Source organism: Vibrio sp. 1457, assembly GCF_033340195.1.
Lineage (GTDB): Bacteria > Pseudomonadota > Gammaproteobacteria > Enterobacterales > Vibrionaceae > Vibrio > Vibrio alginolyticus.
The window spans coordinates 57,672-115,342 of record NZ_JAWOWA010000002.1 but is presented as its reverse complement, the minus strand read 5'-3'; the positions used below and the strand labels follow the sequence as shown (position 1 = coordinate 115,342).

Sequence of the window (57,671 nt, the reverse complement as noted above, 5' to 3'; positions counted from 1 at the left end):
CTACCACAAACGCGTACTGCCAAAACTCACCGCATTTTTAGAACGTGGCGACCGCAAAATCATTCTGCTCTACAAAGAGTGCAACACCAGTTACGTTGACTTTAGCGACTCACCAAACTGTTTCGTCAACTTGAACACTCCGGAAGAACTGGCGCAATTTGGACAATTAGAATCATGAAATACACGCTAAACATTCCTATTCTTGGTTTTGCAGCTTATTCAGGCACAGGCAAAACCACGCTACTTGAAGCCCTATTGCCAAAGCTGACTGAAGCAGGTTTACGCATTGGCATGCTAAAACATGCGCACCACAACTTCGATGTCGATAAGCCGGGTAAAGACAGCTACCGTTTACGCAAAGCTGGCGCATCTCAAATGCTGATTGCTTCTCGCAACCGTTTTGCGTTAATGACAGAAACGCCAGAAGCCGAAGCGGAGTTTGAATACCTATTAACACGTTTTGATGAAGACATGCTTGATGTGGTTTTGGTCGAAGGCTGCAAAAACATCGCATTTCCTAAAATTGAATTGCACCGTGAAGAAGTAGGCAAGCCTTGGCTTTATCCAAACGATGAAAACATCATCGCTATCGCTTCAGACAGCGGCAAGTTGGACTCTGAACTGCCACAAATGAACATCAATGATCTTGAAGCGATTGCTCAGTTCGTTATTCAGTATGCTCAAGAAGCGAAAGCACCAAAAAACAAAGAGAAAGAAGCCGCATGTTGCGATACCCTTTCTCCAGCTTTCATTTCTGTGGTTCAAGGCCAAGAGAGAATCCTTTCTTTGGTGAACACGGTTTCGGAAATAGAAGCATGCAAGATTGAAAACGCCTATGGCCGCGTTCTCGCGGAACATATCATTTCACCAGTAAACGTGCCGCAATACACCAACTCAGCGATGGACGGTTACGCGATTCGCGGTGATGACGTCGAGCGTGAAAGCTACCAAGTGGTTGCTGAAGTAATGGCGGGTCACGCTTACGATCAACCTCTGGAAGTTGGTCAAGCGGTTAAGATCATGACTGGCGCACCAACACCACGTAACGGCGATACAGTGGTCATGCGTGAGCAAGCCATTCAAGAAGGTGACAAGGTCACTTTTAACGGTGCGAATATCAAAGCAGGCCAAAACGTTCGTCAAGCAGGTGAAGATCTCGCTATCGGCAGTGACGTCTTTACCGCAGGCACTCGCCTCGCCTCTCCAGAAATGGGCATGATCGCTTCGCTTGGCTTTGGTGAAGCGAATGTATTCCGAAAATTGAAAGTTGCCGTGTTCTCCACCGGTGACGAAGTACAAGCGCCGGGAACAGAGCAAAAAGCGAATTCTATCTACGATTCCAACCGTTTTACCATCATGGGCATGCTTGAAAAGCTCGGCTGCGAGATCTTGGATTTCGGTATTCTGGAAGACAACGAACAGTTAATGATTGAAGCGTTGGAAAACGCATCGGCGCAAGCGGACGTGGTTATGACTTCTGGTGGCGTATCTGTTGGTGATGCGGATTACATCAAACTTGCCTTGGATAAACTTGGTCAAATAGATTTTTGGCGAATCAACATGCGTCCGGGACGTCCATTAGCGTTTGGTCAAATCAACAACAAGCCGTTCTTTGGTCTGCCGGGCAACCCTGTGGCAGTGATGGTTTCATTCATCAACTTTGTTGAGCCTGCACTGCGTAAGATGCAAGGCGAACAAGGCTGGAAGCCTCTGAAAGTGAATGCCATCGCGACTGAGAATCTTCGCTCTCGCCAAGGTCGTACCGAGTTTAGCCGTGGCGTCTATGAGCTGGATGAAACTGGCCGTTTAACCGTTCTTACAACAGGCAAGCAAGGTTCTGGTATTCTGCGTTCAATGAGTGAGGCGAACTGTTTGATCGAAATCTCCCCAGCTATTGATACAGTAAAAGCGGGAGAAAGCGTGACAATTATCCCACTTCAAGGCAGAATCTAGCTCAAACTAGAAATTCAAAGGTCAGCGAGTCTGGCCTTTTTGTTTAATACAGAAACCTTTTCAGAGAGACAGCTATGGCTCGCACCATTCTTTACACTTACAAAGACCAAGACAAAGAACTGACGTTCTCATACCAGCAGCACCGCAACATTCAAGAAGCAGTTGCAGAAGCCGAAGGTATCGATATCACTGAGTTCCTAAAGATGGAGCAACAAATCGAAGCAGTGTCTGACACTAAAGCGGTGCGAAACTACCGCGACAACTACTTCAGAAAATTAGGCTTTAGCAAAATCACCCTAGCTCAAAAAGAAAACCTGGGCGTAGGCAAAAAGAACAAATAAGCTTAGCTGCAAACAGAAAACTCACGATTCGTCGTGAGTTTTTTATGCATGCTACTTTTGTTCATGATCCATACCCGAGCATACCGAAATTACTTAGGTATATGAGTTACTTGGGTATACAAGTTACTTCGGTATATAAGTAAAAGCCCCGTTTAACCTTGAAAGTCTAAACGGGGCTTTAAATTTCTTCTTACTTTATATCGAGTAAGGTTTAAGTCATTACTTGATGTTTAAGAACGCAGCGCCGCGTACACCACCTGAATCACCGTGTTTTGCTTTGATGATCTTAGGACACTTAGCCACAGACAATAAGTGTTTAGGGATGCGTTTTGGCATCTCTTCGTAAATCAATTCGAAGTTAGATAAGCCGCCACCAAGTACAACGGTGTGTGGGTCTGTTGCAGTAAACAGGTTTGCAAAGCAGATCGCTAGCAGCTCCATAAAGCGCTCGACGTGCTCTACTGCTTTCTCTTCACCCTCTGCGTGCGCTTTAATAATGTCGATCGCTTTCTTCTCTTCGCCGTAGTAATGCGCGTAAAGAAGCTCGAAACCACGACCAGATAGGTAACTATCTAAACAGCCTTTGTTGCCACAGCCACAGCCAAGTAATGGTGCGTTTTCGCCCAGGTGGAACCATGCGTCGATAGGAAGACGTGTGTGACCCACCTCACCCGCTACGTGGTTGCGGCCAGAGAATACTTTGCCTTCGTAGATAAAGCCGCCACCAAAACCAGTACCAAGGATCAAACCTAGTACAGATGGTTCATCTTGAAGATCTTCATCCCAGGCTTCAGAAAGCGCGAAACAGTTTGCATCGTTTTCAATTTTTACGCTGCGACCGATTTTAGCTTCTAGATCAGCACGAAGTGGTTTGCCTTTTGCCGCAGGAACGTTAACTGTTAGTACCGTTGCATCATCGGCGTCTTCCATACCTGGTAGGCCAAGACCAATCGTACCTTCGCAGCCAAACTCTGTATCGTATTTATTCACCAATTCCGCAATGGTATCAACCAGCAGCTCGTAGTTGTCTGTTGGTGTAGGTACACGTTCCGTCGCTACACGCTCAAGCTTCTCGTTAAATGCACCAAATTCAATTTTAGTGCCACCGACATCAAAGCCGTAATACATGTATTTCTCTCCTAAAAAATGCTTCAAACGACTCTCAAAAATGGCTAGAGTCAAAAGTATAAACTGATGGCATTATCCATATCTGTACGCCTGCAAACCGTGACCGAATGCAGATTTATCCCCTCACCGAAGCCAGTTGAACAACATACCATCAACAAAAGCTCATTCCTTAGAGTCAGCTCTCGGTTTTCATCCACTCTTTGAAACGTTTCAAGTGTGGCTGGTTAGGGTCGCTTTTGACTCGAGTCTTGCTCAGCATGTAAGTTTCTCTGAAGGCTTCAAACCACAATTGAAGGCATTCCGCAGCTTTAGGCTCACCAGCTTGTTTTAAAACTAATGTCGCGACTTCGGCGGTTGAAAGATGCTGATCATTCTCGGAGCGGCGCATGATGTATTCAGACAGAGATTCCGGCTCAATGGAAAGCACAGGCAAAGATTTAAGAAAATCAGAACGACGGAATATCTTTCGTGCCTCACGCCAGCTACCATCAATAAAGATCAGCAACCATTTTTTGTTCTCGACATCTTCTTTTACCAATCGCCCTGGCTCTAGATCTTCAATTAAACGAGAGGGATCATCCACATAGTCTGCAGGAAATACAATCACCGGTTGGTAACTGTCATCCTGTAGTAGCGCTAGCATCTCTTCAGACGGTTCTGTTCGGTTCCATTGATACACGTAAGTCTCTTGAATCGTATCAGCGATTAGACGACCGGTATTACTTGGCTTAAATACTTCGTTTTCAGAAACAATCAACATACATGCAATATTAGCCTTAATGTTTGGCTGAAGGTCGCACAAACAGTGTTGCTCAGAAACCTGGCAATATTGGCAACGAACCACTTTACATCCACGCGCGTTGAAAGGCTTGGTTGAGATAGATTGTCGGTACTGATATAAACGGTGGAAAGCGTGAATTCTCATGGTAAGTAATGCCAAGTAAAAAGTAGAGCGCGATTCTACTGATATTATGGTTTCGCCTCAAGATAAGCCCATCAGCAGTGTGTTGAAATAATTTCACACTTATCTCGGTCATAGATAAAGAAATAAATAAGGGAATGACAGTGACAGAAACGACATTTCAAGAACCCTCATGGCTCAGATTAGGCTTTTTCCTTGGCGTATTATTGCTTTGTGCCATTTGGGAGAACAAATTGCCTAGAAAAACACTGACCGCTTCGCGCAGGTTTCGCTGGGTCAATAACTTGTCATTGGTTGCTTTTAACAGCCTAGTTATTGCTTTAATCATGCCTATCGCCGCCTTTCAAGCTGCGGTCATAGCTCAGGAGCAACAATGGGGGCTGCTGAATATTCTGTCCCTCCCCGATTGGTTAAACATTTTCCTAACCGTCATTTTGCTTGATTTCGTCATTTACGCTCAGCATGTTGTCTTTCATCATGTAAAACCGCTGTGGAAGATTCACCGAATGCATCACGCCGATCTCGACATAGACGTCACTACAGGCGCACGCTTTCATCCCTTCGAAATAATCATTTCAATGGGAGTAAAAATTGCAGCCGTGTTTATCTTAGGTGTTTCACCTATCGGAATTGTGGTATTTGAAATTGTGCTTAATGCGAGCGCGATGTTTAATCACAGTAATGCAAAACTGGCTTTATCTATGGACCAAAAACTGCGAAACGTCATCGTTACACCAGACATGCATCGCGTGCACCATTCAGTGATAGTAAAAGAGACCCACTCAAACTTTGGTTTTTTCCTTTCAGTTTGGGACCGCTTTTTTGGGACATACCGAGCTCAGCCTAAGTTGGGTCATGAAGATGTTGTTATTGGTGTGCCGGAAATTAGAGACGAAGAAGAGCAAAGATTAGATAAGCTGTTAACGCAGCCCTTTCGCTACAATAAAGAGAAGAAGTAATGGTTGAAAAAATATTGTTGGATGAAGTATGTCAACAAAACGAATAGACCAAGCCTAAACCCCAGTTAAACACTACTTCATCCTCATGATGTGTAAGAGCAGATTAGTTTTCTGCTAGCTGACGCTTTTTGTTTAGCTGAGTAATACCAACAAATAAACCAACAACACCAAGCACTGCACATGCCAAAGCATTGGTGTTCATTACTTGCTGTGCCTCTATTGAGCTGTATAGAAAAGCAAGGCTGAAGAAAGTGGTGGCAAAGCTCAAACCTGTCAGTACGCTGAAACCAGCAAAACTGGCCAAGTCTTTAAAATCGTTCATAACGAGTCCCTGTTTACAATCCTTAATCGAGTGTTGTGAAAATAATAATTAACGAAATATTTGGCGCGATTGACTATGTTTTCGCGCATTCCATAACCAGATAGATACCCCAAATGAGAACCCTAAAAACAGTGTCTTCATTTGTAGGGCGACGTTGTTATCTAATATTTCTAATGTATAGTGAGCGTGGGAACTAAAGATAACATTGGTTATAAGAATCAATAACATAACGACTATGCCAGAGCGGTGATGCTTGACCAATAGATACGCTGCTAATAAGTCCAATAGTCCCAAAGCGCTCCAATACATATTCAACCAGCGTGGCGCAAAATCGTAAGGTAAAAAGCCACCAACAATGTTGTCATAAAGATGAACCACTCCGCCAACTGTCATAAAAAGGCATAAGAGAAACAAGACGAATTTATCCATTACCGTTTCCTTATCTGAATGAATGAGCAAAGCATATAGAAGTCACTTAAACATTTGTAATCTCATCGCCATTTTTGAGATCGACAGTGCCATTATCAACACGATGAGAACAGTAACGGCTACTCTACCTTCTTTATTTGCTTCTAGTAGAAGCATAGTGTTTGCTTTGTCATTGTCCCAAATCCGCCAATGCAACGACAGAATCCTCCTTTAAATCACGCCTTGGTTTAGCAACTCTCGTACCTTTTCCAGCCCGCGCTGAAACACAGTATGTGCATTCGCGGGAAGGCCGCTCTCGACATCGTGCCAGAAGAACGCGAAATCATGTCCACCATCGTCTTGCGTATGAAACAGCCATGAATTAGCGAGATCAGCACACTCACACAAAACAAAATGCCATGCTTGATTTTGAAAGCCACTGTCCCATGAGCATAAATATCGTGCGGAACGAACATGTGTGATACCAGACTCCTCAGCGAGCTCCCGCTTGGCCGCTATGATGTAACTTTCATCAAACACTTCAACAGTGCCCTTGACGAGCTGAACACCCGCCAACGGATGTTTAAAAAGTAGGATCTCTTGATTTTGATTACGTAGAACGACGGGGCAAACTTTATCGATCACAAAACCACTCCTTCTTATGGCTTTAGCTTTCTCTGGATATAAAAAAATCGCATGAAGCTGCATGATTCATTCCTTTGAATTCTGGCGACATTCTAGTCAACGAGTCCCTCGAACAAAGCATTAACATCACGTTGTGATAACTAAACCCTTTAGAAATGAACGAGATGAGATGTAACTCACTTTTGCGATGCAAATAGGAGCCATTAAATGAGTAGCCGTAACAAAAAAGCAGAACCGAGGTTCTGCTTTTAGTCGGTGGAAACATCTCATTTACTTGGTCTGATGAAGCTCATACTTGTGCAGCATTGCTTGCTGGTGCCCAGCAATTTCCGCCACTTGCTCAGAACTCTCAACCATAGACTCAAGCTGCAGCTTTGTGCGTTCGCCAAGATCAGAAATATGTGTGATGGATTGAGATACATCTGCCGTCGCTCGTTCTTGTTCTTCTGTAGCAACTGAGATTTGCTCAACACGTTCTTGAATGTGCTTAACCGCGAGGTTGATATCAGAGAATGTCGATTTCACTTCATTGCTGGACTGTAGCGCGTGGGTCATTTCTTCTCTTGAATCATTAACTGCTTGGCGCGAGCGCTCTGCGGCAGTAATAAGCTCGCTCATCATTTCTCGGATGTTCGTAGTTTGTTGAGAGGTATCACTTGCAAGTTTGCGAACTTCATCAGCGACAACCGCAAATCCACGCCCTTGCTCACCAGCACGGGCAGCCTCTATTGCCGCGTTGAGAGCAAGTAAGTTGGTGTTGTCCGCGATCCCACTGATCATATCCACCATTTCACGAATCTGTTTAACACGCTGGTCTAGCTCTAACATTGACTGTTCATTTACATCCAAAGAGCTTTCTAATGACTCCAAACGTTCGCGGTTTTGTTCCACGACTTGAACCCCTTTTTCAGTGTGTTGGGTTGCAAGGAGCGAGTCCTGTGAAGATGCATTTGTCACCATTGCTATTTCACGAATAGAGGCTTCAAGCTGCGTTATGGTCGTGATCATACTCGACAACGCTTCATTTTGTGTTGCCAACCCATCACTTGTTTGTTCGGCTGCACTGTGACTTACTTCTGCCGTCTGATAAAGCGTTTCACAATTGCGCGTCACCGTTTGAATGGAGTCATGTGTGGAATCGATTACTTGATTCAACTTTCGTGCTACTTCTTTCAGCTCATAGGGGCCAACTTCTTCTGCCTTGTCACGAAAATCATGTTCGGTAAGTGCTGAAAGACGCGTTAGTACATTCCTTAACCCTCGGTTTGTCCATGACTTGAGACTAAACCAAGTAACCAGAATAATAAAAGAAATCACACACGCCGCAAACACGAGCACAACGCTCACCGATTCAATGGTCTCGTTGACCACCCGCTCCTTTTCATCGATCAACTGACCAGCGGTTTGGGAGATTTGATCAAGTAACCGCATGGTTTCATCCGCAAGCATCGAAGCCTGTTTAAACTCTGAACGTTGCAATTCCCCTTGTTCTACTTTGGCGAGGATCAAACGCAGCACGCCCTTTTCACTAAAGCCTTGTTTCACCATCTCATATGGTGCGGTTAAGCTTGCATATTCACTTACTTCAGGATGGAAAGATTGGAAGTCTTCATAGGCGAGTTTAATACCTGCTATGCGATTTCGCATTTCTCGGTATTCTTTTTCGGCTTTGTTTAATTCTGAGTGCATCATCATGACTAAGAACGTACTTTCCATTGAGCTTGCAGAAGCAATGAAACGGTTAGCGGCATCGCTCGACTCAGGATTATCAGCACTAAGGAACGAACTGATTCGATTCATTTCCGGGCCGATAGAGCTAAGCCCATAGCGAAAACCACCAACAGCGGCATCAATATCCATTTGAATTTGTATCACCGAAGATTGCTTCAACAAAATGGACTGCGTGATGTTATGTAAACGCGCTAGTTTGGTGTCTAACTCCTCCGAGAGTTGCTGAGCTACACCAGACGCTTTCACAACCAAAGTTGTGCTTTGAGTTGCAAGAGAGTCGATTTGCTCTTTTATGAGAGGCAACTCTTTCGGCTCAGTAATCTGCATACCATGGTTGAGTAGCTTAACCATCTCCAATACATTCCTGGTTAACTTTGCGTTTGCCATCGCGATTGGTAATGCTTTTTGCGACAAGTCTTCAAATTGTTCCCCTACCTGTTCCATTCCTTTGAAACTTGAGACAGAAAGGGCTATAACAAGAGCAATGATAGTTAAAAATGTTGCACTGACAGCCTGAATCAGTGAAAGTGATGTGCGTGAGCGTTTTCGCTTTGCCATAATCAATTTTTATTCTTTCTTAAGGTTGAATCGGTTCTGCAGTGATTCCGTCACATTTGTGAGACAAAACCGTGATTTGCAGCCCATACTATGGATTGGTTATGACACTAATATTTCAGTTGTGAGTCATAGAGATGACAGGTGGTGATTTGAGTCGAGTATATTTTCCTTTGATAATCAGTGTGCTACTAAGCGCCTGCTCTTCTGGGCCTGAGCCTAGTGAGCAAGCACAGGTGACAACACCTACAAATCAGCTATTGTCGGACAACCCTGACTTGTTCGACTTTTACACAGAGTGGCACGGCACGCCTTATCGCTTAGGCGGGACACAGAAATCTGGAATTGATTGCTCAGCATTTGTACAAAAAGCGTTTATTGAGGCTTATCAGCTCTCGTTACCAAGGACAACGAAGCAGCAATCAAAGCAAGGTGTGGAGTTAAGTTGGACGGATGCCAAGCAAGGGGATCTAGTGTTTTTTAAAACAAGACGTACAACTTATCATGTCGGAATTTACTTGGGTAACAAGCAGTTCATGCATGCATCGACGTCTAGAGGTGTGATTATTTCAAGAATCGACAACCCATACTGGGCATCTAAGTTTTGGCAAATAAGAAGAGTTACAATGTAACTCTTCTTACTCTTAACCGGACATTGCTGTAAGTTAAAACAATATCAGTCGTAAGTCGCAACAGCATTATCGAACAGATTTTTGACCAGAGCGATGTATTCATCAAGGAACGTGATCTGTTCATTGGTCGCTTTTTTATGCCATACCCCAGCCAATATCTCACCAAGATCTTCAACAACTGCATCAGCCTCTTTCAACAATTTGAAGCGTACGCTCGAGTGAAGTTCTGGATTTTGCTCAAAAATCGCCATGATGTTTGAAGCCACCATATCGGTGACAACATCTTCGATGCTTTCGGATCCAGTGTCGCCAATTTCGGTCGTAAAAATATCTAGATTTAGAGACAAGTGCTCGATAAGAGCGAGATATCCATCGGTTTCTAAAACCACTGTTTTTCTCCGTTTATTGCAAGCCTTCGAAGCTGAAAGCAGAATAGTTTCAATAGTAAGACATGCCGAGAAAATTTCATTAACTTATTTCATATTAACAAACATTCACGAACCAACTGGATGATTTTCAAACAATTGAGCTTTGCTTCACTGAATTCGGATACAGGGTTTCTTCAAACCTTTTTATATTTCAGCCATTTTCATGCAAACAGGTTTGGTTACGACCATTTTCTTTTGCACGATACAGCGCAGCATCGGCACTCTTTAACCATTGAGTGTGAGTTTCAAAATAAGGCTTATACTCGCAAACACCAATACTTATCGTGTAATTAATCAAAAAATCTTCCACTTTCACGATCTCTTGCTCAATTCTTTTGCGCAAACGCTCTGCGAAATAGCAAGCTTGCTCCTGGTTTGTGTGAGGAAGTAGTACCGTAAACTCTTCACCACCAAAACGACCGCAGATATCACTGCTCCTTGCTGTTTTTCTCAACAATGCAGAGGTTCGACGAATGACTTCGTCCCCTGTCGGGTGACCATAAGTATCATTCACCTTCTTAAAGTGGTCGATATCGAATATTACTAATGAGCATGGTCCGTCGATAACTTTTAAGTGAGCAAACTCATCTTTCAATGATTGCTCCCAATAAGCGCGATTAAATAAACCTGTTAAACCATCTTTGCGACTGATTTCCGACAAATGTTGATTTGTTTCTTTCAAATGAATGCGATTTCTCGCAGTTTCAGAAACATCATTGACTTGAATCGCTATGTGGCTGACCTCTCCTGAGAGCCCAATTAACGGCGTGATCACGATATCTTGATACATAAAATCACTGCTGTTTGAAACCGGAGAAAAATTGTTGAACTTAAAAAGATACGGTCGGTTTTCCCAGCTAGAAAAAGAACGAGTTTCCAGATCGGCGGCAGCTTTTATCTTGGTTTCTAGCCAAGTTCTTGGCAGCTCTTCAAAATGCTCAAATAAACATTCACCAAGAATTTCTTGTGATAGAATGCCACTGTATGACTGCATAAAACTGTTCCACACACACACTTTATACTCTTGATCCAAAACAATAAGCCCTGAATCCATCGTATCGAGAATTTGTGTGACCCAATGAAAGTCTGCTATGTCCAGCGTGATATCGGACATTAGATTAGCTCCATGATTTCATAGATTATTTCTACGGATGGCTTATCAATTAAAAACAGTACCTCGCACTCGAAATCGAGCGCTTCTGCCATGTAGGTGTATTCGATAGTAAAGAGCTCACCCAACTCGCCTTGCTCTTCACAATAAGGTGTTAAGGTATCCACAATGCCTGGCTGACGAAGTGAGAACTGCTTGTCGAGTTGATCGCCCAATGATGTGAGAAATGACGAAACCAGTAGGTTAGAGATATTCAAGATGATTTCATTATGAGGCGTAAACTCAAGGAGGTAACCTAATTTTTCCCCAATCTGATTGATATCCCTACCACGTAAGCACACCAGTGCCTCTCCGTGAATACCACCACCGACAAACCTCTGCGCTACCGCAACGGAACTGTCACGCCCAACCACATCAACCAGTGTCATATGAAGCTCGCCGTAGGACAACGGTCCAACATGAGGAACAGGAAGTTGTATGAACTCATGTAAATGGTCGGCCATAATCGCAGCCCCTTTACCAAGGGCAATGTTCGCAATTTCACGGAATTTGGCTAGTAAGGAAAGCTCTTCGCAACCCTGGTTTTTAGAATCAACCGAATGACTAGGTTTGAACGCATAATGCAGTCCTAATTGTTCGTATAGTGGGAGCACCTGCTCTTCTGTCAGAGGCTTAGCGATAAAAGCTTGAGCACCAAGATCGAGACAGCGCTGTTTTGCCTCTTGTTGAACATCTCCAGAAATAATGACGATGCTGGTCGGGTACTGACTAACAGGTAATGATTCGAGGACCTCAAAACCATCCATTATGGGCATCGTTAAATCGAGAAACAAAATATCGATATTTTGCTCAGCAAGAATATTAAGCGCCTCATAACCATCTTGCGCTTCAATAAGATGCAATGATGTATCTTGTACGATAGAACGCGCAATAAGCTTTCTTGCAACAGCTGAGTCATCACATATCAGTATTTTCATGCCACCAATGGAACTAACGTCAAAAAAATCATAATACCTGTTGTAAACGTTCATCTCCATATGCTAAGCCAACAAATCAGAGGCTTATAAGCGATTTGATTCACATTTATACAAATTGACTACACTAAGAGGAAGGTTTCTTTACTAAGTATGCTCAACATAGCGCCAACTCCCTGCTATTTATCCTAAACTATTGGTGGTCAAATAGATTCGCGAGGTTTTGTATGTGGCAAGCAATATCGCAACAGCTTTCTGATACTTTATTGTTCGATTACCAGATCACGGAAAAAGTAAGGCTGTCTGGTGGGGATATCAGTGAAAGCTACATGATCAATGATGGCGAGCAACGTTATTTTGTGAAAATTAACGATCGCGAGTTTTTGTCTAAATTTGAGGTAGAAGCTGAAAGCCTGCATCTTTTGCGTGAAACATCAACCCTATTTGTACCTGAGGTGGTATTGGTTGGTAAAACCAAAAATGCCTCATTCCTAATTCTTAACTACCTTCCAACGAAACCATTAGAAGATGGTCCCAACAGCTTTAAATTTGGGCAGCAATTAGCTCACCTACACCAGTGGGGCGAGCAAAAAGAGTTTGGTTTTGATACCGACAACTATCTCGGTTCGACTCTACAGCCCAACAAATGGCACAAGAAATGGTGTGTATTCTTTGCTGAGCAACGCATAGGTTGGCAATTACAGCTCCTTAAAGAAAAAGGCGTCACCTTGGTTGATATCGATGACTTTATCGACGTCGTAAAACAGCGGCTAGCAAACCATGCTCCGAAACCTTCTTTGTTGCATGGCGATTTATGGAATGGAAATGCGGCACTCACTGCATTCGGTCCTATCTGTTACGATCCTGCGTGCTATTGGGGGGACAGGGAGTGTGATATTGCGATGACAGAGCTTTTTGGTGGATTTCAGCCAGAATTTTATCAAGGCTACGAATCGGTTATGCCACTTTCTTCAAGCTATGAGGAACGTAAAGATATCTATAACCTTTACCATGTTCTCAACCATTGTAATTTGTTTGGCGGCCATTACTTGGAACAGGCTCAACTGGTTATTAATAAAATCATTTCTTATTAATTTGGAAGCCACTGCATGTTTCAAGATGTAAAATCTCGAGGCACATCACTACAGAAAATCACCCTAAGCTCAAGGTTGAGTTTGGGGTCAAGTTTTGTACTTATTTCGACTCAATTAGCAACAACTCTGCCTAATATCAAAGGAGACTTAACTTTGGATTGTGCCTATTTTCCTTGTAGGCAAAGTAAGTAAAGGGCTGTACTTCATTGATGAATAGTGTGTTTAAAAGCCCTGCGAGATTAGGAGTTGTTGTATGAAAAATTATACCGAAAGGTATGTAAAGTGCCCGCATTGCGGACACTCTATCGGCATTACATTAGATGCAAGTAATGGTGACCAAGAGTTTTATGATGATTGCCCAGCTTGTTGCCACGCTATCCACCTAAATATGCGAGTGGATGAGTTACAAGATAAGGTCGAACTATTTATCGATGACAATTACGAATAACAGCTCGAGCATGTGAACATCAGAAATATAAAAACGCTTAAATGAAAAAGGAGCACTAGGCTCCTTTTTCTCATTCTAAAGCTGTTTTGCTGCAAGAACGCGCTCAACAGTATCAACAATTGCTTGAGTCTGAGGATCAAACTCAATATTAACACGCTCCCCTACTTGTCTCACTCCGAAAAGCGTTCGCTGCAAGGTTTCTGGAATTAGGTGTACCGAAAAACGACACGCTTCAACTTCACCAATAGTTAGCGAGCAGCCATCTAAACCAATGTAACCTTTCGCTAATACATATTTCATTGATTCTTGCGGCAGTTGGAACCAAATCGTGCGGTTATTGGGCGTATCGATGATATCGACAATATCTGCCGTTAAACTAATATGACCAGACATACTATGCCCGCCTATTTCGTCACCAAACTTAGCCGCGCGCTCAATGTTTACGCTATCCCCTTCCACCAGCCGACCTAAATTAGTAAGAGCCAATGTCGCTTGCATTAAATCAAAACTGATAAGGTTGCCTTCGATCTTAGTCACAGTTAGACAACATCCGTTGTGTGCAACGGATGCACCAATTTCTAACCCTTTACAAAGTTCATCGCTTAACTCGACAACGTGCGTTTGAAAGCGTATCCTTAGCGTGGAGAGCGTCCAGTCAGTGTTATCGACTATTAGCTACCTAGCTATGGAATATAAACATACAATTGTTTATCATTTGCGCGGAGTTTCTCCGAGGCATTTTTTCACCTTATCGTGACTAAAATCAACCATCAGATCCGTTCACCACATCTTTTGCCCTCGAGTACTCTCATTCTTTCAACTTATTGTTCCGCTCTGGAGTATTTTTCGTGCATCGCTATAAAGAAGAAGCATCAAGTCTTATCAAATTGGCGACCCCGGTATTGATCGCATCTGTCGCTCAAACTGGTATGGGGTTTGTTGATACCGTAATGGCTGGCGGCGTTAGCGCCACCGACATGGCTGCGGTTTCTGTCGCTTCAAGTATTTGGCTACCATCCATTTTGTTTGGGGTGGGTTTATTAATGGCATTGGTCCCTGTTGTCGCACAGTTAAATGGCTCTGGTCGTCGAGTGAAAATACCGTTTGAAATTCAGCAAGGCGTCGTTTTGGCATTGCTGATCAGTGTGCCGATAATTGCAGTCCTGCTTCAAACCCAGTTTATTCTCGGGCTGATGGATGTTGAAGCACTGATGGCTGAAAAAACGGTGGGATACATTCATGCCGTTATATTAGCAGTACCCGCTTTTTTACTTTTCCAAACGCTTAGAAGCTTTACGGATGGTATGTCATTGACGAAACCGGCAATGGTTATTGGCTTTATCGGTTTGCTGCTCAACATTCCTCTAAACTGGATTTTCGTGTACGGCAAGTTTGGTGCACCTGAATTAGGCGGTGTTGGCTGTGGTGTAGCAACCACGATTGTTTACTGGGTCATGTTTGCCATGCTATTGCTGTATGTGATGACATCAGAGCGATTGAAAAGCATCAACCTATTTGGAGAATGGCATCGCCCACAATGGAAAGCGCAAGTTCGTCTATTCAAGCTCGGCTTTCCTGTTGCAGCAGCGCTGTTTTTTGAAGTGACATTGTTTGCTGTTGTTGCACTGCTCGTTTCACCACTGGGTCCTATCATTGTGGCAGCGCATCAAGTCGCGATTAACTTCTCCTCGTTGGTATTTATGCTACCAATGAGTATTGGTGCAGCAGTAAGCATTCGTGTCGGCCATCGACTTGGTGAAGAAAACGTAGATGGCGCGCGCGTAGCGTCACGAGTCGGCATTATGGTTGGTCTAGCATTGTCCGTTCTCACAGCGATTTTAACCGTCTTGTCTCGTGAGTGGATCGCCGAGCTTTATACTAGCAACCCAGAGGTAATCACTCTAGCGATGCACCTGCTCGTGTTTGCCGCTGTTTATCAATGTACGGATGCGGTTCAAGTGATCGCAGCTGGTGCATTACGCGGCTATAAAGACATGCGAGCCATCTTCAACCGTACTTTTATTGCTTATTGGATTCTTGGGCTGCCAATTGGTTACGTCCTTGGCCGTACAGACTGGATTGTCGAGCCAATGGGAGCACAAGGCTTCTGGCTTGGTTTTATCATCGGCCTATCTTCTGCGGCCTTTATGTTAGGCGTCAGAATGCGTTGGATGCATCGCCAAGAGCCAGAAGTGCAATTGAACTTTTCAGTTCAATAAAAAGTAAAAAAAGCCAGCATCCGCTGGCTTTTTTGATCGAATAATCACACGGTTGAGTATACTTATAACAAGATTGCGAAGTGGTTGATTTTGCTCTCTAGACAACGGATACGAAGTTATAAAAAAGGATATTTGTGCGGTCTATTTTATTGTTCTTAATCTTGATTCTTAATGGTTGTGATAACTGGTTCAATCCAGAGAACGCCATGTTTGATAAGTATCATCAACGTGTAGCCAATGTATTGGACGTTCCTGCTATTCCAATAGAATTACAGTCTACGGTAACGATTCCTGCGAAACGCGTTTTGTTCGAGCCATTGCCAAGGCTATCTATTGGCCTGCTAGAGAGCTATCAATTACGACAATGCGGACTCTTTAATTTACTTGCCGAGAAAAACTCACAACTTGGAAAGGTGCAGGATGCCTTTCATGATTTTGATTATCAAACTGCCCTTTTAAGAGTCATAAATCGATGTTTATCCGAATTTCCACTTAGCGATGAAGAACGCGCGACATTGACAGAGCTTTACTCAACCAAGTGGCAACATCTAGACATTCATCTCGACAACTTACTACTCGTAAGTGATGCCATGCAAAAGCAACTAACAGCCTCTGATTGGCTATCTCAAAATACGACGAATGATATTGCACGCATTAACGATGTCTATCGTATTTTCAGCGAAATGTATGATTTACCCCACCGCGCGGTCTCACGTCTACCCGATGTGGAAGTTACTCAATATCAAGAAGAGTTAGAGAAATCTCGTTTACTCGGACGACTTTACTACTCGATGGTAAACACATCCCTTTGGTTAAAAGCAACAACTCAGCTACTTGAGCAGAACCAGAGCAACGTATTGTGCGGGCCGAACAGAGACACCACCCAGTTCCGCTACTTAAGAAATGTCTTTCAATCCATTTACGTTGAAGAAGTGCAACCTTATTTGGCTTATTTAGACAGTACCTATCAACAACTTAATGATGGTGCCACTTTGGTGGAGAACCGTATGCAACTCCATGGTCACCAGTACGGCATCATTGAGGCACATAGGACATTTAGGCAAGAAACCCTAAACCACGTTCAGTTTTGGCAGGGTCTCTTCAAACGATGTGGCGTAACCGTTGGCAACTAGTAAGTGCAGAGCGTTCTATTCCTTCAACCTTTCACGCAAGAATCGAGCAAAACGTGGTTTACCAGTATGTGTAAAACCGTTATATCTAAATGTAATGGTTGAACCAATTTTCGGAGGCTGGCGACGCACTTCATCGGTAAATCCGCTACCGATGTAAAACTCAATGCCATTTGGTAAGCGAACTAACATTGCTCCCATCATACCTAATAAGCGCCCTGTTCCTGGCTTATAACCCACAACTAACGCTTCATCATCTGCGTATCGTTTTAGTTTAAGCAAATCACTACCGCGTCCAGCCTGATAGCGGCTTGATACCTTCCGCAACATCACCCCTTCACCGTCGGATATTGAAATTTTATCCAACTGTGTAAACAGATGAGCTTCATTTTGAATCGCTCGGTGCTCGACATATTTGATATGAGGCTGGTCGACTTCAAGCACTAAGTCTTTGATGTTGTAATAACGCTTCCGATAATCACCAGCAGAATATGGCATATCAAAGATCATAAAGTCGATGTGTCGCCAAGCAGACTCTACAGGAGTTTTATCTAATACCGTTTGCTGAACAAGATGGAAGTTACCTCTCCCAGCCCAAAGTTCACCGTCCAACGGATAATCAGGCAAAGGTCCTGTAAACCAGTCTGGGGCGTAGATTCGATTACCATTTCTCGTCACGAGATGTTGCCCAGTCCAATAAGCGCGAACACCATCAAGTTTTTCGCTATACCAATATTCAGACACATCAATGCCATCCTGATAGCTTTGTGCAAGAGAAACTGGTGGTGCGAGAGACGCATCCGCTTGAGGCTGTGAAGACGCTGCCATAACAGCCAGCGCAATTAATGTCATTTTTAATGGCATAAGAAGACCTTGTACAAAAAATCGCCTTTATTGAAACGTAAGTCCTCTCGATGACCTATTTATTACTAGTTATTCTTCGACTCATAACAATCAACATTAGTAATAATTTGCAAAGATAATCATAAACTTTAGACAGGTTTTGCATTTAGTCGTTACACATTATTCTCGTAAGGCGGATGGTTCGTCAATCGAGTTGGAATCTAATCATGACGTGCCTCCCCCGGTCTAACGACTTCTTTCGGCTCAAAACCTCTTATAAGCAAACCATTTCTCTGTGCGTTTTTGATTCTCAATTTGAGAATCAGTCCTTTCTCAAATTGAACAATATCATTAACAATATTTAACTGTTTGATTTTTCATTAATTTCAAATTGGCACGTTACCTGCTCTATATCCAATTAGAAAAACAAACGGAGACAGAGTCATGGAATTACGCAAACTAGAAATCAATCAAGACAAGTTAGCCATTGAGTTTTTTGGTGACTTAGACGCAAGCGGCTGTCGACAAGCACAACATCACATTGATGAAGTAATTCACAACAATCATCACAAAGAAGTCGAAATTAACCTACAGCACGTCCAATTTCTTGATTCTTCAGGGATTGGTGCCATTGTTTACTTATATAAGCGTCTAGTTGAACGTGAAAGAAGCATGAGTATTGAAAACGTATCAGGCCAACCTTTAGAAATCATGAGCTTGCTTCGTATCAACCATGCCATTCCCGTTAACTCAAAAGGACACTAAAAATACCGGTTTAAACGGAGGTTGGCATGGTAAATCTTTTACGACGATATGCAGTAAGCGGTCTTGTTGTCGGCATGTTTGGTTGTTCGTCGTTTGACTACCCAGAACACGGGAAAGGTGGCTTGGCGGAAAGCTATCAAGATATCTCGATCGAGAATTATCAGTTTTCCCCAGTAATGCCTGACGAGCCTTTAGGTCCAGAACATGGGTTAAGGTTTGATTGGCAATTGACCAAGTTACATCTAGACGCACTAATCCAAGAGGGCGCGCGCTGGTGTTTTCCTGCGGCAGTTGTTCAGGCCCTTGAAAAACAAAATAGAATTGCGCGCGAGTTAGAAGGTGGGCTTTTACTCGACGCTGCCAACGACCTTGTGATTCAGCGTCGACGCTTAAACCAGCTCGAACAACAACTCGACTACGTACTGAGCCAAACAACTTGCACACCGCCCGATGATATTGAAGCACTACGTAGCGACCTAAACATAGTCTCGGATATCTATGCACTACTTAATATCGACAACCAGTTTGCTGTCGATTCAGCAGAAATCAACCCGAAGTACATGGGACATTTGGCAGAAGCAGCCTACATTTTACGTGACCACCCCAACCTATCTCTTGTAGTAACGGGGCATGCGGATGCAACTGGAACACCCGATTACAACCAGAAACTTGCTCAAGCGCGTGCGGAACAAGTAAAGCGTTACCTAACCGTATTTGGTATCACTTCAGAGAGAGTCACTACCAAATCTGTCGGAGACAACCTGCCACTCTATGAAGGTGAAACATCCGCCGTGCGTTTAACTAATCGTCGAGTAAGCATCGAGGTTATTAGCCCTAATTCAGATAGCGATACCTCAATAAACCGCAACCCAACGGCAGGAGGCGCGCTATGAACACGATGAAACCATTTATCCTCTTAATGTTGTTGTGTCTGGTCGCGTGGGTACCTTCTTCCATAGCGGATGAGAGCAATACTGTTAAGGTCGGTGATTTAATACAGATTAACTTACCTGGAGAGGCGTCGTTAAACCAAGGGTTTCAGGTTGATCGTCGTGGACGAATTAATTTACCAGAAGTCGGCCCTGTGTTAGTGGCCGGCTACAATGAACAACAACTCCAAGACGTGATTATCGACAGGCTAAAGACCGTGTATCGTGACGTTAACAACGCTCGAGTTTTTATTAAACAGCAACAGTTGTTAGTGTCCGTTCAAGGCTACGTGGTCAAACCCGGTGAATATACCTTACCTTCTGGGTCCAACATTCAAATGTTTGTGTACGAAGCTGGCGGCCTGCGCGCTGGGGCTCAGCTTGATAAAATGATCGTGAAACGTGGAAATAAAAACATTGAATTTGACTACAAACGCTTCCTTGATACGGGTGACAATAGCCAACTGCCAAAACTAGAATCACTGGATGTCTTATTTGTCCCCGCTTCCCCACTCGTAGGGAATATTGAGCAAGAGTTTGATGCAGCAAAACTCGCGAATTCAGGTGACAGCGCAGATTCCGCTCGTGCAATCAAAGTCTTTGGTGAAGTCAACGCACCTGGCTCGTTCTCATACAAGCCAAACACCACGCTAGTTGATGTCGTAATGCGAGCTGGCGGCGTGACACGATATGCCAGTGTTGAGCAAATTCGCGTGATAACAAACAATAACCCAACCATGTTTAACCTGAAAAAGTACCTTGATACTGGAGACCAAAGCCTACTGCCGGAGATCCTGCCAGGTGCCACCATCTTTGTCCCAAAACAGGAAGAAGAAATCAAAGCAGGTGCAAATGTGGTTTACGTGATGGGTGAAGTCGCCCATCCTGGGGCATACGAAGGCAAGCAAGGCGCTAGCTTCATGGATATCCTCGCCAACGCTGGCGGGCCCACTCGCTACGCAGAATCTCGCCAAATTCGCGTTATAAAAGCCGATGGCAAAGTCATCAAATTCGATCTTACCGCGCATACAGAAGGACTATCTTCAGCCAGACCACCAAATGTTGGATCAGGAGACGCGATTTTCGTACCGGAGAAAACCGATTTCAATGAGAAGTCTTGGTTAAAAGTAGCACCTAGTCGAGCGGTCGCAGTGATGGGAGAAGTTGTTCGCCCTGGACGCATCGAGTGGTCAGACGAAATGGATTTGATTGATCTGCTTGCACACGTTGGAGGCCCAACTCGACGAGCTGATACCACCAAAATTGAAGTCGCCAATAACGGTCAAATGACACAATTTGACTTAGACCAATACATTCTGGATGGCTCACCAACATCAAGCCTACCTCAAGTTTCCGCTGGTACAGTAGTAAGGGTACATGCATTGCCTGACGACCCATCCGATAATAAATCGCAATGGGTAAGCCAAAGCTCTGACGCATCGATATACGTTTTCGGGCAAATCAATGCACCTGGGCGCTATCGTTTCACTGAAGATATGCATTTTCTGGATATTTTGTCTGCCGCCGATGGACCGACAATGGATGCAGATATTCACAACATCCGTGTCACACACCGAGGCCTAGGTTATGCCAAAGTGAGTAAATTGAATTTATCGATGTACTTTGAAACAGGTGATGAATCAATTCTGCCCCACGTTCGTCCTGGTGATACCATTTACATTCCAGAAAAAAACAAAAACTGGTTAGATCGTTCAAAAGAGTCCACGGTACGCGTATTAGGTGAAGTAAGAGACCCAGGGCGATACGTATTCAATGACAACATGACTGTGCTTGATCTGTTAGCGGAAGCAGGAGGACCAACTGACAATGCCTACCTTGAAAAGATCAGTGTGGTCAATATGTCTTGCTGCCAGGGCCAAGCCCGAACATTTGATTTGGTGAACTTTAGTAAAACAGCCAACATTTATGAGCTGCCAGTCATTCGCGCAGGCGACACGATTTACATTCCCCATAAAGACGAAAGCTTTGTTGAAAAAGCGAGGGCCGGATTAAGAGATATTTTACAAATCACCACAACCATCGTGTTAATAGGAGCGTTGTAATGACTATTCCTGCAACTCACGCTGAGATTGAACAAATTTATCTTCAGAGTGAACAGAAAGGCCACAAAACGATTTGTGTTGTGGGTTGTAAATCTGAAGATGGTGTCACTTCCGTGGCTTCATCTCTTGCAGAGCGCTTGGTTTTAGCAGGCCACAATACTTTGTATGTAGACCTTAACTTATTCAAACCCGCTTATCACACTGTTCACGAATTTGATGATGACGAGAAGGTTGGCCATTTGATCACACGAGAGAATACACATCAAACTTTAGTCGGCCTCCCTGCTCCATCTCTCGCCAGCACTCAGTTAGCGTACCGAGACCCAACAACGCTGAAACAAAACATTGCACAATGGTTAACGCAGTACGAGCGCGTCGTGATAGATACATCACCTCTTCTCAGTGTCAACCGAAGCAATATTGCGCCTCAAGTGATTGCTGGCGTATGTGATGCTACTTTGTTAGTAGCGCATTATGGCTCTACGACTGCAATCCAGCTCGAGCAAGCCAAAAAGCTACTCGATGCTAGCGATGCGAACTTGATTGGTTCTGTACTGAACATGAAGCACACTCCAAGCCTGAAAGATGAGTTAATCCGCCAAGTTTCCAAGCTGCGTTTCTTACCAAAAAAGTGGAAAGAAAAACTGTCCCAGCAAATTAAAAAAAGCGAACTGTTTATGTTATAGGGAGCGCTATTATGACGATAAATAACACATTGACTATCGAGCAAGAATTAGTGGATGAGCATATTCTTCAGCAAATGATCAAAGATACGTGCGCCGAAATCATCCCTACCTTGATTGATCACTATGTCGAAGAGTCACGCGATCGCATGGAGAAAATAGAGCAAGCATTAAGCACAAAAGACCTTCAAACATTAGAGTTCGAGGTTCACACACTGGGCAGTTCTGCTCTCGCTCTAGGCAATCGAACGCTTTCAAGACAAGCAAGAATGATTGAGAAGTACTGTGTCGAAGGAAAAATACCAAAAGCATTGGAGCTTTGTGAAACACTTCCTCAACTCGCCAATGAATCGTTTGATGCGTTAGAAAAGCGAAAAGCTCAAGGGTTTGAGTAGTATCAGTGTCTTACTCCCTAGCGAAGCATCGCGTTTGATAAAGCGCGATGCCGACATCATCTCAGAAATTTAGGCTCCAAATTCAGTCACCCTCGCCAAGCCACACACCTTGAAATTATTTGGGTATAACTTAATCAATTAAAAAGTATGGATTTTTCGCAAATTTCCTACCTTGTGCTAATACTTAAATAACGCTTTTCTCAAATTGAGAATTTTCAGCACTAGAGAGCTATAAACCACTCATAATGCCAAATAGTAGTGCTGACAAAAATCATAAAAAATGAAACAAACTACGTTGGGATGGGACTATGAGACCAAGGGTGTTACTGGTAGAGGACTCTACTTCACTAGCCATACTTTATAAGCAGTATGTGAAAGACGAACCTTATGACATTTTTCATGTCGAGACAGGTCGCGACGCGATTCAATTTATTGAAAGAAGCAAACCTCAGCTCATCATTCTCGATTTGAAACTGCCCGACATGTCTGGCGAAGACGTGTTGGATTGGATCAACCAGAATGACATTCCTACGTCCGTTATTATTGCTACGGCACACGGCAGCGTCGACTTAGCCGTTAATCTAATTCAAAAAGGTGCGGAAGATTTCTTAGAAAAGCCCATAAACGCTGATCGCCTAAAAACATCAGTCGCATTGCACCTCAAACGCGCCAAATTGGAAGATTTGGTGGAAAATATTCAGTCCAAGTTTGATCGCCACAACTATCACGGATTCATCGGTTCAAGCCTCCCGATGCAGGCGGTATACAAGACCATTGATGCTGTTGCGCCAACTTCTGCCAGTGTGTTTATTGTGGGAGAAAGCGGCACAGGTAAAGAAGTTTGTGCTGAAGCCGTCCACCGCCAGAGCGACCGTAAAGACAAGCCTTTTATTGCAATTAACTGTGGGGCTATTCCACGAGATTTGATGGAAAGTGAGATTTTTGGTCACGTTAAAGGGGCCTTTACTGGAGCAACAACAGATCGAAAAGGTGCGGCGACGCTGGCACATGGTGGCACGCTTTTTCTTGATGAGCTGTGTGAAATGGAACTAGAGATGCAAAAGAAGTTGCTCCGCTTTCTACAAACGGGCACTTACACCCCTCTTGGTGGCACTCGAGAAATGAAAGTGGATGTGAGAATCATTTGTGCCACTAACCGAGATCCATTAACAGAGGTAGAAGAAGGTCGTTTTCGTGAAGACTTATACTACCGTGTGCACGTTATACCTATCGATATGCCCCCATTACGTGAACGAGGAAGTGACATTGTCACGCTTGCCAAGTACTTCTTGACCACTTACGCCAAACAGGACAAAAAGAAATTCTCAACAATCGACAGCGAAGCTCAACATATCATCAAGCATTACGAATGGCCGGGTAATGTAAGGCAACTACAAAACATCATACGTAACATTGTGGTGCTTAATAACGACGAAAAAGTCACGGTGAACCACCTACCCGCTCAACTTACTAAAAAGTCTAAAGTGACGAAAACAACGACGCCTGCGCATGTTGCTCAAGAGTCAGCAAACATTGCACCAATCACACCACCACCTGGTTATACTGAGGAACCTTCACCTTCTGCGGTCGAACCGTCGATTACCGCAGCGGAGCAGCCTGGTACACCGTCCTCTGCTGCTACCTCACCGTACTTTAACTCTGATGGAACCATTCGCCCTATGTGGCAAGTAGAGCGTGAAGCAATTCAAAACGCAATTGCGTACTGTGATGGCAACGTTCTCAACGCCGCTGTCATGCTGGAGTTAAGCCCATCTACGGTTTACCGAAAAAAACAAGCGTGGGAAGCGGATGAAATTAATCTCGAACAATCTTGATAAACCTGCCATTGGTGAAATTTGGATCTTGCTTGATAGCCGTCTATTCGGCGGCATTGAAAGTCACGTTATCGAGCTAGCTCGGGGATTAATCGCCTTTGGAAACAAAGCTCGAGTTGTGCTAACCACTGAGTATTCGCCAGCCGCTCAGATTGTACAGAAGGCAAAAGAAGTCGCGATCCCTGTGAGTTACTTAAACTATTTGTCTGGCGAGCCCAATAAAGCTTTAAAAATTAAACACCTAACAAGCGCCGTCGCCAATCACCAACCCTCAGTGGTTCACTCCCATGGTTATAAAGCGTCGATTTTGTCGCGCTGCGCCAAACTGCTCACCCGTACGTTTCCTCGTTTGATTTCAACTTATCATGCTGGTGAATCGTCCTCAGGGAAACTATGGCTATACGATTGGCTTGATAGAAGCTCAGGCTGCCTATCCAACCATTGCTTTGCTGTTAGTCCAAGTATTCAGCGCAAAGTTTTTTGTTCTTCAGAACTGCTGAATAACTTTGTTTCGATTCCCAACAGTCAACTCAACTATCAGGAGATCGCTTTTGTCGGCCGATTGAGTCAGGAAAAAGGCGCCGATCAATTTATTGAGGTAGCGAGGCTCTGTCCAACATTACAGTTTAGTGTGTACGGTGATGGCCCGGAAAAAGAGTCGCTTAATCAAGCTGCCCCTCCAAATGTGGCTTTCTTCGGCCATCAAACCGATATGGAAGGTGTTTGGGAAAATATCAGCGTACTTATTATCTCTTCTCGTTATGAGGGTCTTCCAATGGCGGCGCTTGAAGCCATGTCGAGAGGCATTGCCGTGATGAGCTTACGTGTAGGTCGTCTTCCAGATATTATCCAAACGGGTAAAAATGGTTTTATCGTCGAAGACATTCCCTCTCTTGCTAAATGTCTTCATGACTGGATGTCGATTGGTGAAGCGCAACAATCACTCATTCGCCAGAATGCTCGACAAACCATCATTGATGATTTCTCAGCGCAAAGTGTGATTCCCGTATTGCTACAAAAATATCAAATTGAAACGGATCACTAATCCATATTGGTTCTCAATATGAGAATGATGAGTTCCAAACATAAATATCATATAAGATTCAGTCACATAAACTAATGGCATATTTTGGCATCTCTATTGCAGCTCAGCAGTTAACGCAGATTAATGATGAGACAGAGGTGACTTATGACTACGCCAAAACGCATTCTATATGTTCATTATGGTGATAATTGGATTCGCGGCAGTGAAGTGGTGCTTCTGGATCTCATTTCAGGAATCGACCGCAATAAGTTTGAGCCATTCGTATGGTCAAACTGCCAACCATTAATCGATAAGTGCCAATCGCTCGGAATTGAAGCGGAACATTCATCCTTCAATTTGGTGGGTGGTTGGAGCGCTCCACGCTGGGATATTAGCGGGTGGAATAGCCTTATCAAACAAGGCTCAGCTTTGATCGAAAAGCACAGCATCGACTTGGTACACGTCAATAGCGGCGGCCCTTGTCAATGGATGTGTTTGGCTGCTCGCATGAATCATATACCACTTGTCACGCAACTTCATTGCCATTATACATTGCGCGATCGCTTCTCTCTCGGACTTCACCTCTCTCCAAAATTGATTTGCGTTAGCAAAGATGTTGGACGCGAAATTCTTCAGGACGGCTACCCGCAAAACCAACTTCATGTCGTACACAACGGCGTGTCACTTCAAGGCGTGGATACACCCATCGACATTAAAGATCGACTCGGAATCCCATCACAGGCCTTTACCTTTCTGTCGGTGGGTTCGCTGATTAAGCGCAAAGGGTTCGACCGCCTTATTCGCGCAATGCGCATGCACAACTACCACCACCACAACCCTCACCTTGTTATTGTTGGTGACGGCGAAGAAAGAGAAGCATTGCAACAGCTTGCCGCGGATCTTGGTATCCAAGAGCGAGTGCACTTTGTCGGGGAGCAACACAATGCCGGAGAGTGGATGTGTGGTAATGCAGACGCTTTTATTAGCGGCGCCTATGAAGAGGCCTTTGGTCTCGTGCTCGGGGAAGCGGCTTTAGCTCAACTGCCTATCGTGGCTCCTAAAACGGGAGGCATTCCTGAGTTGTTCGAGCATAATCACTCTGCATTGCTGTACCAGAACAGTGGAATGGCGAGCCTGTTAAACGCGATTCAACAAGTCATGCAAGACGCAGCATTAAGAAACAAGCTGGCGGAAAACGCTTACCTACATGCTAGCCAGAACTTAACGACGACTGCATCTATCAACGCTATTGAACGTATTTACGAAGGTGAACTTAATAACAACGCCATTACACCAATGCCAATGACTCACTGCATGAAGCCTCTTTCACGCTGGTTGAGCATCAATTGAGGAGCCCGGTCATGAAACGTGTATTGATGTTCGACGCCATCCCAATGCAAGGTGGATCCAAAATCGCGAATGCAGAGCTCCTTAAGCAGTGCGATAAGCTGAACGTGATTGGTTATCTACTCACTACAAATCCAGAGCATTGGGCGTCACTGCTTAGTGATACACCGCGTGTGCAAGTTATAAAAATAAAACCATCACCATTTAACTCGACTCATGGACTGACCTACTGGTTGATGAACGCTTACTACTTTCTCCAACTTCTCTACGCGTGCATGAAGCTGCCAAAAATAGATAGCTTTTTGGGCCTATCTTGCCCAAGTAATGATATGCCTTTGTACTTACTACGATTAATTAGCAAAAAGCCTGTAGTACAGATGGTTCATGGCCCTATTGGACGATCGAGATCTGCTGGCTACTGCTTAGTAAAAGCATCGGCAATTTACTACTTGGCAAACACCCGCGAATCAATGGTAGAAGCATTACAGGCCTACCTCAAAACAGAGAAGCCAGCCACCGAACGCTATTGGTGTGGTTTGAATACATCTACGTTTGTTAATGGATTATCGAAAGATCGCTGGCCAAAACAAGCGAATCCGATTTCAAGCCGCGTTTTCTGGGCAGCTAGCTTACTAAAATGGAAGAACATCGATCTTTTGCTTGATGCTTTAACACTTGATGAGTCGAAAAAGATCAAATCCACCGTGTGTTACATCAAACCTAACGTGGCAGGTGTGGAATATTCAACACCGGACTTCAACACACAAGGTGTTGAATGGCATGAGTGCCCAAACAACTTAGATGAATTGCGTTCACAGTGTGGTGTGTTTGTTTCCACCAGTATCAACGAACCTTTTGGGTTATCTATTTTGGAGGCTCTCGCTGCAGGTATGTGTGTCGTCATTCCACATGATGATAGTTATTGGGACCGCGTGTTAACTCACGGCCGAAATTGTATTAAATACACGCCTAACAATGTGGCTTCGCTACACAACGCAATTCGCCTTTTGAATGAATCGCCGTGGATGAAAGTAACGATGGGTATCGAAGCACTTAATGTTTCTCAACTATACACAGCCGAACGTTGTTATTTGCCAATCGCCCAGCACCTTGCTGCCGAAATTGCTACCAACAATGATTGCACACTCAAGACACCGCGAGACATCAAAGGATATGATCATGTCTAAAGCAATGACCAACATGACGCTATTTGCTATCGCCTTAGTGATCAATAAAAGCATCAGCCTAATCATGCTGCCTGTATTGCCCCACTTTCTCTCACCAGAACAAATGGGCAAGCTTGAGCTTCTAACAACCTTTGGTGTTGTTACGACCTTGTTTGTCAGTTTCGCTTTGCATGAAGCGCTTTATCGATTCGTCGGCGTTGAAAAGGATCAAAATACGCGCACAAGCCTACTAAACCAGCTGTACTCACTTGCTTTACTCATCGCTGGCGTCGTCGCTCTTAGCTTGCTCACTATCATTTTAATCGCCCCCATTCCCGCGCCTTTTACGCGAGTCGAATTTGCTATTGTTATGTTTGCCATCGTTCTAGAAGGCAGTATTGCAATCGGCACTGCCTGGTTAAGAACACAAGACGACAAAGCAAGAACACTGCTTAACGTCATGGTCACTACCACCATTTTTCAGGTCATTTTTATCGTCGCGGCGCTGTCTGTTCATCCCCATGTTATTTCTGTTTTGTGGGGGGGCTTGTTGGCTGCTATTACTCAATTTGTTTGGCTGCACATCGTTAACCGTTACAATGTCACCCTTCCTAAGCTGACATTGGCAAAACAATACCTAAACTACTGCCTACCAATGATGATGGCCGGTTTAGTAGCATTTTGTCTCAATGGCGCTGAACGCTGGTTCATTGGTGCCAACACTTCTCTTGCGACGTTAGGGATTTACGCGATAGCGGTAAAATTTGCAGTGGGCATGTGTATTTTAGTGCAGCCGTTTGGCATGTGGTGGATGCCACGTCGATTTAACTACTTAGAAGGGCGCAAGAGCACTGAAGCAGTGCGCATCACACACTTAGGTATGATTTACATTACAGGTTTGAGTGTAGTGGTCGGCACATTAGCAATGGTGATGATCACCTACTTACTGCCAGAAACCTATCATGAGGCGGTACTATTCAGCTTATTCTTGCTACCTATCGCCATGTTAAAAGAATGGAGTGAGTTGATTAACATCTCCATTTTGTACAAGCGTCGTACTCGCTGGCTACTGGGTATAAATGTCGTCTCTGCGTGCGTTGCGATTGCTTTGCTGTTTGGCTTATCTTCTCTGGGTATTTATGGGGTGTTCATTGCGCTTTATTACGCACAACTGTGTAAGTTGGGCCTAACTTATGTAGTAGGCCAACAATGTATGACGTTGCCTTTTCACCTCAGTCTGATGGTTTTATTACAGATTATATCCGGTGTGGCACTGTTCCTGCTTCACTCTTCACAATCAATAGGAATCGCCATCGCAATTTGCATTTTGACATGCAGTTTGCTGGCAGGGATAGCCACTCGCTACATGAGTAAAGAGACGCTCAATGCTCTCACTCGATACATAGTGAAACGGCGTGGACAGGTGAAGAGATACTCGTTATGAATGAAACCAAGGTGAGAACAAAACAGTCCATCGCAGCACTGACGATTACAGTCTGTATCGGCCTGCTTTGGATTGTTATGCCTCATCCCATTTTGATTGTTGCGTTGTGTTTCGCACCACTCGCGTTACTGTTTGTTCTCAATCAAACGTTTTGGCTTGTCACACTGTTCGTTATTTTTTCATTCTTTCGTATTCACGAAGCCTTTCCTGTTATCTATAACTTCAAGATCCCATTACTGTTATCATTGGGGGCACTCGCCGCACTCGCTTTTCACCTTCTTATAAGCCGCCAGATTACAGCTTTTTGGCACCCTTCATTAAAGTGGCTGTGTATATTTTGGGGTCTGGTGATCATCGGAATCATATTCGCTTCCAGTCGTGATATCGCAATAACGGTGTTCAAAAACACCTATTGGAAAATCATCATTATGACGTTGGCCATCACCTGGCTTATTACTAAACCTTCACAGCTCGCACAGATGTCAAAAGCAATTATTTTCGCCGGATTATTGATTGGCTTAGTGGCATTACAAAACGCTGCGAATGGCATTGATTTGGTTGAAGGGACGCGCGTGTCGATAGGACGATCCATAGGTTCAGTACTTGGCGATCCTAACGATTTGGCACTAGTGCTGATGTTTCCCCTTGCCTTTACCGTTAGTCAATTGATGGAGAAGCATTCCCCCAAGCATCTCAGGCTCTTTGCCCTTATCACCTGTTTGGTTTTGTTCTTTGCGATCATTGAGACGCAGAGCCGCGGGGGGTTACTAGGTTCACTGTCTGTATTTGCCTACTTTGCTTTTAAACACATCAAAAGCAAAACATTAGTCTTGGTATTAGGCGCTATCGCAGCGATCGTACTCTACGCATTCGCTGGTATTTCAGGACGAGAATCGGGGGGAGCCGCTGAGGATGGTATAGATGCCTCTGCGATGGGGCGACTTTATGCGTGGGAAGCGGCATTTAAAATGGCGCTGCATCACCCGTTGACTGGCGTAGGTCTAGATAACTTCTACTTTAATTACTATTTCTACAGCCCACACTGGGATGGTATCAACCACGCCGTCCATAGCACTTGGTTTGGCGTGTTAGCAGAAACGGGTTTTGTCGGGCTCGCGGTGTTCATTACTTTAATTGTGTCATTGATCCGCACCTCTTTGCATTCCATCTCATTGTTGACACCAAAATCAGATTACACCCTCTCTGTTGGTGCAAACGCCGTGTTAAGTGGGCTTATCGGTACCATCGTATCAGGTACGTTTCTGACTCAAGGTTTCACTTGGCCAATTTACATTCTAGCGGCATTAACAGTTGTCGTTAGCCGAATTGTTCAAAGTGACTGTCAAAATGAGAAATCCTAGTTTCAAACATAAACAAAACCCATAACTCACTGTTTTAAAATGGCTAATTCCTTGGCACGCATTGTGATTACTCACTTAATTAGTAATCAAATAACCAAGACTCAAGGAGAGCCACATGACGGACATCGTAGTATTTGGAGAAGATTTTGGTGGGTTACCCTCTTCCACTCAGCATATTGTCAAGCAACTAGCAGCGAACCATCGAATCCTTTGGGTTAACTCCATTGGCCTTCGTCAACCTAAGCTGGATTCTAAAGACATACAGCGTGCGTTAAACAAACTCACTCGTGTATTTCATAACGTAGGCTCACACAAGCCAACATTGGACTCTGAAACAAACCCAAACATTCACATCATCAACTTGCTCACCATTCCTGCCCCTAGTTCTGCATTAGCAAGAAAAGTGGCCGCTAAGATGATGAAACACCAACTCAATAAACAATTACAAGCTCTTGGTTTTGATAAGCCTGTATTTTGGACGTCGCTCCCGACTGCTGCCGATCTTTGTGCAGAAATGAACCCACGTGGACTGATTTACTATTGTGGCGATGACTTTAGCGCTTTAGCTGGTGTTGACCACGACACGGTGGCCAAGCACGAACGTACTCTTGTTAATGCGGCCAGCGTTATCTTTACGGCAAGCGAAACACTCTCCACCAAATTTCCATCTGGTAAAACCGTCACTTTGCCTCACGGTGTCGACTTTAGTCTGTTTTCTGAGCCAGCACCTAAGGCTGAAGATTTTCCTAATAATGGTCGCAAAGTGCTGGGCTTTTATGGCAGTTTGTCTGAATGGTTAGACTACGACTTAATTGCCCAAGTCGCAGACCAAGCGCCTGACTGGGATCTCGTGTTCATCGGCCCTAACGAGTTCAGTGATAATCCACTTCCACAAAGATGCAACGTATACTACCTGGGCCCGAGAGCGCATCACACTCTGCCACGTTACTCCCAACACTGGGATGCCAGTTGGTTGCCCTTTGTTGATAACGCTCAAGTCAAGGCATGTAATCCGCTTAAACTTCTTGAGTACTTGGCAACAGGAACCCCTGTTATCAGCACACCGTTTCCTGCATTAATGCCCTACAAGCATATGCTACATGTAGTTCAAAATTTAGAAGACGTATGTGCCAGTCTCGATCACTTGATCCCACCCCCAGCAAACTCAAAGCAATATGTTCAACAGCAAAGCTGGGAAGCAAGAGCCAACCAAGTTGAGAAATTAGTGAGGGCGCTATGAACGATTTAAGAGAAAACCTCAGCGTACTGTTACATGGAGCTTGGAGACGTCGCTACATGATCGTTATTCCTATGCTTGTATTGCCTGTGCTGGGTTTCATCGTAAGTAAACTGGTTCCGACGACTTATGTTGCTCATACCAGCATGCTTATTCAAGAGACAGCGAAAATGAACCCGTTCCTTCAAGACCTTGCCGTCTCAACAATGCTTAAAGACCGATTGAGCGCACTCAGTACTCTGCTAAAAAGCCGACACGTTTTGTATTCTGTCGCAAAAGAACAATCGCTGATCAATGACGAGATGAGTGCAAAAGAGCAAGAGTTCATCATAAAAGATCTTGCGTCGCGCCTGTCTGTTCAGCCACTCGGTAAAGACTTCATTCAAATTCAATTGCAAAGTGGTAAATCAGAAGGAATGGAGTCGATGCTGCTGTCTGTCAGAGAGCATTTTGTCGAACAGCTTTTGGCTCCTGAGCGTTCTTCGATTAAAGATTCGAGCCATTTTTTGACTATCCATATCAACAAACGCAGGGAAGAACTAGACAAGGCAGAGCAAGCCTTTGCAGAGTATAAAAATACTTACTCAGACGCGACGCCCGAAATGCAAGCTCAAAGCCTTACTCGCCTTGCTAGCCTCAAACAAACGCTAGCCGAAAAGGAGGCGGAGCTTGCTGGTGTTTCACGAAGTCTAGGCAGTTTGGATCAACAACTATCCAAAACGAACCCGGTTATCGGTAAACTGGAAGAGCAAATCATCGACATTCGTAGTGAACTTACCCTGCTTCGCGCTAAATACACAGAGGCGCATAGTTTAGTGCAAGGTAAGTTGCGAGAATTAAACCGGTTGGAGCAGGAACGCTCGGTACTCTTGAACTCTAAACAACCAGAACTAAACAGTGCTCAACTATGGGATATCGCGAGCAATACCACAGTAAACAGTCTTGGCGAAGCACAGCCTCTACTTGTCTCCCAACTACATCAATTACAAATGATGCGCGGACGTTTTGAAGCACTTACGGAAGAAACCAACAGCTTGCGAGACATGATCCAAGAATTAGAGCGAAATGCGCACCAATTTGGGAGCACGGCAACAGAAATCAACCGCTTAGCTCGTGACGTCGCAGTGAAGAGAGAAATGTATGACGAACTCGTCGAACGCTATGAGATGGCCCAACTAACAGGCTCTTTGGGAGAGTTTGAAGAGAATAAGCGCGTAAAAATCATTGATGAACCGTTCACGCCAACGATTCCAACTAACTTACCTAGTTTTGTATTTGTCATTTTAGGATTTATTGGTGGCGCTGGTTTAGGCATTGGATTAGCGACGATACTTGAGTTAGCCGATAACTCTATCCGCTCTAAAAGAGCATTAGAAAAACACCTTGGTGTTCCTGTCATCACCACTTTACCTAACGTAGTGTACGGAAACTAACCGCCATAAGAACTCATTTACAAGCACTCGGTCTGCGAGTGCTTTTCTTTTACTACTGCCTTATACAGCCTCATAGCATGTCCACTAATATGAATCTCAAATTGAGAATAAACATAAAGTCTCACAAGCATCAATATTAACTTATTGTTTTTAAATGATTAATTTTTTGGCACGCAGTCTGCAACTCCTAAATAAACAAAGAACTCAACGAGGGTTTGAAAATGGAATTCAGACAAAAACACAATAACACTAAGCACAGCAAAAAAGTGATATTACACGTCGTGCAACACTTAGCTCCTGGTGGTTTAGAAACGCTCGTACTAGAAATGCTTCGTTTTGCGCAGCCAAACCATTCCGTTTTTGTCGTGAGCTTAGAAGGAAGCAAAGAACATGCACTACAAGGCTGGCAAAAACTATTGCCCTACCAAGGCCAACTGCACTTTCTTAATAAGAAACCTGGATTCAGCGGAAAAACCATCAGTACGCTGACTTCCATGCTCAAAGGACTTAAGCCTGACGTGGTCCACACCCATCATATCGGCCCACTTCTGTATGGTGGTATTGCTGCACGTTTAGCGCACGTACCTGTAGTGATTCATACCGAGCACGACGCATGGCACCTTAATAACAAAAAATCAGCTCGACTACAGTCCCTTTTGCTAACGATGATTCGCCCGCAAGTAGTTGCCGATGCTAACTTTGTCGCCCATCAAATACAGACTAAGTTAAAGTATCGCAAAATTTGTACTATCCATAACGGGATTGACTGTCAGAAGTTTAAAAGCGGTGACCAAACGGCAACAAGACACTTGTTTGAACTTCCAACCGACAAAATCGTGATTGGCGTTGCCGGGCGTCTAGAAGCAGTTAAAGGCCATAAAGTGCTTATCGAAGCATTCTCTCATCTTACGCCAAACACACACCTAGCCATTGCTGGAGATGGTTCTCAGCGAGCTCAATTGGAAGCACAAGTTAGAACGTTAAAACTTGAAGATCGAGTAACTTTTTTAGGCTTGGTCGACGATATGCCCAGCTTTTACCAAAGCCTAGACTTGTTTTGCTTACCATCACTTCAAGAGGGATTTCCTCTCTCAACCCTCGAGGCTCAAGCATGTGACATTCCTTGCGTCGCGACGGATGTTGGCGGCGTGAAAGAGACGCTCTGTCCGAACAACAGCACACTGGTTGAAGCAAATCGCGTGTTTTCGTTGGCCGAAGCGTTATCACAGCAACTGGAATCATCACACCATTCTCCTCGAACTTTTATTCTCAAACACTTTGATATCAGAGACATGGTGAGTCGCTACTCACGTTTGGCCAAGGAGGCTAGCTATGAATGATTTACTTTGGATTATAGGGTTTGGTTTATCCGCGTTTTTGATTGTCTATCATCACGTTGGGTACCCACTGCTCCTTAAGTGGCTTCCTTTAAAACAGCAAGACGAAACCAAAGCACCATTTGTAGAGCGAGCTTACAAAGCCTCCAAAACAGACAGCCAGCTACCCTCTATTACTGTCATCGTGCCCGCCTACAATGAAGAACAATGGATAGCAGAGAAGATCCGTAACCTTGCGAGCCTAGACTACCCGAGGGATAAATTAAGAGTAGTGATCGCATGTGATGGCTGCACAGATAACACAGCCGAGATTGCTCAAGCGACAATTCAAGAAGCAATCTGCTCTGATACTCTGTTCATTATTAATGATCACCAAGTCAATCGCGGTAAAGTTGCCCTACTCAACGAAGAAATGCGTCATGTTAGCTCGGACATTACCGCACTGAGTGACACGTCGGCATTGATTTCTTGCGATTCTCTATTGCTAGCTAGTCAGCATTATCAAAATGAGAACGTTGGAGTGGTTAACGCAACATATCAAATAATGAGCACTGATAACCAAGGTGAAGCGGCGTATTGGCAATACCAGTCTCGAGTAAAGCACCAAGAATCTTTGTTAGGTTCAACGATTGGTTCCCACGGTGCGTTTTACACTTTCAGAACTCACTTATTTGAACCACTGGAAGTTAGCACCATTAATGACGACTTTATTCTCCCTATGAGAATCGTTTTGCGAGGCTATAGCGCTATTTACGAGCCAAACATGCTGGCTCTTGAACTAGAACAGAGCTCAGACAACGCAGATTTCAAGCGGCGCCTAAGAATTTCAGCGGGTAACATGCAGCAGCTCATGCAATTAAAGAAATTACTGCTACCTCGTTATCGTGGCACTGCCTTTGCATTTCTATCGGGAAAGGTTCTGCGCTTAGCAACACCCTATTTGATGATTGTTTGCTTTATTTGCTCACTACTACTGGCACACAATCCGCTGTTTCAAGTAATGCTGTCCGCACAAGTTGGTATTTATAGCATCGCGCTTATCACTTACTTGATGCCAGCACTTAACACAATTAAACCTTTTAAGCTGATTAGCTACATCGTCATTGGTCATCTCGCCAACTTTATCGGCGGTATGAAGTATTTACTCGGAATGGAAAATGGACGTTGGAAACGCGTCAACCAATAAGGAAAGCATCATGAAAAACTCACGCTACGATTCAAATGTATGCCACGCGAAAAGAACGTTTGATGTACTGGTTGCAATGTTTATTTTGCTCGTCACTGCACCGCTATTCCCATTTATCGCGCTAGCTATAAAAATCACATCGAAAGGCCCAGTGATCTATCGTCAACTGCGTGTTGGGCGCTGTACACCAGAAAAAATGGATCTTTTTCAAATCATGAAGTTTCGCACCATGTATATTGATGCAGAGCAACGCTCTGGCGCAGTATGGGCAACTGAAAATGATCCCCGCATCACGCCAGTAGGACGCTTTTTACGCAAAACGCGTTTAGATGAACTACCTCAACTGTTTAATGTGTTGAGAGGTGAAATGTCGATGATTGGACCGCGCCCAGAACGCCCAGCTTTCTACCAGAAATTGGAAGATGAAATCCCCTATTTTGTAGAGCGCACATATGGCGTGTTACCAGGTATCACAGGCTTAGCTCAGGTTAACCAAGGCTATGATGCATGCATTGAAGATGTAAGACGCAAAGTTGGGTTTGACCACAGTTACGCACTAAGCTTAGGTTCGTTTTACTCTTGGATTTCAATGGACCTTTCAATCATGAGCAAAACATTCGTTGTGATGATTGACGGACGAGGTCAATAGCTTCCGGTTCTGGTAACAGTCACTCTTGCCACTGGCGGCGCATCTTTTCTATCGTCGCTGGTGGCACGTCATGAATGCTTTGATACGCTCCGTGACACACTTTAATTTCCACCTCGATGCGCTTCTTCATGCAGTAGTCCATGTAACGCTTCATCTCCCAATGTCGAACAAACGTATTGCTCACAATCACGACTTTCCCTTTGTTCAACCACTTTCTAGTTTGCTGAAAACACCACTCATGCGCTTGAGGTAATTGAACCGGTTCAAAGTGATAATCACCTTCATCATTTTCAAAATACATGTCAGCTTCAAAATGCTTAGCACCAAGCTCTATTGCCAGTTGTTTTGCTAAGGTTGTTTTACCTGAACCCGGAAGTCCACGAATAAGAATGAGTTTAGCCAGTGACATAATGCAGTTTAATGAGGTGGAAATAAGCCTAAACTGTAACGAAATTATTGGAAAAGAAAAGTAGAAATAAAAAATGCCGAGCACATAAGGCTCGGCATTTAAACTCAATCATGGATCGCGTTGTATTTATTTGTAAGCTGGCAGTTCAGTTCTTAACCCTTTCACCAAACTGACACACATCAACAGCAGAACAAAAGTAAACGGTAATCCTGTTGCAACAACGCCTGATTGCAATGCTTGCAGGGCTTCTTTACCACCAACCCAAAGCATTACGGCTGCAATTGCACCTTCAATACACGCCCAGAAAATGCGTTGCGGTACTGGTGCATCAATCTTACCACCGGCGGTAATACTATCGATAACCAGCGAGCCAGAGTCTGACGATGTAATAAAGAATACCAGAATCAGCACGATAGAAAGCATTGAAATCACTGAGCTGTACGGAAGCGCATCGTAAACATGGAACAGAGTCAATGAAATATCAGTTAGGCCATTTGCACCTAGCTCACCAACTTTATTCACCACTTGGTCAAGCGCGATACCACCAAACACAGACATCCAAATCAAAGTAACAACTGTAGGAATAACGATGACTGCGAATAAGAATTCTCGAACCGTACGACCTTTAGACACACGCGCGATAAACATACCAACAAACGGTGACCAAGATACCCACCAAGCCCAGTAGAATACCGTCCAGCCGTGCATCCAAGTTTCATCTTCACGACCGTGAGGGTTACTCAATGGAATAATATTTTCAATGTAAGCCATTGTTGTGTCGCGTAGCGAGCTCCACGCCGTATCAAACGTGATGAAGGTAATGAAAATAAGCAGCGCAAACGCAACCACCATATTGACGTTACTCAGTAGCTTAACACCACCATCAATGCCACGAATCACTGATAACACCGCGATAAAGGTAACGAAGGTGATCACAATCATTTGTGTACCAATGCCGCCTTCTAGACCAAAGACATGGTTAATACCACTGGTCGCCTGCTGAGCACCTAGACCTAGCGACGTTGCAAGACCAAATAGCGTCGACAAAACGGCAAGGATATCAATAACGTGACCTAACCAACCCCATGCACGGTCACCAAAAATTGGATAGAACGCCGCGCGCAATGAAAGTGGTAAACCTTTGTTAAAGGCAAAAAACGCTAATGCTAGTGCAACGAGTGCGTAAATACTCCAACCATGCACACCCCAGTGGAACATAGTGGCACCCATCGCAAGGGATTTTGCTTCTTCGGTGTATGGTACTGCGTTAAGTGGCATTCCCCACCAATCAGTGAAATACGCGGTCGGCTCAGCCACACTCCAGAACAGAAGACCAATACCCATACCCGCGGCGAAAAGCATCGACAACCAAGAAACGGTTGAGTGATCCGGCGTTGCTTCTTTGCCACCTAAGCGGATTTTACCTAGCGGAGAAAAAAGAAGAGCAACGGCGAACAATAAGAAGAAGTTTGTCGACCACATAAAAAACGCATCAAACTGTTCGATAATTCCGTTTTTTAGACCGTTTAATACGTCACGAGCAGTGGTTGGCTCAACAAGAAGAAGTGAAATCAGACAGAAAACAACGAGCCCCGCACTAATGCCAAAAACCGGGTTATGTATATCGAATCCCCACTTTTGAACGTTATCCTGTCCAACCTGATAATCGGTTGTATCAATACTATATTTTTTAAATGCATTATCCATAAATACAAATTTAACGTGAATTTGAAACGCCCCTCAGGTGAGAAGAACTCCAATACCGCCCTCCATTAATTTGAACTCTAAAGTTTTAAAGCGGGACAAATTTTAGCAGCAATCACATATTTTTGCAAAAAGTCGTGATTTATTGCATTTTAAGCTCAATTCGAGACAGATGAAGGGGGAATAATATCAACACAAAAATTATGAGGTCTAACGATTGATTTTGTCGTAGGTTGTAGACTAGAAAAGACACAAGAAAGACTTAAGTTCATAGCCAGTCACAGCGCAAATAGAGAAGACCTGCGCTGATTTGGTTTCACAATTAACGACGAAACCAAATCAGCAAACCTTTCATCCAGCGAGCGTTATAAGAAATGGAAGGTGATGTTCCCTGTTACGCTGCTAACGGTATCGCTATCGCCTTCAATATCCACGCCAAACGCTTGATAACTCGCGCCCACAGACACATTGTCAAGCAAGAAGTATTCGGCACCAACACCATACATGTAAGAGACGCCATCATCTTTGTCTAAGTTTCTCAGTCCGCCGTCATAATCAACGTTGAATGCATTGATGCCGCCTTTTGCGTAAACGTGTAACGGGCCGAAGTCGATACTAGGTTTCGCCGCTAAATAGAATGAATCAAAATCAGCACTACCCCTGCTGCCACTCAAAGATAAATCCACTTTGCCGTGGTTAAAGTAGCCTGCTTCAATGCCAATGAATGGCAAAATACCAGTACCGACATGAATACCATAAGTTGTATCATTTTCGCTGTCGATATCGGACTGACCAATTTGACCACCAGCGTAAATCCAAGAGTCAGCCATTGCTGACGTTGAGCACAACGTTAGAGCGAATAACGAGAGTGTTTTTTCATACTATCCCTTCCTGATCGATTCCTAAGCGAAACATTACGCAAATATGCGCATTTAATCGCCACTATATATTGGAAAGCATAGGCATTTTAAGACTCTAAAAGTGAATAATTTATGTTCAACTTTTGTTTTGTGACTTCCAGACAAAAAAACACCGACATAAAGCCGGTGTGTTTCATATGGTGTTAGAAAGCTTGACGCTTATAGGAAATGTAGTGTTGCGTTAACAGAGAACGTGCTGATATCGTCTTTACCAGCAGTGTAGTTCATGTAGCTAGCACCAACAGACATTGGGCCAAAAATGAAGTACTCAGCACCCACACCGTACATTAGGTCCAAATCGTCATCGTCTTTGCCGCCTTTCACTTTTTTGTCCCACTGATGGAAACCACCTTTTGCGTACACGTGTAGCGGACCGAAGTCGATGCTTGGCTTAAGTGCTGCGTAGTAAGAAGTTAGCTTAGTGTCTTGACCATTTACGTTGAACTCACCGTGTTGTGTTACACCAGCTTCAACACCAATGATAGGTAGAATGCCTGTACCAACGTGAACAGAGTATGATGTGTCCGTTTCACCTTTGTAGTCAGACTGACCTACTGTTGCACCACCGTAAATCCAAGAATCCGCCATTGCCGCAGAAGATGCGCCAAGTAGCGCCACTGCTAATAGAGTTTTTTTCATCATCTACCTTTACTCTTTATTATTCCCACGTCTGCATAACTCAGTCGTTGGTACTACAAATAAAGGGAGGCGAACTATTGCCTCCCAGAACTAAAAAATAATGCTTATTGAGTTACTAGCAATTAGTGTACCAGCAACTTCTTAAGCGATAATTACAAATCTGACACTATTTTACTGGTTGATTAGCAAGCATCAATCGCGTTTTTGACTCGTTTATCAGAAACAGGATAAGGAGTGCCTAATTGTTGAGCAAAGTAACTCACGCGAAGTTCTTCAATCATCCAACGCACTTCTTTTACATTTTCAGGAATGGCCACACCTTTCGGGATCTTGTTCAGCAACTCTTTATAGTCTTGAGTCACAGATTCAATCTTCAGCATATGTAAACGATCTTTGTTTGGATCGATTGGCAACTTCTCCATACGACGCTCTATCGCGCGCATGTAGCGAAGAATATCCGGCAAGCGCTTCCAGCCACATTCCGTTGCAAAGCCTTTGAAGATCAAGCCTTCAATTTGTGCTTTGATATCGGACAGAGCAAACGCCATTGTGAAGTCGATCTTGCCTTTTAGCTTCTTATTGATGCTAAACGCCGTGGTCAGAATAGTCTCAACCTGTTGAGCGATCTCTACAACGGTGTCACCCAATTCAGCACGAACGTGTTCTTTCAATGCTTCGAACTTCTCTGGCTCCCAAACTAAACCACCCTGCTCTTCAATAAGCTTATCGACACCGCAGGCAATGCAGTCATCTATCAGATCAAGCACTTTGCCGTAAGGGTTAAAATACAACCCCAACTTCGATTTGTTCGGTAAGTTAGCGTGCAAATATTTAATTGGAGACGGTACATTCAACAAAATCAAACGACGCTGGCCAGCGCGCATTGCGGTGATCTGCTCGTACTCCGTTTCGTAGAGTTTGATTTCAACGCTGTCTTTGGTATCAACAAGCGCCGGATACGCTTTTACATCGTAGCCGCCACGTTTTTGTTGATACACTTTCGGCAATTCTCCAAAACTCCACGTATGCAGACCTTGCTGTTCGATATCGTCATCCGCAACTTTGGAAAGCGTTTCTTGAACTTTGTCTTTCAAACTTTCTTTCAGTTCATGAAGGTCTTTGTTTTCCTTCAGTTTACGATTTCGGTGATCAACCGCACGAAACGTGACTTTCAAGTGCTCAGGTACTTGTTCCAAGTTCCAGTCTTCACGCAGCACTTCTACGCCCGTCATGCGTCGCAACTCTTTCTCCAATGAATCTAACAGCGGAGCTTCCATTGGCGTAACGCGCGCTAAGAATGCATCGGCATAGTTCGGCGCAGGCACAAAGTTCTTACGAATTGTCTTTGGCAACGATTTAATCAAGCTAACCACAAGCTCATGGCGTAAACCTGGGATCTGCCAGTCAAAGCCCGCTGGTTCAACTTGGTTTAAAATCGGCAACGGCAAATGCACTGTGACACCGTCACTATCATCGCCTGGTTCAAATTGGTAACTCAATTTGAGCTTCAAACCATTTTGATGCCAGAAGTTCGGGTAATCCAAATCGGTCACATGGCTAGCATCACCCTTGAATAGCATCTCTTTTTCAAAGTTCAGCAGTTCCGGATTTTCTTTAGATGCCTTTTTCCACCACGTATCGAAATGCTTACCAGACACCACTTCGGTGCCAACGCGTTGGTCATAGAAATCAAACAGCTCATCATCATCCACTAAGATGTCTCGACGACGAGATTTATGCTCAAGCTCTTCCACTTCTTGCAGAAGCTTACGGTTTTGCTTAAAGAACGCGTGTTTGGTTTCCCATTCACCCTCAACCAATGCACTACGAATGAAGATTTCGCGACTTATGGTCGAATCGATACTGCCGTAGTTGACCAAGCGTTTCGGTACGATTGGTACGCCGTAAAGCATGACTTTTTCGTGCGCCATCACCGCAGCGCGTTTCTTCGACCAATGTGGTTCGCTGTAACTGCGTTTAATAAGGTGTTTAGCTAACGGCTCAATCCATTCTGGCTGAATCTTTGCGATGATACGACCCCAAAGTTTTGAGGTTTCCACCAACTCAGCAGACATGATCCACTTAGGCTGTTTCTTGAATAGACCTGATGCAGGGAAGATATGGAAACGAGCATTACGCGCGCCTTGATATTCATTCTTTTCTTGGTCTTTCATGCCGATGTGCGACAGCAAACCAACCAAAATGGCACTGTGTACGCCATGGTAAGAAGCGGGCTCGTCGTTAAGCTTGAACTCCATCTCACGCATCGACTGATGAATTTGGAAGTACACGTCTTGCCACTCGCGAACGCGCAAGTAGTTCAAATAGTCTTGCTTACACTGTTTGCGGAACTGATTGCTAGACAAGGCTTTTTGCTGCTTTTGGATGTATTCCCACAAATTCACAAATGTCAGGAAGTCCGACTCTTCATGGAAGAAGCGACGATGTTTATCGTCTGAAGATTGTTGTTTGTCGGAAGGACGCTCGCGTGGATCTTGAATCGACAAGGCAGCTGCGATGATCATCACTTCTTTAAGCGCACCATATTTTGGCGCTTCCAATACCATACGCGCCAAGCGCGGATCGATTGGCAAACGCGCTAATTGGCGACCAATGGAAGTCAGGCGCTTTTTCGGGTCTTTTACCTCAGAGTTAATCGCACCAAGCTCTTCCAGCAAACGCACGCCGTCTTGGATGTTACGTTTATCCGGTGCTTCCACAAACGGAAACGCTTGAATATCACCCAAACCAAGTGCCGTCATTTGCAAGATAACCGACGCTAGATTGGTACGTAGGATTTCAGGATCAGTAAACTCTGGGCGTGACTCAAAATCTTCCTCTGAGTACAGACGAATACAAATACCCTCTTCCACACGACCACAACGACCTTTTCGCTGGTTCGCACTCGCCTGAGAAACTGGCTCAATTGGAAGACGCTGAACCTTAGTACGGTAACTGTATCGACTGATACGCGCCGTACCCGGGTCGATAACGTACTTAATGCCCGGAACAGTTAGCGAGGTTTCTGCCACGTTGGTTGCCAGTACAATTCGGCGACCAGTATGAGGTTGGAAAATCTTATTCTGCTCACCTGCCGACAAACGCGCGTAAAGCGGCACAATTTCCGTGCTCTTCAGATTACGTTTGGACAATGCATCTGCGGTATCACGGATTTCACGTTCACCGTTCATGAAAATCAGGATGTCACCTAAACCTTCATCGCACAGTTCGTCTACCGCTTCGAAGATGCCTTCAAGCTGGTCACGATCATTGTCGTCATCACCGCTTAGTGGGCGGTAACGTGTTTCTACTGGGTAAGTACGACCCGATACTTCAATGATTGGTGCATTGTTGAAGTGTTTTGAGAAGCGTTCTGGGTCGATGGTTGCCGACGTGATGATCACTTTCAAATCAGGACGACGTGGCAGCAACTCTTTCAAGTAACCCAAGATGAAATCGATGTTAAGGCTGCGCTCGTGCGCTTCATCGATAATGATGGTGTCGTATTGATTCAAGAAACGGTCATGCTGAATTTCAGCCAACAAGATACCGTCCGTCATCAATTTGATTTGGGTATTTTCAGAGATCTGATCGTTGAATCGAACCTTGTAACCAACAAACTCACCAAGCTTGGTTTCCATCTCTTCGGCAATACGGTTAGCAACCGAACGCGCTGCAAGACGACGAGGCTGAGTATGACCAATCAGGCCAAATTTACCGCGACCAAGCTCAGCACAGATTTTTGGTAGCTGAGTGGTTTTACCAGAACCGGTTTCACCCGCGACGATAACCACTTGGTTTTCTTCGATCGCTTTCGCAATATCGTCGCGTTTTTGGCTTACAGGCAGGATTTCTGGGTATTCAATCGTTGGTTTGTAGTTGCTGCGCTGCTCTGCAACCATCATGGATTTTGCGATGTCTAATGCGATTTCGTCGAACACAGCATTACGCGCTGCGTCCTTCTTAATTTTGCTTGCACCAGAAATACGTTTACTCAAGCGGAAACGGTCGCGCATCATGCACTGATTCAGCGCTTTACGCAGAGATGCCGCGCTATTAACTTGAGCCTGAGGTGTTTGAGCTTGTTTCGCTGTCGCTTTTTGCGCACCATTTGACGGTGTCGCTTGCTCTTCAGATAGATTCTTTTTTGGGGGCTGTGACGAAGTCAAAGCGTTTCCTATTCTTTTCATTACAAAAACTGCGCGGATTGTATCACACAAGATCTGTAACAAGATAACCGAAAGCTCATTCAATTTTTTCGAACATGTTCAGCGAATCGCTAGGCTTTTGAACTCACTTACGTTGCTTATAATGGCTCCCATAGTCGAAAGCACTTATTTAAGGAATAACCATTATGTCTCGTGTACTAGCTCTAAAATCAAGCATCCTTGGCGATTACTCTCAATCAAACAAATTGGTTGAAGACTTCATCAAAAATGTAGACCAAGACAAGCTTACTGTTCGTGATTTGGCTGCAAACCCGCTACCTGTTTTGGACTTCGCCGTTGCGACTGCACTGCGCGCTACGGAAGATCTTTCACAAGAACAGCAAGCGGTGGTCGACTTGTCTGACACCCTTATTGAAGAAGTAAAGGCCGCAGACACTTTGGTTATTGCCGCTCCAATGTACAACTTTACCATCCCGACTCAGCTTAAAAACTGGATTGATTTGATTGCTCGTGCAGGCGTGACATTCAAATACACAGAAAACGGCGTTCAAGGTTTGATTGAAGGTAAAAAGGCGATTGTAATAACGACTCGTGGTGGTATTCATAAAGATTCACCAACTGACAACGTTACGCCATACCTACGCACTGTACTGGGTTTTGTAGGAATCACTGATGTAGAATTTGTTTACGCAGAAGCGCTAAACATGGGTGAAGATGCAGCTGCAAAAGGCATTTCAGAAGCGCAAAGCCAACTTGCAACAATGGCGTAAGTTAGAATAAACCAGAATACAAAAGGGATTGGTTCGCGCCAATCCCTTTTTAGATCAAGATGCCTTGATCGTATTTATAGGGTCGCTTACATCGTCAAAGACGATTCATTTTCTCCAAGTTACGTATTGCATCGAGGTAGACTTTTTCTAAAGACCGCTCAGCTTCGCATATCATGTTCTCGATCATCGCATTAAACGCGACATCGCTACGCACTTCTATATTGTCTCCCGCCTTAACGTCAAGAGAGTTGACGTACAACACCAACCATTCATCGCCCTCCAAGTGCCCTTCTCCGTGAATGGCAAAAAAGCGTTTGGCAAATTCAGCGTTGGTACAATTTATCGCTTCAATTTGAAGATTGAATGAGGAGTCGATACTCATGGTGCTTATGCCATCCGATTCATCAGATGCATCACAAACAGCCTTAACTCTGGCACGATATACGAAATTTCTCGTTGAAAGCAGCATAGTATTATTCATCATTACTCATAATGGGCGATAAATAAGTCAGTTGCAAATCCGACCTATATACATCTCGCGATGCGCTAAAACTCGAACTGGAAATAAATAGTATTGTAGTTGCTCCCACCTTTAATTCGCCCAAACTGGGAAGCGCTTTCAAAAATCGCCGAGCGGTGATGCAATGAATAGCCCACCCACATATTGTTCCAGCTCTTTTGGTTGAAGAGATCGCCTACATTGACATCAAACGAGAAATCTAGGTAGTTGAGCAACTTGCTTGGTGTATAACCCTTGTCTTCCATTTCTGTGCCTTCAATATAGGTAATGCTATCAATGTATGACACACCTTCCGCTACACCAAATCGCCAAGTCGTAGGCCAATTAACCGTATAATAAGCCTTAATCGCCATGACGTATTCTGTGCTCGCAGACTGAACACTGGACGACCAGTGATGAACCAACCCTGGCGTTAAATAAATATCAAGAGGAAAACCAAACAGCTCATCCGTTAATGGATGCCCATAAAACAATGAAGTAAGTTGATTGTCGTATGGGTCTTTTTCTCTCTCAAAGCTAAATATTTCACCGATGTTCGAAGGCGTCGCCCAACCATGCGCAATACGTAGATATGCTTTATTGCTCAGTGTCGGTTTCGGAACTTTGCTTTGATCGTTGAAAAAGCCAAAACCGACAAACACTTCTCCCTGATATCGATCTTCTACAAGCTGACTGTTGTAGGCGTTATCATCTAAGCGAGTAACACTCGTCTCACCCAGTAAATACAAATTTGAAGTTACATGGTAACGCGCTTTAATACCAAGATTGGTGTCAAGTCCAGCTCCAATTCTCTCGCCAGTAATATCCTTAAAGGAATAATATTCACTATTGAAATCAGCGTCTTTGTATCGAATCGTAATCGATGGCTCTAATTCCCAATCCCCAAATACATAATTGGCAGCAAGGCGGTAATTAGAGTGAAACTGGAGTTCGTCGTCCGTCATCAGCTCTACTTCTGCGCGCCAATTGTCGTTAATGCTATAACGCACTTGCCCACCGAAATCGACTCTGTCTCCTTCATTAGCATTTTGTAGCGACATGGGAATATCGACAAATCTCAATCGCATGAGTGCGCTCGCGCGCCAGTCGGAATCACTCTCGTTATGCAAAAAAGCGCCACCTTCAATGCCATTGATATACACATGTTCGTTTTCAAAGAACATCATTGGTACAAATGTACTCACCGTAGAGTCATTATCGGCGGTATAAAACGGAATCGATGCTGTGCGATACATCGCAGCAATCCCCCACGTTTGTTCTTCTGCACCATGCGCAGAAGAAACTGCCGCAGCTAAAGGTAAAGCGAGTGTTGTTAGAATTAATCTCTTCATGAGTTCGAAAAATGTTGGTTGAGAAGCAGGCAAACATCAATGATTTGCCATTAAAAGCTTATGTTCTGCTGATGATAGCCGTTACAATGGAAAATGTTGTCATCCTCGTGACAGTTTGAGTCCCAAGATCATATTAATATTGCACGACTAGGTGAGCTTGTTTGCGAATATTTTACCATTACAACAAGCGCTTAAACTCTAGCTTAGTTCTAAATCAAACATAATGAAGTAAAAAGTGAAAGCATCAGAACTCATCTCTACCTTGAATCATTTACCCGCAGACACAGACATTGTGATGGGAGAAGCATGGCTGCCAGAGAGGTTGATAGGGACTCAACTCGATGGTGACATGTTGTTTTTGCACTTTGATAATGCACCAGAAGATGGTCAAGGTGACGAAGAAGGGCGTGGCTTCGTCGAACACGAAATCGACCTAATTAGAACTCGGCTTCAGCAAATTTTGGATGAAGACAGTAATAACGCGTCAAAAGCCGATGCGATGCTTGGTTTGTTCCTTATGGGACATGAACTTAGTAGCTCGCAAGTTATCGAAATATTAGAAGAAGAAGCTGACACATAAGGAGCCGTTTTGCCAGCATTGATGAACACGACTGAAATTTCTTCACTTCCTCTTGTCGTTGCAGGTCCGATCCTACGTAAAGTGACCGCAACTGAAATCAATATTTGGCTAGTCACCACCCAACGCTTGGAGGGTATGGTGCAAATTACGGATGAAAATGCCTCCATCCTTTATCAAGCCCCTTTAAGTGAACAAAAAGAACAGCTTCAAATCGGCCTCAATGCGTGGTGTTGCTTACTTAAATTAGAAGGCGAGTTTCCAACCCATCAAGCGTTACGCTATCAAATAAAAACGCAATATGGATTAGTGACGGAACTGCTCCCTCACCTGACTTATGAGCGAGATAATACGCCAAACTTGGGTATTGAGTTCCTCGTTAGTGAAAAAGCGGATTATCTCCTACATGGCTCTTGCCGTAATCCCCATCACTTCAGTGATGATACATTGGTCGCTGCGGATCATAAAATCGCGTCTCAATCCATTGAAGAAAGACCGGATATGCTCATCATGAGTGGTGATCAAATCTATGCAGACCATGTTGCAGGCCCCACTCTCGATGCCATTGAGCAAGTCATAGCTTTATTGGGTTTGCCAGGCGAAGAATTCGATCAAGCTCCGATAAAAAATACCAATGAGCTCTACCAACACCCTGCTTGCTATTATGGTCGAGATAAATTGTTGCCTCATTATGTGAGTGATGACAGTTTACTAAGTAAGTTTTTTCCACACCGAGGGACACCAATATTCAGCGCCAAAGAGTGTGAGAATCACCTAATAAGCTTTGCTGAGTGCTTTGCAATGTACTTATTGGTTTGGTCTCCGACCTTGTGGAAGCTTGTTCGAACGGATCGTTTGTTAGAAAACGAATTTACTGTCGGCGGAGAAGTTCTTGAACCCAAATGGCAGCAGCAATGGCGCGAAGAAAAAAAGCAAATTGATAAATTCGTCGCAGGTCTGGACAAGGTTCAACGCTTACTCGCTCACATTCCAACCTATATGATTTTTGATGATCACGATGTCACCGACGATTGGAATCTCACCATAGGCTGGGAACAAGCCGCATACAGCAACACGTTTGCAAAACGCATTATCGGTAATAGCTTGATTGCTTACTGGCTTTGCCAAGGTTGGGGAAATGCGCCAGAAAAATTCAATGATGAATTTATGAGCCTCGCTCAACGCTTTATCGATGAGCGAACCTCGCAAACCCAAGATGCATTTATTCAATATTTGTATCGCTTTGAGAATTGGCACTACACTATTCCTACGACACCAAAAGTTGTCGTGCTAGATACACGAACCAGACGCTGGCGTTCTGAGTCTAAAATGAACAAACCTTCTGGCTTAATGGACTGGGAAGCGATGATTGAGTTCCATCAGGAGCTCGTGCATCAAGACAAGGTTGTTATTGTTTCTGCCGCGCCAATGTTTGGTGTGAAATTTATCGAAGCACTACAACGTGTGGTGACCATGCTTGGTAAACCATTGATGGTTGATGCTGAAAACTGGATGGCTCACCCCGGAAGTGCGAATACTCTTATTAGTATTTTCACACACACAAAGACACCAACTAACTTTGTTATTCTCTCTGGCGACGTGCACTACTCTTTTGCATACGATATTAAGCTCCGCTATCGAAAAAACAGTCCGAATATCTATCAAATCACCTGTAGTGGAATTAAAAATCAGTTCCCTACACAACTGCTCAATATGTGTGATGGCCTAGATAGACTGCTATACAGCCCTCGCTCACCTTTAAACTGGTTCACAAAACGTAAACGACTCAAGATTTACAAACGCGCACCAAGTACGCACAACTTTTATCGCTTGGTTAACCATAGTGCCATTGGTGAGCTACGCCTTGATGATGAAGGCAAACCAAGTCAAATTAGTATTCTGACGAGTGATGGTGACGAAGTTCATTTTCCACCGACACGTGCTGAAAGCTGAGTATCAATCCCAAAATGACTTGCCCTTTGTAAGAGGCAAGTCACCTTGAACTAACTCAGGAGTTTAGGTTTTTTTGGGGAGAAAGTGGCCGTTCTTAAATGTCAACGGCGTGCTAAATTTGGTATCGCACCTTGAGATCTTCCGTATTTATTACCATGTTAACCAAATAAACAATAGCTCGGTGTTCATTATGTTTAATTCTCTCACATCATTATTTAAACAACTCATTGATGGCTCTGATTTAAGCCAAACCAACACACTTTCCCCTAACATGGCTATCGCGTGTTTGCTTTGTGAAGTTTCTGGCGCAGACCATAGTGTCGATGATAGAGAACAAGAAACAAAGCGCTCTTTATTGATGAAACTGCTTTCGTTAAATGAAGAGGAATCAAATACTTTGTTAGAGCAAGCGCAACAGAAAATAAAAGATTCCGCTTCGCTGTACGACTTTACCTCTCAACTAAGAGAACTGACTCAAGAAACTCGTTACAACTTAATCAAAAGCATGTGGGAAGTCGCTTACGCAGACGGCGAAATTGACCCGCTAGAAGACGCGGTGATCCGTAAAACAGCAGAGCTACTCTATGTTGATCACAGCGAGTTCATTCGAGCGAAGTTACAGTCTCAGTAAAGTGACGAGATGAGTATATAAGTCGCTGGCTAACTCTAAGCTACCCCTAGAATGACAACAGATATCGCTTCTGTAGCCATAAAAAAACGCGCACTCTGCGCGTTTTTCAATAAGCCAACGACATTGTTATTAAAATACTGGTCAAGGTATGTGTTTAGCTCTTTCCACACTAAACAGACTGCATGACAAAACAACAATGGTTGGATGATTATTTAATTACAAGCTAGCTAGGTTCGAATAACTAAAACATGGTCAAAGCAAGCTTAGCTAAGTTATATGCATCTACATAGCCAGAGTGTTGACGCCCTTCCCAGTCTATTCCTTTTGCTTCTTGAGCGGCTCGATGGCCTATACGTTTATCTTTAAGACGATTTTGAATACGGTAGAGTGTCGCTAAGTTGATGAACTCTGTGAACGGTGCTTCAATACCTTTTTGCTTACACTCTTCTAGAAGAATGAGGTCATCTCGCCCCCAAGATGCAAAGATTTTGTTGCGACCACCGAAGTTCTTAACCATGGATTTAAGCACTTCTTCTAGTGGGCGTCCTTGTTTTTCAATCTTACGTGGTGTGATGCCCGTTAACTCAGCGCAAAATAGAGAGACTTCATCGTGTTCTGGTTTCACGTAGTATTGAGCACGCTTGACTATCTCACCTTTAGACAAATCTATTTCAGCTAACCCCACTTCGATAATTTCACCCGTGCTGCCGACGCCATTTTCGTTCCAGCAACACATTTCTAAATCGAAGCATACAATACGGTTATGGTTCATAGTTTGCCTTGGTTCCTAACATAAAAATTTAAAGCGTGCGATTCTATCGTAACACGGCGTAAAACTCGAATTTGTGCGCCCATTTAATCGCCGATCGACACATTATTACGGCCGTTTTTTTTACTCAAATAGAGTTGACTATCCATTTTGTGATACAAGCTCTCAGGATCTTCTTCTTTATGGATAACCGCACCGATACTCAACGTACAGATGATTGACGCATCACCATAATCAAAAGCCGTACTTGCCACAACACTCCGTAATTTTTCTAGGTAAGCTTCTAGCACTGCTCTATCAATGACTTTAGAAATAATACAAAACTCGTCACCACCAGCTCGGTAAAACTTATCTCCCGGTTTTAAATTAGCACTGACCAGCTTAGTGACATGTTGTAACGCTTCATCTCCACCTAAATGGCCGTGTTTGTCATTAATCACTTTGAAGTGGTCGATATCAAAACCAACCAAGGCGAAGTTAACACCTTTGTTTATCTGATTAAGCAAATGATCGTTGAATGCTCGGCGATTCAGTAGTTGAGTTAGAGGGTCTCGCTCTGCCATTCTTTTTAATTCAACAGTTTTGAGCTCCAACATGACCGCTAAGCGCTCTTTTTCTCGAGACTGTAAATTCACAATCCAACTGATCAAAAAGGCGATTACCAATCCGGCTAGCGTCGTGCCCGCTAAAATAGAACGCTCCCAAGCTGAGACTGCGTCAGAAAGCTTAAAGTCAATACGCCATTCACGGTTAGGCAGTTGAATGGTCCGGCTTATAACCGTTCCTCGAATGTTGTCCCAGCTCGCACTTTGAAAGAGAACAGGGTCATCTGCTGCGTCGAATCCCAAGTCTTCTACGCGCACCGACATATCGAGCTCCGTCGCGGTTTTCGTAATCAAATCCTCAAAGTAAACCGTACTTCGGATAACGCCGGTCACTACTCCTAATAAATATTTGTTCTCGAAGTCGAACACTGGATGGAACACCAGCAACCCAGTCTTAGGTATGGACTTGTCATAACCATCTTGCAGTAAGCGAACTTTATCCGAGACATTCGCTCGCCCATTTTCGGAAATATCATCCAAGATTAAATCGAAGCGTTTACGCGAAAAATAGAAACCCAATAGAGAAAGGTTTTCCGGTGTTCTTGGGTAGATATCCGACGCGATAAAAATTGGCTCATTGTGTTCAAAAATGTACCCGTAGGTTTTGGGACCATCTTTAGGAACGGTAAACGGTTGGAAGTTTGGAAATTTTTGACGGGTCTTTAAAATATGTTCATCAAGATCTTCGAATTCGACCTTTTGCATCCATTGAAGCCCAATGAGACTTCGTGAGCTATTAATCACTTGTTCCGCATACATGGGAAACGATGGCCAATAGCTTCGCTCAATCGAATGGAAAAAGTTTGCGCCCGCACCAATGAACTTTAGATCATTCTCGACGTTTGCTTTAAGTGATTCTGCTTGTCGGTCGGCTAAAGTATCAAACGTAGTCTGTGTATACCGTTGCTGCATTGTATAAGCAGCACCAACTACACCAGCAGTGACACATAAAGTCGCCAAAAAAGCTAAAATAGAGTCTGAATGTCGTTTTATAAAGCTCTTATGAGCGGTGCTTTGTGTCATATCGTAATTTTTGATACTTCCGTAAGTTAAACTTCGGGATCTATTGAAATACTGCGTTAGCAATGCACAAACATCAAGCAACAACCTATATTGGGGAGTCTGATCGTCGATTTTTCACGCTGTTCGTACGGTATAGTCACGAATTATTACAGCCTTAAGCCTTGAATATGCTACCATCCGTCATCATTTTAATGTCTAAACTTGGTGCAAGATCGCAAAGACGATCGTTTTAGTGAACAAATATGAGCCAATACTGAGCACCAATAAATCAATAGAAAGAGAAAAAACGTCATGAACATTGATTTGAACCTAATTCCTCAAACGTTCGATATGCTTCACGCTGGCCTAACCGCATCGAGCGTTTTGCTTCTTCTAGTTGCAGTGTCGCGCAAATCAAAAGTGGTCGAGAAAGTGGTAGAAAAACCGGTCGAGAAAATCGTCGAGGTTGAGAAACCAGTTGAGAAGATCGTTGAAGTAGAAAAAGTAGTGGAAGTAGAGAAAGTCGTAGAGCGTGTTGTAGAAGTTGAATCAAAACTTGCAACAGCATCAACGGACTCTGCAATGCAGCTGCTTTCTATCATGCAACAAGAAGCTCGTCTGATTGACTTCCTAAAAGAAGACCTAACGTCATTCTCTGATGAAGAAGTAGGCGCAGCCGCTCGCGTAATCCACACTGGCGGTCAGAAAGTACTGAACGACTACGTGACGCTAGCGCACGTTCGTAACGAAGACGAAGAAACTCGCATTACGGTTGAAGAAGGCTTCAACCCACAAGAAATCCGCCTAACTGGCAACGTAACAGGCAGCGCGCCATTCAACGGCACGCTAGTTCACAAAGGTTGGAAAGCAACATCAATGACGTTGCCTAAACTTGCTGAGAACTACGATGCATCTGTGATCGCTCCAGCTGAGGTTGAGCTGTAATGGAACACATGAACCAAGAAAACCATTCTCAAGAAGCGTCTGTTGAAACTCAACAGACGCCTAAATTCAGTGTTGGTATCGACTTAGGTACAACACACTGTGTGATGTCTTTTGTTGATACACACAACGAGGACGCTCGCGTTGAAGTGATGCCTATCCCGCAGTTGACTGCGCCGGGCACGGTAGAGACTCGCAGCCAATTAGGATCTTTCCTATACCAGCCGCACGAGCACGAAATGAACCCGCAATCACGCGTTCTTCCGTGGTCGAGCGAGCCAAAAGCTCTGGTTGGTGCAATTGCACGTAACCTAGGTTCGAAAACGCCAATTCGCCTTGTTGCAAGTGCGAAATCTTGGCTTTGCCACGCTGGTGTGAATCGTCGTGATGCCTTCCTACCAGCAGGTAGCCCAGAAGAAGTGGAAAAAGTATCCCCTCTTCGTGCGACAGAGCTTTACCTAGAGCACCTAAAAGATGCTTGGAATCACACCAATCCAAATCACAACCTTGCCGATCAAGACGTAACTATTACAGTTCCTGCTTCTTTTGATCCTGCTGCTCGCGATCTAACTGCAGAAGCAGCACGCAACGTTGGCTTTGTGCACCTAACGCTTCTAGAAGAGCCACAAGCTGCGCTTTACAACTGGATCGACAACAGTAACGACAAATGGCGTGATGAAGTTGAAGTTGGCGACATCGTGCTTGTGGTCGATATCGGTGGTGGTACAACCGACCTTTCTTTGGTTGAAGTAACAGAAGACGAAGGCAACCTAACTCTGAACCGTATCGCGGTAGGTGAACATATCCTACTTGGCGGTGACAACATGGACCTTGCACTTGCGTACCGCTTGAAGATGAAGCTAGCGCAAGAAGGCAAAGAGCTACAGCCATGGCAAGTTCAGGCGATGACGCACGCATGTCGTGACGCTAAAGAAGCGCTATTGAACGACAGCGAGCTTCAGTCAGTGCCAATCGTTGTACCAAGTCGCGGTTCTAAACTGCTTGGTGCAACGCTGAAAACTGAACTGACTCAAGAAGAAGTACAACAAACATTAGTTGACGGTTTCTTCCCTCAAGTTGCGATTACCGATCACCCTGTTCAACGTAACCGTGGTGCACTAACGCAAATGGGTCTGCCTTACGCACAAGATGCAGGCATTACTCGTCACATTGCAGCGTTCTTGTCTAAGCAAGCCAATGCTCTTTCTGCTTCAGGAAATGGCGCAGAAGCAGCAGCTCAAGATTTCAACCCATTCGCTAACATGCCTGGTATGCCAGGTTCGGATGCAGCCCAATCAGCTGACTTCATCAAGCCAACAGCAATCCTATTCAACGGTGGTGTTCTGAAATCGAAACTTCTAGCAACTCGTCTAGAAGACACGATCAACGAATGGCTAATTGAAGCAGATGCTGAAATGGCAAAACGCCTAACAGGTGTGGATCTAGACCTTGCAGTTGCTAGCGGAGCGGCTTACTACGGCTCTGTGCGTCGTGGTCAAGGCGTTCGTATCCGCGGTGGTATTGCTTCGGCGTACTACGTGGGTATCGAAAGTGCGATGCCAGCGATTCCGGGCATGGCGCCTCCAATGGAAGCACTTTGTGTTGCACCATTTGGTATGGAAGAAGGTTCAAGCGTTGACGTACCAAGCCAAGAGTTTGGTTTGATCATCGGTCAGCCGGTTAACTTCCAATTCTTCGGCTCAACCGTTCGTCGTGATGACCTAGCGGGTACTCACCTAGACTACTGGGCACCAGAAGAGCTCGAAGAGCTACCAGAAATTCAAGTAACGCTGCCTGTATCTGAAGGTCGTCGTGAAGGTGAAGTGGTTCCGGTAACCCTAGCCTCTCGCGTCACAGAGCTTGGTACGCTTTACTTAGAAGCCATTGCCGCTGATAACGGTCAAAAATGGCATGTTGAGTTCGATGTGCGCGAAGACGCGAAAAGCAACTCAAACGAAGAAGAATAAATAGAAAATCAAACGGCATCCAATCGGGTGCCGTTTTTAAATACACGAAGGTTTGTATGGCATCTCCTCGTTTTCTTGTTGGTATTGACCTTGGCACCACAAACACTGTGGTGGCGTACTGTGAAATCACCGACAACCTTGAACAATCCGAAGTATCCCTATTCGACATCGACCAATTGATTGGCCCGGGTGAAGTGGTTCGTAAACCATTGTTGCCCTCTTTCCGCTATCACCCAGCGGTTGGTCAAATCTCCCCTTCTGACCTAACACTTCCTTGGGAAAACGAACCTGTATCTGGCGACATTAGTAATGTGATCGTGGGTGAATGGGCTCGTGAATTAGGCGCTAAGGTGGAAGGACGTCAAGTATCCAGTGCTAAAAGCTGGCTATCGCACCAAGCAGTGGATCGTAGTTCAGACATTCTTCCTTGGGCTGGTGCGCAAGACGTAGATAAAGTCTCTCCCGTCATTGCCAGCGCAAGCTACCTCAACCACATTCGCCAAGCATGGAACTACCGTCATCCTAGCAATAAGTTAGAAGACCAAGATGTGGTTGTGACCGTTCCAGCGTCGTTCGATGAAACCGCTCGTAAACTCACGCTTGAAGCGGCACAGCTAGCTGGTTTAAAGAAAATCGTCCTGCTCGAAGAACCACAAGCCGTATGTTACGACTGGTACGCACGCCACCAGCAAACCGCAGCTGATAAACTCAAAGAGTTACCGCTGATTCTGGTGTGTGATGTGGGCGGTGGTACTACCGACTTGAGCTTGATTGAAGCCAGTTTCTCTTCTCAAGATGAGCTAGCCCTTGACCGCATTGGCGTTGGCGAACACTTGATGCTTGGTGGTGATAACCTCGATTTAGCATTAGCACACCTTGCAGAAAGCCGCTTCAACCAAAGTAAGAAGCTCACTGCCGCAAGCCTGACTAAGTTGATTCAGCAAACGCGTAAAGCGAAAGAAAACCTGCTTTCAGCGAATGCACCTGAAGAAGTGAAAATCACCATGCTGGGCAGCGGCTCGAAACTTCTTGGCGGAACAAAGAGTATTGGGCTGAGCAAACAAGAAGTGCACCAAATCGCTTTAGATGGCTTCTTCCCGCTTTCTGATTTCAGTGAAGTACCAGATAAACGCCGCAGCGCGGTTGTCGAGTTTGGTCTTCCATACGTTGCCGACCCAGCAGTGAGCAAACACGTTGCCGAGTTCTTAACGACGCATCAGCAAGTCTCTCGTGCCGCACTTGGCATTGAAGACGACAAACAAAATGCCATTCCAGTCGGTTTGCTACTCAATGGTGGTGTGTTCAACAGTGAGCTTGTGACTGAGCGTGTCACTACCCTACTTTCCGATTGGCGCGGTGCACCAGTTACGGTATTAGACAACCCACATCCAGATTGGTCGGTTGCACTGGGTGCTGTTGCATTTGGTAAAGCGCGTCGTGGCGCACAACTTAAAATTGGTGGTGGCGCAGCGCGTTCTTACTTCTTGCATCTTCAAGAAAAGAACAAGATGGGCAAAGCGCTCTGTTTGCTTGCAAAAGGCACAGAAGAAGGACACGAGATCCGATTAAGTGGTCGCCGCTTCTCGCTTACCCTAGGTGAGCCCGTTCGCTTTAACCTGCTGACTTCTACCCACGACACCTTAACCAATAACACCGCCATTCAAAACGGTGTAATGGTTGACGTTGATCCGGACTTGTTTGCTCCCCTGCCGCCTTATATCACCACCCTTGAAGGTGAAGGTGCCGAACTGCAAGCCAACCAGAAAGAGCGCGTAGAAGTGCAACTGGCGTGTCAGTTGACTGAAGTCGGCACGCTTAAGATGGAATGTGTCAGCGCAGAAGACGATAGCAAACGTTGGGAGCTGGAGTTCGAAGTTCGTAACAAGCAAACCGATGACAGCGAGCAAGTTAAACTTCACCCTAAGTTGAACGAATGTAAGGAGCTGATCGCTCGCCTTTACAGCGGTAATAAGAAAAGCGCGGAAAGCAAAGAGATCAAAACCTTAGCCAAAGATCTTGAGAAGAAACTTGGCAAACGCGATGAATGGGATTTCACGACCCTACGT

At 44.4% G+C, this 57,671-nt stretch carries 51 protein-coding genes and 1 pseudogene (2 of these 52 cut by a window edge); 32 read left to right on the top strand and 20 right to left on the bottom strand.

The window, feature by feature from the left end; all coding sequences use genetic code 11:
- From mobA to R7Z41_RS02410, 3 genes are all read left to right on the top strand, one after another.
- Nucleotides 1-178, top strand: partial view of a molybdenum cofactor guanylyltransferase MobA gene (gene mobA, locus R7Z41_RS02420; RefSeq protein WP_025534433.1) — the 3' portion only. Its footprint begins 410 nt before the window's first position; only the last 178 of its 588 coding nucleotides appear in the window; the start codon falls outside the window, past its left edge; it ends in the stop codon at nucleotides 176-178.
- Entirely contained in the window at nucleotides 175-1,953 is a 1,779-nt protein-coding gene (locus tag R7Z41_RS02415) for a bifunctional molybdopterin-guanine dinucleotide biosynthesis adaptor protein MobB/molybdopterin molybdotransferase MoeA (protein ID WP_158173885.1), read from the top strand. Before mobA ends, R7Z41_RS02415 begins: the two co-directional genes overlap by 4 nt.
- 74 nt (nucleotides 1,954-2,027) lie before the next feature.
- Entirely contained in the window at nucleotides 2,028-2,294 is a 267-nt protein-coding gene (locus tag R7Z41_RS02410) for a DUF2960 domain-containing protein (protein WP_005377584.1), read from the top strand.
- 219 nt (nucleotides 2,295-2,513) lie between these two features.
- On the opposite strand, the gene nagK is transcribed toward R7Z41_RS02410, so the two are convergent.
- Nucleotides 2,514-3,422, bottom strand: a complete 909-nt coding sequence (gene nagK / locus R7Z41_RS02405; RefSeq protein ID WP_005377586.1) for an N-acetylglucosamine kinase — start codon at nucleotides 3,420-3,422, stop codon at nucleotides 2,514-2,516.
- A 175-nt stretch (nucleotides 3,423-3,597) separates the two neighbouring features.
- Nucleotides 3,598-4,347: a tRNA-uridine aminocarboxypropyltransferase gene (locus R7Z41_RS02400; RefSeq protein ID WP_005389532.1), complete on the bottom strand. Its 750-nt coding sequence runs from the start codon at nucleotides 4,345-4,347 to the stop codon at nucleotides 3,598-3,600.
- Between the two features lie 140 nt (nucleotides 4,348-4,487).
- Here R7Z41_RS02400 and R7Z41_RS02395 point away from each other — a divergent pair, with 140 nt between their 5' ends.
- Nucleotides 4,488-5,303 carry a sterol desaturase family protein gene (locus tag R7Z41_RS02395; protein WP_025766660.1) on the top strand — a complete coding sequence of 272 codons (816 nt, stop codon included), beginning with the start codon at nucleotides 4,488-4,490 and terminating at the stop codon, nucleotides 5,301-5,303.
- Between the two features lie 103 nt (nucleotides 5,304-5,406).
- On the opposite strand, the gene R7Z41_RS02390 is transcribed toward R7Z41_RS02395, so the two are convergent.
- The 4 genes from R7Z41_RS02390 to R7Z41_RS02375 form a co-directional block, all read right to left on the bottom strand.
- Nucleotides 5,407-5,625, bottom strand: a complete 219-nt coding sequence (locus R7Z41_RS02390) for a hypothetical protein (RefSeq protein WP_005389537.1) — start codon at nucleotides 5,623-5,625, stop codon at nucleotides 5,407-5,409.
- 48 nt (nucleotides 5,626-5,673) lie between these two features.
- Nucleotides 5,674-6,054: a hypothetical protein gene (locus R7Z41_RS02385; RefSeq protein WP_053303078.1), complete on the bottom strand. Its 381-nt coding sequence runs from the start codon at nucleotides 6,052-6,054 to the stop codon at nucleotides 5,674-5,676.
- 210 nt (nucleotides 6,055-6,264) lie between these two features.
- Entirely contained in the window at nucleotides 6,265-6,678 is a 414-nt protein-coding gene (locus R7Z41_RS02380) for an NUDIX hydrolase (RefSeq protein WP_025766662.1), read from the bottom strand.
- Nucleotides 6,679-6,948: 270 nt separating this feature from the next.
- Nucleotides 6,949-8,967 (bottom strand): methyl-accepting chemotaxis protein, encoded by a 2,019-nt coding sequence (locus tag R7Z41_RS02375; RefSeq protein ID WP_225477719.1) that lies wholly within the window; start codon nucleotides 8,965-8,967, stop codon nucleotides 6,949-6,951.
- A gap of 134 nt (nucleotides 8,968-9,101) precedes the next feature.
- Between R7Z41_RS02375 and R7Z41_RS02370 the strand changes: the two genes are divergently transcribed.
- On the top strand, nucleotides 9,102-9,596 hold the full coding sequence (locus R7Z41_RS02370) for an NlpC/P60 family protein (RefSeq protein ID WP_213965274.1): 495 nt from the start codon (nucleotides 9,102-9,104) through the stop codon (nucleotides 9,594-9,596).
- Nucleotides 9,597-9,640: 44 nt separating this feature from the next.
- Here the strand turns inward: R7Z41_RS02370 and R7Z41_RS02365 are convergent, their stop codons facing one another.
- The 3 genes from R7Z41_RS02365 to R7Z41_RS02355 form a co-directional block, all read right to left on the bottom strand.
- Nucleotides 9,641-9,985 (bottom strand): DUF3802 family protein, encoded by a 345-nt coding sequence (locus R7Z41_RS02365; RefSeq protein ID WP_005377620.1) that lies wholly within the window; start codon nucleotides 9,983-9,985, stop codon nucleotides 9,641-9,643.
- Nucleotides 9,986-10,175: 190 nt separating this feature from the next.
- Nucleotides 10,176-11,138: a GGDEF domain-containing protein gene (locus tag R7Z41_RS02360; protein ID WP_005377621.1), complete on the bottom strand. Its 963-nt coding sequence runs from the start codon at nucleotides 11,136-11,138 to the stop codon at nucleotides 10,176-10,178.
- Nucleotides 11,138-12,112: a response regulator gene (locus tag R7Z41_RS02355; RefSeq protein ID WP_158173882.1), complete on the bottom strand. Its 975-nt coding sequence runs from the start codon at nucleotides 12,110-12,112 to the stop codon at nucleotides 11,138-11,140. The genes R7Z41_RS02360 and R7Z41_RS02355 overlap by 1 nt, the downstream gene beginning before the upstream one ends.
- 224 nt (nucleotides 12,113-12,336) lie before the next feature.
- On the opposite strand from R7Z41_RS02355, the gene R7Z41_RS02350 reads away from it, so the two are divergent.
- Together R7Z41_RS02350 and R7Z41_RS02345 are read left to right on the top strand one after the other, a co-directional pair.
- Nucleotides 12,337-13,203, top strand: coding sequence for a fructosamine kinase family protein (locus tag R7Z41_RS02350; RefSeq protein ID WP_042522943.1), 867 nt, complete (start codon nucleotides 12,337-12,339; stop codon nucleotides 13,201-13,203).
- A gap of 253 nt (nucleotides 13,204-13,456) precedes the next feature.
- Nucleotides 13,457-13,651, top strand: coding sequence for a CPXCG motif-containing cysteine-rich protein (locus tag R7Z41_RS02345; protein WP_017634925.1), 195 nt, complete (start codon nucleotides 13,457-13,459; stop codon nucleotides 13,649-13,651).
- Between the two features lie 75 nt (nucleotides 13,652-13,726).
- Here R7Z41_RS02345 and R7Z41_RS02340 read toward each other — a convergent pair whose 3' ends face one another.
- On the bottom strand, nucleotides 13,727-14,323 hold the full coding sequence (locus R7Z41_RS02340; RefSeq protein ID WP_318136311.1) for a riboflavin synthase subunit alpha: 597 nt from the start codon (nucleotides 14,321-14,323) through the stop codon (nucleotides 13,727-13,729).
- Between the two features lie 176 nt (nucleotides 14,324-14,499).
- On the opposite strand from R7Z41_RS02340, the gene R7Z41_RS02335 reads away from it, so the two are divergent.
- The gene (locus R7Z41_RS02335; RefSeq protein WP_005377626.1) at nucleotides 14,500-15,870 is read left to right on the top strand and encodes an MATE family efflux transporter; all 1,371 of its coding nucleotides are present in this window, start codon (nucleotides 14,500-14,502) and stop codon (nucleotides 15,868-15,870) included.
- Nucleotides 15,871-16,004: 134 nt separating this feature from the next.
- The gene (locus R7Z41_RS02330) at nucleotides 16,005-17,003 is read left to right on the top strand and encodes a DUF3080 domain-containing protein (RefSeq protein WP_042522941.1); all 999 of its coding nucleotides are present in this window, start codon (nucleotides 16,005-16,007) and stop codon (nucleotides 17,001-17,003) included.
- Between the two features lie 15 nt (nucleotides 17,004-17,018).
- Here R7Z41_RS02330 and R7Z41_RS02325 read toward each other — a convergent pair whose 3' ends face one another.
- Nucleotides 17,019-17,864, bottom strand: coding sequence for a DNA ligase (locus R7Z41_RS02325; protein WP_054574140.1), 846 nt, complete (start codon nucleotides 17,862-17,864; stop codon nucleotides 17,019-17,021).
- A gap of 423 nt (nucleotides 17,865-18,287) precedes the next feature.
- Between R7Z41_RS02325 and R7Z41_RS02320 the strand changes: the two genes are divergently transcribed.
- The 16 genes from R7Z41_RS02320 (at nucleotide 18,288) to R7Z41_RS02245 (ending at nucleotide 36,697) form a co-directional block, all read left to right on the top strand.
- Nucleotides 18,288-18,608 (top strand): STAS domain-containing protein, encoded by a 321-nt coding sequence (locus R7Z41_RS02320; protein WP_017634929.1) that lies wholly within the window; start codon nucleotides 18,288-18,290, stop codon nucleotides 18,606-18,608.
- A gap of 26 nt (nucleotides 18,609-18,634) precedes the next feature.
- On the top strand, nucleotides 18,635-19,501 hold the full coding sequence (locus tag R7Z41_RS02315) for an OmpA family protein (protein ID WP_017634930.1): 867 nt from the start codon (nucleotides 18,635-18,637) through the stop codon (nucleotides 19,499-19,501).
- Nucleotides 19,498-21,600 carry an SLBB domain-containing protein gene (locus R7Z41_RS02310; RefSeq protein WP_054574139.1) on the top strand — a complete coding sequence of 701 codons (2,103 nt, stop codon included), beginning with the start codon at nucleotides 19,498-19,500 and terminating at the stop codon, nucleotides 21,598-21,600. Before R7Z41_RS02315 ends, R7Z41_RS02310 begins: the two co-directional genes overlap by 4 nt.
- The gene (locus tag R7Z41_RS02305; RefSeq protein WP_054576898.1) at nucleotides 21,600-22,286 is read left to right on the top strand and encodes an AAA family ATPase; all 687 of its coding nucleotides are present in this window, start codon (nucleotides 21,600-21,602) and stop codon (nucleotides 22,284-22,286) included. The genes R7Z41_RS02310 and R7Z41_RS02305 overlap by 1 nt, the downstream gene beginning before the upstream one ends.
- Before the next feature lie 11 nt (nucleotides 22,287-22,297).
- The gene (locus R7Z41_RS02300) at nucleotides 22,298-22,678 is read left to right on the top strand and encodes an Hpt domain-containing protein (RefSeq protein WP_005377636.1); all 381 of its coding nucleotides are present in this window, start codon (nucleotides 22,298-22,300) and stop codon (nucleotides 22,676-22,678) included.
- 308 nt (nucleotides 22,679-22,986) lie between these two features.
- Nucleotides 22,987-24,513 (top strand): sigma-54-dependent transcriptional regulator, encoded by a 1,527-nt coding sequence (locus R7Z41_RS02295; RefSeq protein ID WP_158173881.1) that lies wholly within the window; start codon nucleotides 22,987-22,989, stop codon nucleotides 24,511-24,513.
- Nucleotides 24,488-25,558: a glycosyltransferase family 4 protein gene (locus R7Z41_RS02290; protein ID WP_053303084.1), complete on the top strand. Its 1,071-nt coding sequence runs from the start codon at nucleotides 24,488-24,490 to the stop codon at nucleotides 25,556-25,558. The genes R7Z41_RS02295 and R7Z41_RS02290 overlap by 26 nt, the downstream gene beginning before the upstream one ends.
- A gap of 144 nt (nucleotides 25,559-25,702) precedes the next feature.
- Nucleotides 25,703-26,887: a glycosyltransferase gene (locus R7Z41_RS02285; RefSeq protein WP_158173880.1), complete on the top strand. Its 1,185-nt coding sequence runs from the start codon at nucleotides 25,703-25,705 to the stop codon at nucleotides 26,885-26,887.
- 11 nt (nucleotides 26,888-26,898) lie between these two features.
- On the top strand, nucleotides 26,899-28,071 hold the full coding sequence (locus R7Z41_RS02280) for a glycosyltransferase (protein ID WP_017634933.1): 1,173 nt from the start codon (nucleotides 26,899-26,901) through the stop codon (nucleotides 28,069-28,071).
- On the top strand, nucleotides 28,064-29,494 hold the full coding sequence (locus R7Z41_RS02275) for a lipopolysaccharide biosynthesis protein (RefSeq protein ID WP_017820656.1): 1,431 nt from the start codon (nucleotides 28,064-28,066) through the stop codon (nucleotides 29,492-29,494). The genes R7Z41_RS02280 and R7Z41_RS02275 overlap by 8 nt, the downstream gene beginning before the upstream one ends.
- Nucleotides 29,491-30,855, top strand: a complete 1,365-nt coding sequence (locus R7Z41_RS02270) for an O-antigen ligase family protein (RefSeq protein ID WP_005377645.1) — start codon at nucleotides 29,491-29,493, stop codon at nucleotides 30,853-30,855. Before R7Z41_RS02275 ends, R7Z41_RS02270 begins: the two co-directional genes overlap by 4 nt.
- Before the next feature lie 115 nt (nucleotides 30,856-30,970).
- Nucleotides 30,971-32,095, top strand: coding sequence for a glycosyltransferase (locus R7Z41_RS02265; protein ID WP_158173879.1), 1,125 nt, complete (start codon nucleotides 30,971-30,973; stop codon nucleotides 32,093-32,095).
- A complete protein-coding gene (locus R7Z41_RS02260; RefSeq protein ID WP_005377649.1) occupies nucleotides 32,092-33,525 on the top strand; it encodes a GumC family protein in 1,434 nt (477 codons plus the stop codon). Before R7Z41_RS02265 ends, R7Z41_RS02260 begins: the two co-directional genes overlap by 4 nt.
- Nucleotides 33,526-33,746: 221 nt before the next feature.
- Complete coding sequence (locus R7Z41_RS02255; RefSeq protein WP_195723096.1) at nucleotides 33,747-34,865, top strand: glycosyltransferase; 1,119 nt, start codon at nucleotides 33,747-33,749, stop codon at nucleotides 34,863-34,865.
- Nucleotides 34,858-36,048 (top strand): glycosyltransferase family 2 protein, encoded by a 1,191-nt coding sequence (locus R7Z41_RS02250; protein WP_042522924.1) that lies wholly within the window; start codon nucleotides 34,858-34,860, stop codon nucleotides 36,046-36,048. The genes R7Z41_RS02255 and R7Z41_RS02250 overlap by 8 nt, the downstream gene beginning before the upstream one ends.
- Before the next feature lie 10 nt (nucleotides 36,049-36,058).
- Nucleotides 36,059-36,697, top strand: a complete 639-nt coding sequence (locus R7Z41_RS02245) for a sugar transferase (protein ID WP_005394228.1) — start codon at nucleotides 36,059-36,061, stop codon at nucleotides 36,695-36,697.
- A 19-nt stretch (nucleotides 36,698-36,716) separates the two neighbouring features.
- Here the strand turns inward: R7Z41_RS02245 and R7Z41_RS02240 are convergent, their stop codons facing one another.
- From R7Z41_RS02240 to hrpA, 5 genes and pseudogenes are all read right to left on the bottom strand, one after another.
- Complete coding sequence (locus R7Z41_RS02240) at nucleotides 36,717-37,106, bottom strand: AAA family ATPase (protein WP_151514762.1); 390 nt, start codon at nucleotides 37,104-37,106, stop codon at nucleotides 36,717-36,719.
- A 126-nt stretch (nucleotides 37,107-37,232) separates the two neighbouring features.
- Nucleotides 37,233-38,813 carry a BCCT family transporter gene (locus R7Z41_RS02235; protein ID WP_005377659.1) on the bottom strand — a complete coding sequence of 527 codons (1,581 nt, stop codon included), beginning with the start codon at nucleotides 38,811-38,813 and terminating at the stop codon, nucleotides 37,233-37,235.
- A 362-nt stretch (nucleotides 38,814-39,175) separates the two neighbouring features.
- Nucleotides 39,176-39,679, bottom strand: a pseudogene (locus R7Z41_RS02230) (outer membrane beta-barrel protein); the annotation flags it as partial.
- 210 nt (nucleotides 39,680-39,889) lie between these two features.
- Nucleotides 39,890-40,369 (bottom strand): outer membrane beta-barrel protein, encoded by a 480-nt coding sequence (locus tag R7Z41_RS02225; protein ID WP_021033871.1) that lies wholly within the window; start codon nucleotides 40,367-40,369, stop codon nucleotides 39,890-39,892.
- Nucleotides 40,370-40,551: 182 nt separating this feature from the next.
- Nucleotides 40,552-44,538 carry an ATP-dependent RNA helicase HrpA gene (gene hrpA / locus R7Z41_RS02220; protein WP_395219502.1) on the bottom strand — a complete coding sequence of 1,329 codons (3,987 nt, stop codon included), beginning with the start codon at nucleotides 44,536-44,538 and terminating at the stop codon, nucleotides 40,552-40,554.
- A 185-nt stretch (nucleotides 44,539-44,723) separates the two neighbouring features.
- On the opposite strand from hrpA, the gene R7Z41_RS02215 reads away from it, so the two are divergent.
- Entirely contained in the window at nucleotides 44,724-45,308 is a 585-nt protein-coding gene (locus tag R7Z41_RS02215; protein WP_025766683.1) for an FMN-dependent NADH-azoreductase, read from the top strand.
- Between the two features lie 94 nt (nucleotides 45,309-45,402).
- On the opposite strand, the gene R7Z41_RS02210 is transcribed toward R7Z41_RS02215, so the two are convergent.
- Together R7Z41_RS02210 and R7Z41_RS02205 are read right to left on the bottom strand one after the other, a co-directional pair.
- The gene (locus tag R7Z41_RS02210; protein ID WP_225477713.1) at nucleotides 45,403-45,690 is read right to left on the bottom strand and encodes a hypothetical protein; all 288 of its coding nucleotides are present in this window, start codon (nucleotides 45,688-45,690) and stop codon (nucleotides 45,403-45,405) included.
- Between the two features lie 164 nt (nucleotides 45,691-45,854).
- Nucleotides 45,855-47,159 (bottom strand): MipA/OmpV family protein, encoded by a 1,305-nt coding sequence (locus R7Z41_RS02205; protein ID WP_054574175.1) that lies wholly within the window; start codon nucleotides 47,157-47,159, stop codon nucleotides 45,855-45,857.
- Nucleotides 47,160-47,394: 235 nt separating this feature from the next.
- Between R7Z41_RS02205 and R7Z41_RS02200 the strand changes: the two genes are divergently transcribed.
- The 3 genes from R7Z41_RS02200 (at nucleotide 47,395) to R7Z41_RS02190 (ending at nucleotide 50,320) form a co-directional block, all read left to right on the top strand.
- Nucleotides 47,395-47,739 carry a hypothetical protein gene (locus tag R7Z41_RS02200; protein ID WP_158173877.1) on the top strand — a complete coding sequence of 115 codons (345 nt, stop codon included), beginning with the start codon at nucleotides 47,395-47,397 and terminating at the stop codon, nucleotides 47,737-47,739.
- Between the two features lie 9 nt (nucleotides 47,740-47,748).
- Nucleotides 47,749-49,689, top strand: a complete 1,941-nt coding sequence (locus R7Z41_RS02195; protein WP_025766686.1) for an alkaline phosphatase D family protein — start codon at nucleotides 47,749-47,751, stop codon at nucleotides 49,687-49,689.
- 190 nt (nucleotides 49,690-49,879) lie between these two features.
- On the top strand, nucleotides 49,880-50,320 hold the full coding sequence (locus tag R7Z41_RS02190; protein ID WP_017820644.1) for a TerB family tellurite resistance protein: 441 nt from the start codon (nucleotides 49,880-49,882) through the stop codon (nucleotides 50,318-50,320).
- A gap of 241 nt (nucleotides 50,321-50,561) precedes the next feature.
- Here the strand turns inward: R7Z41_RS02190 and R7Z41_RS02185 are convergent, their stop codons facing one another.
- Nucleotides 50,562-51,092 carry a 3'-5' exonuclease gene (locus R7Z41_RS02185; RefSeq protein WP_005377684.1) on the bottom strand — a complete coding sequence of 177 codons (531 nt, stop codon included), beginning with the start codon at nucleotides 51,090-51,092 and terminating at the stop codon, nucleotides 50,562-50,564.
- An 83-nt stretch (nucleotides 51,093-51,175) separates the two neighbouring features.
- On the bottom strand, nucleotides 51,176-52,717 hold the full coding sequence (locus R7Z41_RS02180; RefSeq protein WP_005377686.1) for a sensor domain-containing diguanylate cyclase: 1,542 nt from the start codon (nucleotides 52,715-52,717) through the stop codon (nucleotides 51,176-51,178).
- Nucleotides 52,718-53,008: 291 nt separating this feature from the next.
- On the opposite strand from R7Z41_RS02180, the gene R7Z41_RS02175 reads away from it, so the two are divergent.
- The 3 genes in view from R7Z41_RS02175 to R7Z41_RS02165 are tightly spaced (at most 56 nt apart) and all read left to right on the top strand, a layout consistent with a single transcriptional unit that may run on beyond the window.
- A complete protein-coding gene (locus R7Z41_RS02175) occupies nucleotides 53,009-53,641 on the top strand; it encodes a DUF2760 domain-containing protein (RefSeq protein WP_017634945.1) in 633 nt (210 codons plus the stop codon).
- Nucleotides 53,641-55,605: an Hsp70 family protein gene (locus tag R7Z41_RS02170; RefSeq protein ID WP_206970831.1), complete on the top strand. Its 1,965-nt coding sequence runs from the start codon at nucleotides 53,641-53,643 to the stop codon at nucleotides 55,603-55,605. The genes R7Z41_RS02175 and R7Z41_RS02170 overlap by 1 nt, the downstream gene beginning before the upstream one ends.
- Nucleotides 55,606-55,661: 56 nt before the next feature.
- On the top strand, nucleotides 55,662-57,671 hold the 5' portion of the coding sequence (locus R7Z41_RS02165) for an Hsp70 family protein (RefSeq protein WP_206970832.1). The gene runs 801 nt beyond the window's last position; the window shows 2,010 of its 2,811 coding nt (coding positions 1-2,010); the start codon lies at nucleotides 55,662-55,664; the stop codon falls past the right edge of the window.

Coding starts and splice junctions, on each gene's coding strand:
- R7Z41_RS02415 (WP_158173885.1), top strand. CDS start 175: ATGAAATACACGCTAAACATTCCTATTCTTGGTTTTGCAGCTTATTCA.
- R7Z41_RS02410 (WP_005377584.1), top strand. CDS start 2,028: ATGGCTCGCACCATTCTTTACACTTACAAAGACCAAGACAAAGAACTG.
- nagK (WP_005377586.1), bottom strand. CDS start 3,422: ATGTATTACGGCTTTGATGTCGGTGGCACTAAAATTGAATTTGGTGCA.
- R7Z41_RS02400 (WP_005389532.1), bottom strand. CDS start 4,347: ATGAGAATTCACGCTTTCCACCGTTTATATCAGTACCGACAATCTATC.
- R7Z41_RS02390 (WP_005389537.1), bottom strand. CDS start 5,625: ATGAACGATTTTAAAGACTTGGCCAGTTTTGCTGGTTTCAGCGTACTG.
- R7Z41_RS02385 (WP_053303078.1), bottom strand. CDS start 6,054: ATGGATAAATTCGTCTTGTTTCTCTTATGCCTTTTTATGACAGTTGGC.
- R7Z41_RS02375 (WP_225477719.1), bottom strand. CDS start 8,967: ATGGCAAAGCGAAAACGCTCACGCACATCACTTTCACTGATTCAGGCT.
- R7Z41_RS02370 (WP_213965274.1), top strand. CDS start 9,102: ATGACAGGTGGTGATTTGAGTCGAGTATATTTTCCTTTGATAATCAGT.
- R7Z41_RS02360 (WP_005377621.1), bottom strand. CDS start 11,138: ATGTCCGATATCACGCTGGACATAGCAGACTTTCATTGGGTCACACAA.
- R7Z41_RS02355 (WP_158173882.1), bottom strand. CDS start 12,112: ATGAAAATACTGATATGTGATGACTCAGCTGTTGCAAGAAAGCTTATT.
- R7Z41_RS02350 (WP_042522943.1), top strand. CDS start 12,337: ATGTGGCAAGCAATATCGCAACAGCTTTCTGATACTTTATTGTTCGAT.
- R7Z41_RS02345 (WP_017634925.1), top strand. CDS start 13,457: ATGAAAAATTATACCGAAAGGTATGTAAAGTGCCCGCATTGCGGACAC.
- R7Z41_RS02325 (WP_054574140.1), bottom strand. CDS start 17,864: ATGCCATTAAAAATGACATTAATTGCGCTGGCTGTTATGGCAGCGTCT.
- R7Z41_RS02320 (WP_017634929.1), top strand. CDS start 18,288: ATGGAATTACGCAAACTAGAAATCAATCAAGACAAGTTAGCCATTGAG.
- R7Z41_RS02315 (WP_017634930.1), top strand. CDS start 18,635: ATGGTAAATCTTTTACGACGATATGCAGTAAGCGGTCTTGTTGTCGGC.
- R7Z41_RS02310 (WP_054574139.1), top strand. CDS start 19,498: ATGAACACGATGAAACCATTTATCCTCTTAATGTTGTTGTGTCTGGTC.
- R7Z41_RS02305 (WP_054576898.1), top strand. CDS start 21,600: ATGACTATTCCTGCAACTCACGCTGAGATTGAACAAATTTATCTTCAG.
- R7Z41_RS02300 (WP_005377636.1), top strand. CDS start 22,298: ATGACGATAAATAACACATTGACTATCGAGCAAGAATTAGTGGATGAG.
- R7Z41_RS02295 (WP_158173881.1), top strand. CDS start 22,987: ATGAGACCAAGGGTGTTACTGGTAGAGGACTCTACTTCACTAGCCATA.
- R7Z41_RS02290 (WP_053303084.1), top strand. CDS start 24,488: ATGAAATTAATCTCGAACAATCTTGATAAACCTGCCATTGGTGAAATT.
- R7Z41_RS02285 (WP_158173880.1), top strand. CDS start 25,703: ATGACTACGCCAAAACGCATTCTATATGTTCATTATGGTGATAATTGG.
- R7Z41_RS02280 (WP_017634933.1), top strand. CDS start 26,899: ATGAAACGTGTATTGATGTTCGACGCCATCCCAATGCAAGGTGGATCC.
- R7Z41_RS02275 (WP_017820656.1), top strand. CDS start 28,064: ATGTCTAAAGCAATGACCAACATGACGCTATTTGCTATCGCCTTAGTG.
- R7Z41_RS02270 (WP_005377645.1), top strand. CDS start 29,491: ATGAATGAAACCAAGGTGAGAACAAAACAGTCCATCGCAGCACTGACG.
- R7Z41_RS02265 (WP_158173879.1), top strand. CDS start 30,971: ATGACGGACATCGTAGTATTTGGAGAAGATTTTGGTGGGTTACCCTCT.
- R7Z41_RS02260 (WP_005377649.1), top strand. CDS start 32,092: ATGAACGATTTAAGAGAAAACCTCAGCGTACTGTTACATGGAGCTTGG.
- R7Z41_RS02255 (WP_195723096.1), top strand. CDS start 33,747: ATGGAATTCAGACAAAAACACAATAACACTAAGCACAGCAAAAAAGTG.
- R7Z41_RS02250 (WP_042522924.1), top strand. CDS start 34,858: ATGAATGATTTACTTTGGATTATAGGGTTTGGTTTATCCGCGTTTTTG.
- R7Z41_RS02245 (WP_005394228.1), top strand. CDS start 36,059: ATGAAAAACTCACGCTACGATTCAAATGTATGCCACGCGAAAAGAACG.
- R7Z41_RS02240 (WP_151514762.1), bottom strand. CDS start 37,106: ATGTCACTGGCTAAACTCATTCTTATTCGTGGACTTCCGGGTTCAGGT.
- R7Z41_RS02235 (WP_005377659.1), bottom strand. CDS start 38,813: ATGGATAATGCATTTAAAAAATATAGTATTGATACAACCGATTATCAG.
- R7Z41_RS02225 (WP_021033871.1), bottom strand. CDS start 40,369: ATGAAAAAAACTCTATTAGCAGTGGCGCTACTTGGCGCATCTTCTGCG.
- R7Z41_RS02215 (WP_025766683.1), top strand. CDS start 44,724: ATGTCTCGTGTACTAGCTCTAAAATCAAGCATCCTTGGCGATTACTCT.
- R7Z41_RS02210 (WP_225477713.1), bottom strand. CDS start 45,690: ATGAGTATCGACTCCTCATTCAATCTTCAAATTGAAGCGATAAATTGT.
- R7Z41_RS02205 (WP_054574175.1), bottom strand. CDS start 47,159: ATGAAGAGATTAATTCTAACAACACTCGCTTTACCTTTAGCTGCGGCA.
- R7Z41_RS02190 (WP_017820644.1), top strand. CDS start 49,880: ATGTTTAATTCTCTCACATCATTATTTAAACAACTCATTGATGGCTCT.
- R7Z41_RS02185 (WP_005377684.1), bottom strand. CDS start 51,092: ATGAACCATAACCGTATTGTATGCTTCGATTTAGAAATGTGTTGCTGG.
- R7Z41_RS02180 (WP_005377686.1), bottom strand. CDS start 52,717: ATGACACAAAGCACCGCTCATAAGAGCTTTATAAAACGACATTCAGAC.
- R7Z41_RS02175 (WP_017634945.1), top strand. CDS start 53,009: ATGAACATTGATTTGAACCTAATTCCTCAAACGTTCGATATGCTTCAC.
- R7Z41_RS02170 (WP_206970831.1), top strand. CDS start 53,641: ATGGAACACATGAACCAAGAAAACCATTCTCAAGAAGCGTCTGTTGAA.